This is a genomic window from Natronolimnobius baerhuensis (assembly GCF_002177135.1).
In the GTDB taxonomy this organism is placed as follows: Archaea; Halobacteriota; Halobacteria; order Halobacteriales; family Natrialbaceae; genus Natronolimnobius; species Natronolimnobius baerhuensis.
In genome coordinates this window covers 564,007-620,129 of the sequence record NZ_MWPH01000001.1, presented here as the reverse complement: position 1 = coordinate 620,129, position 56,123 = coordinate 564,007, and the positions used below count along the sequence as shown (strand labels likewise).

Annotated in this window: 55 protein-coding genes and 1 tRNA gene (2 of these 56 only partly in view); 25 read left to right on the top strand and 31 right to left on the bottom strand. The window is 61.9% G+C overall.

From position 1 onward, the window contains the following. Nucleotides 1-705 carry the 5' portion of a glycoside hydrolase family 88 protein gene (locus B2G88_RS03090; protein WP_087713939.1) on the bottom strand. 504 nt of this gene lie to the left of the window's left edge, so the window shows 705 of its 1,209 coding nt (coding positions 1-705); it begins with the start codon at nt 703-705; the stop codon falls past the left edge of the window. Nucleotides 706-755: 50 nt separating this feature from the next. Then, on the bottom strand, nt 756-2,033 hold the full coding sequence (locus B2G88_RS03085) for a BNR repeat-containing protein (protein WP_087713938.1): 1,278 nt from the start codon (nt 2,031-2,033) through the stop codon (nt 756-758). Nucleotides 2,034-2,183: 150 nt separating this feature from the next. Between B2G88_RS03085 and B2G88_RS03080 the strand changes: the two genes are divergently transcribed. The 4 genes from B2G88_RS03080 to B2G88_RS03065 all read left to right on the top strand — a co-directional run bounded on the left by B2G88_RS03080 (nt 2,184) and on the right by B2G88_RS03065 (nt 5,211). Beyond that, the gene (locus B2G88_RS03080; RefSeq protein ID WP_054863051.1) at nt 2,184-2,861 is read left to right on the top strand and encodes a carbohydrate-binding family 9-like protein; all 678 of its coding nucleotides are present in this window, start codon (nt 2,184-2,186) and stop codon (nt 2,859-2,861) included. Between the two features lie 90 nt (nt 2,862-2,951). Beyond that, a complete protein-coding gene (locus tag B2G88_RS03075) occupies nt 2,952-3,953 on the top strand; it encodes a Gfo/Idh/MocA family protein (protein WP_087713937.1) in 1,002 nt (333 codons plus the stop codon). A gap of 67 nt (nt 3,954-4,020) precedes the next feature. Next, nucleotides 4,021-4,326: an L-rhamnose mutarotase gene (locus B2G88_RS03070; RefSeq protein ID WP_087713936.1), complete on the top strand. Its 306-nt coding sequence runs from the start codon at nt 4,021-4,023 to the stop codon at nt 4,324-4,326. A 45-nt stretch (nt 4,327-4,371) separates the two neighbouring features. After that, complete coding sequence (locus tag B2G88_RS03065; RefSeq protein WP_087713935.1) at nt 4,372-5,211, top strand: NAD-dependent epimerase/dehydratase family protein; 840 nt, start codon at nt 4,372-4,374, stop codon at nt 5,209-5,211. Between the two features lie 336 nt (nt 5,212-5,547). Here B2G88_RS03065 and B2G88_RS03060 read toward each other — a convergent pair whose 3' ends face one another. Then, nucleotides 5,548-6,684, bottom strand: coding sequence for a mandelate racemase/muconate lactonizing enzyme family protein (locus B2G88_RS03060; RefSeq protein WP_054863046.1), 1,137 nt, complete (start codon nt 6,682-6,684; stop codon nt 5,548-5,550). Nucleotides 6,685-6,807: 123 nt separating this feature from the next. Here B2G88_RS03060 and B2G88_RS03055 point away from each other — a divergent pair, with 123 nt between their 5' ends. Further along, a complete protein-coding gene (locus B2G88_RS03055; RefSeq protein WP_087713934.1) occupies nt 6,808-7,746 on the top strand; it encodes a dihydrodipicolinate synthase family protein in 939 nt (312 codons plus the stop codon). Nucleotides 7,747-7,759: 13 nt separating this feature from the next. Here B2G88_RS03055 and B2G88_RS03050 read toward each other — a convergent pair whose 3' ends face one another. From B2G88_RS03050 to B2G88_RS03040, 3 genes are all read right to left on the bottom strand, one after another. After that, nucleotides 7,760-9,001 carry a mandelate racemase/muconate lactonizing enzyme family protein gene (locus tag B2G88_RS03050; protein WP_087713933.1) on the bottom strand — a complete coding sequence of 414 codons (1,242 nt, stop codon included), beginning with the start codon at nt 8,999-9,001 and terminating at the stop codon, nt 7,760-7,762. A gap of 135 nt (nt 9,002-9,136) precedes the next feature. Further along, nucleotides 9,137-10,123: an LLM class flavin-dependent oxidoreductase gene (locus tag B2G88_RS03045; protein ID WP_054863045.1), complete on the bottom strand. Its 987-nt coding sequence runs from the start codon at nt 10,121-10,123 to the stop codon at nt 9,137-9,139. Between the two features lie 99 nt (nt 10,124-10,222). After that, the gene (locus tag B2G88_RS03040) at nt 10,223-11,821 is read right to left on the bottom strand and encodes an RICIN domain-containing protein (RefSeq protein WP_087714284.1); all 1,599 of its coding nucleotides are present in this window, start codon (nt 11,819-11,821) and stop codon (nt 10,223-10,225) included. 266 nt (nt 11,822-12,087) lie between these two features. Between B2G88_RS03040 and B2G88_RS03035 the strand changes: the two genes are divergently transcribed. Next, nucleotides 12,088-12,810 (top strand): ThuA domain-containing protein, encoded by a 723-nt coding sequence (locus B2G88_RS03035; protein ID WP_054863044.1) that lies wholly within the window; start codon nt 12,088-12,090, stop codon nt 12,808-12,810. A 181-nt stretch (nt 12,811-12,991) separates the two neighbouring features. On the opposite strand, the gene dph5 is transcribed toward B2G88_RS03035, so the two are convergent. From dph5 to B2G88_RS03020, 3 genes are all read right to left on the bottom strand, one after another. Further along, nucleotides 12,992-13,765, bottom strand: a complete 774-nt coding sequence (gene dph5, locus B2G88_RS03030) for a diphthine synthase (RefSeq protein ID WP_087713932.1) — start codon at nt 13,763-13,765, stop codon at nt 12,992-12,994. Nucleotides 13,766-13,983: 218 nt separating this feature from the next. Further along, complete coding sequence (locus B2G88_RS03025; RefSeq protein WP_054863043.1) at nt 13,984-14,388, bottom strand: RidA family protein; 405 nt, start codon at nt 14,386-14,388, stop codon at nt 13,984-13,986. Between the two features lie 72 nt (nt 14,389-14,460). After that, complete coding sequence (locus tag B2G88_RS03020; protein WP_054863042.1) at nt 14,461-14,886, bottom strand: Rieske (2Fe-2S) protein; 426 nt, start codon at nt 14,884-14,886, stop codon at nt 14,461-14,463. 114 nt (nt 14,887-15,000) lie between these two features. On the opposite strand from B2G88_RS03020, the gene B2G88_RS03015 reads away from it, so the two are divergent. Together B2G88_RS03015 and B2G88_RS03010 are read left to right on the top strand one after the other, a co-directional pair. Further along, complete coding sequence (locus tag B2G88_RS03015) at nt 15,001-16,023, top strand: class I SAM-dependent methyltransferase (protein WP_054863041.1); 1,023 nt, start codon at nt 15,001-15,003, stop codon at nt 16,021-16,023. Between the two features lie 126 nt (nt 16,024-16,149). After that, nucleotides 16,150-16,223 (top strand) — tRNA-Thr (locus tag B2G88_RS03010). 266 nt (nt 16,224-16,489) lie between these two features. Here B2G88_RS03010 and B2G88_RS03005 read toward each other — a convergent pair. The 3 genes from B2G88_RS03005 to B2G88_RS02995 form a co-directional block, all read right to left on the bottom strand. Then, nucleotides 16,490-17,746, bottom strand: a complete 1,257-nt coding sequence (locus B2G88_RS03005; protein ID WP_087713931.1) for a magnesium transporter — start codon at nt 17,744-17,746, stop codon at nt 16,490-16,492. 43 nt (nt 17,747-17,789) lie between these two features. Then, nucleotides 17,790-18,197, bottom strand: coding sequence for a DUF2391 domain-containing protein (locus B2G88_RS03000; RefSeq protein WP_245835281.1), 408 nt, complete (start codon nt 18,195-18,197; stop codon nt 17,790-17,792). A gap of 554 nt (nt 18,198-18,751) precedes the next feature. Beyond that, on the bottom strand, nt 18,752-19,483 hold the full coding sequence (locus B2G88_RS02995; protein WP_087713929.1) for a hypothetical protein: 732 nt from the start codon (nt 19,481-19,483) through the stop codon (nt 18,752-18,754). A gap of 266 nt (nt 19,484-19,749) precedes the next feature. Between B2G88_RS02995 and B2G88_RS02990 the strand changes: the two genes are divergently transcribed. Continuing rightward, a complete protein-coding gene (locus tag B2G88_RS02990; RefSeq protein WP_176393164.1) occupies nt 19,750-20,502 on the top strand; it encodes a CatB-related O-acetyltransferase in 753 nt (250 codons plus the stop codon). 17 nt (nt 20,503-20,519) lie between these two features. Here B2G88_RS02990 and B2G88_RS02985 read toward each other — a convergent pair whose 3' ends face one another. Genes B2G88_RS02985 through B2G88_RS02975 form a run of 3 tightly spaced genes read right to left on the bottom strand, consistent with a single transcriptional unit; the run spans nt 20,520 to nt 22,519 of the window. Next, on the bottom strand, nt 20,520-21,224 hold the full coding sequence (locus B2G88_RS02985; RefSeq protein WP_054863039.1) for an energy-coupling factor transporter transmembrane component T family protein: 705 nt from the start codon (nt 21,222-21,224) through the stop codon (nt 20,520-20,522). Beyond that, a complete protein-coding gene (locus tag B2G88_RS02980) occupies nt 21,218-21,937 on the bottom strand; it encodes an energy-coupling factor ABC transporter ATP-binding protein (RefSeq protein ID WP_054863038.1) in 720 nt (239 codons plus the stop codon). Before B2G88_RS02980 ends, B2G88_RS02985 begins: the two co-directional genes overlap by 7 nt. Nucleotides 21,938-21,940: 3 nt before the next feature. Next, nucleotides 21,941-22,519: a biotin transporter BioY gene (locus B2G88_RS02975; protein WP_087713927.1), complete on the bottom strand. Its 579-nt coding sequence runs from the start codon at nt 22,517-22,519 to the stop codon at nt 21,941-21,943. Between the two features lie 498 nt (nt 22,520-23,017). Here B2G88_RS02975 and B2G88_RS02970 point away from each other — a divergent pair, with 498 nt between their 5' ends. Continuing rightward, nucleotides 23,018-27,274 carry a DUF7282 domain-containing protein gene (locus B2G88_RS02970; protein WP_087713926.1) on the top strand — a complete coding sequence of 1,419 codons (4,257 nt, stop codon included), beginning with the start codon at nt 23,018-23,020 and terminating at the stop codon, nt 27,272-27,274. A 62-nt stretch (nt 27,275-27,336) separates the two neighbouring features. Here the strand turns inward: B2G88_RS02970 and B2G88_RS02965 are convergent, their stop codons facing one another. After that, on the bottom strand, nt 27,337-27,627 hold the full coding sequence (locus B2G88_RS02965) for a DUF7545 family protein (protein ID WP_054863037.1): 291 nt from the start codon (nt 27,625-27,627) through the stop codon (nt 27,337-27,339). Nucleotides 27,628-27,771: 144 nt separating this feature from the next. Here B2G88_RS02965 and B2G88_RS02960 point away from each other — a divergent pair, with 144 nt between their 5' ends. Then, the gene (locus B2G88_RS02960) at nt 27,772-27,915 is read left to right on the top strand and encodes a DUF7557 family protein (protein ID WP_449406691.1); all 144 of its coding nucleotides are present in this window, start codon (nt 27,772-27,774) and stop codon (nt 27,913-27,915) included. Nucleotides 27,916-27,923: 8 nt separating this feature from the next. Here B2G88_RS02960 and B2G88_RS02955 read toward each other — a convergent pair whose 3' ends face one another. Beyond that, nucleotides 27,924-28,397 (bottom strand): DUF5799 family protein, encoded by a 474-nt coding sequence (locus B2G88_RS02955; protein WP_087713925.1) that lies wholly within the window; start codon nt 28,395-28,397, stop codon nt 27,924-27,926. Between the two features lie 131 nt (nt 28,398-28,528). Between B2G88_RS02955 and B2G88_RS02950 the strand changes: the two genes are divergently transcribed. Continuing rightward, on the top strand, nt 28,529-29,191 hold the full coding sequence (locus tag B2G88_RS02950) for a hypothetical protein (RefSeq protein WP_087713924.1): 663 nt from the start codon (nt 28,529-28,531) through the stop codon (nt 29,189-29,191). 259 nt (nt 29,192-29,450) lie between these two features. Here the strand turns inward: B2G88_RS02950 and B2G88_RS02945 are convergent, their stop codons facing one another. The 4 genes from B2G88_RS02945 to B2G88_RS02930 form a co-directional block, all read right to left on the bottom strand. After that, complete coding sequence (locus B2G88_RS02945) at nt 29,451-29,762, bottom strand: DUF3006 domain-containing protein (protein WP_054863034.1); 312 nt, start codon at nt 29,760-29,762, stop codon at nt 29,451-29,453. Beyond that, nucleotides 29,759-30,805, bottom strand: coding sequence for a ComEC/Rec2 family competence protein (locus B2G88_RS02940; protein WP_087714283.1), 1,047 nt, complete (start codon nt 30,803-30,805; stop codon nt 29,759-29,761). Before B2G88_RS02940 ends, B2G88_RS02945 begins: the two co-directional genes overlap by 4 nt. Nucleotides 30,806-30,910: 105 nt before the next feature. After that, complete coding sequence (locus B2G88_RS02935; protein ID WP_087713923.1) at nt 30,911-31,303, bottom strand: OsmC family protein; 393 nt, start codon at nt 31,301-31,303, stop codon at nt 30,911-30,913. A 157-nt stretch (nt 31,304-31,460) separates the two neighbouring features. Beyond that, a complete protein-coding gene (locus B2G88_RS02930; RefSeq protein ID WP_087713922.1) occupies nt 31,461-32,165 on the bottom strand; it encodes a metal-dependent hydrolase in 705 nt (234 codons plus the stop codon). A 141-nt stretch (nt 32,166-32,306) separates the two neighbouring features. Between B2G88_RS02930 and B2G88_RS02925 the strand changes: the two genes are divergently transcribed. The 5 genes from B2G88_RS02925 (at nt 32,307) to B2G88_RS02905 (ending at nt 38,441) form a co-directional block, all read left to right on the top strand. Next, nucleotides 32,307-32,570: a hypothetical protein gene (locus tag B2G88_RS02925; RefSeq protein WP_054863032.1), complete on the top strand. Its 264-nt coding sequence runs from the start codon at nt 32,307-32,309 to the stop codon at nt 32,568-32,570. 82 nt (nt 32,571-32,652) lie between these two features. After that, the gene (locus B2G88_RS02920) at nt 32,653-34,800 is read left to right on the top strand and encodes a DHH family phosphoesterase (RefSeq protein ID WP_087713921.1); all 2,148 of its coding nucleotides are present in this window, start codon (nt 32,653-32,655) and stop codon (nt 34,798-34,800) included. 167 nt (nt 34,801-34,967) lie between these two features. Next, a complete protein-coding gene (locus B2G88_RS02915) occupies nt 34,968-35,474 on the top strand; it encodes an SHOCT domain-containing protein (protein WP_087713920.1) in 507 nt (168 codons plus the stop codon). Between the two features lie 132 nt (nt 35,475-35,606). Beyond that, on the top strand, nt 35,607-37,277 hold the full coding sequence (locus B2G88_RS02910) for a tRNA uridine(34) 5-carboxymethylaminomethyl modification radical SAM/GNAT enzyme Elp3 (RefSeq protein ID WP_087713919.1): 1,671 nt from the start codon (nt 35,607-35,609) through the stop codon (nt 37,275-37,277). A 117-nt stretch (nt 37,278-37,394) separates the two neighbouring features. Further along, nucleotides 37,395-38,441: an ATP-binding protein gene (locus B2G88_RS02905; RefSeq protein WP_087713918.1), complete on the top strand. Its 1,047-nt coding sequence runs from the start codon at nt 37,395-37,397 to the stop codon at nt 38,439-38,441. A 28-nt stretch (nt 38,442-38,469) separates the two neighbouring features. On the opposite strand, the gene B2G88_RS02900 is transcribed toward B2G88_RS02905, so the two are convergent. Both B2G88_RS02900 and B2G88_RS02895 read right to left on the bottom strand, forming a co-directional pair. Continuing rightward, entirely contained in the window at nt 38,470-39,255 is a 786-nt protein-coding gene (locus B2G88_RS02900) for an HpcH/HpaI aldolase family protein (RefSeq protein WP_087713917.1), read from the bottom strand. Between the two features lie 72 nt (nt 39,256-39,327). After that, complete coding sequence (locus B2G88_RS02895) at nt 39,328-40,131, bottom strand: ZIP family metal transporter (RefSeq protein WP_087713916.1); 804 nt, start codon at nt 40,129-40,131, stop codon at nt 39,328-39,330. 138 nt (nt 40,132-40,269) lie between these two features. On the opposite strand from B2G88_RS02895, the gene tenA reads away from it, so the two are divergent. Both tenA and B2G88_RS02885 read left to right on the top strand, forming a co-directional pair. Further along, entirely contained in the window at nt 40,270-40,956 is a 687-nt protein-coding gene (gene tenA, locus B2G88_RS02890; RefSeq protein ID WP_054863031.1) for a thiaminase II, read from the top strand. Nucleotides 40,957-41,308: 352 nt separating this feature from the next. After that, nucleotides 41,309-41,710 carry a hypothetical protein gene (locus tag B2G88_RS02885; RefSeq protein WP_054863049.1) on the top strand — a complete coding sequence of 134 codons (402 nt, stop codon included), beginning with the start codon at nt 41,309-41,311 and terminating at the stop codon, nt 41,708-41,710. Between the two features lie 9 nt (nt 41,711-41,719). On the opposite strand, the gene B2G88_RS02880 is transcribed toward B2G88_RS02885, so the two are convergent. Continuing rightward, nucleotides 41,720-42,379, bottom strand: a complete 660-nt coding sequence (locus B2G88_RS02880) for a hypothetical protein (protein WP_054863030.1) — start codon at nt 42,377-42,379, stop codon at nt 41,720-41,722. Nucleotides 42,380-42,531: 152 nt separating this feature from the next. Beyond that, nucleotides 42,532-42,708: a hypothetical protein gene (locus B2G88_RS19400; RefSeq protein WP_176393163.1), complete on the bottom strand. Its 177-nt coding sequence runs from the start codon at nt 42,706-42,708 to the stop codon at nt 42,532-42,534. A gap of 169 nt (nt 42,709-42,877) precedes the next feature. Here B2G88_RS19400 and rqcH point away from each other — a divergent pair, with 169 nt between their 5' ends. Both rqcH and B2G88_RS19855 read left to right on the top strand, forming a co-directional pair. After that, the gene (gene rqcH / locus B2G88_RS02875; protein WP_087713915.1) at nt 42,878-45,046 is read left to right on the top strand and encodes a ribosome rescue protein RqcH; all 2,169 of its coding nucleotides are present in this window, start codon (nt 42,878-42,880) and stop codon (nt 45,044-45,046) included. A 98-nt stretch (nt 45,047-45,144) separates the two neighbouring features. Beyond that, a complete protein-coding gene (locus B2G88_RS19855) occupies nt 45,145-45,822 on the top strand; it encodes a hypothetical protein (protein WP_245835279.1) in 678 nt (225 codons plus the stop codon). 34 nt (nt 45,823-45,856) lie between these two features. On the opposite strand, the gene B2G88_RS02865 is transcribed toward B2G88_RS19855, so the two are convergent. Continuing rightward, nucleotides 45,857-47,053, bottom strand: coding sequence for an ABC transporter ATP-binding protein (locus tag B2G88_RS02865; protein WP_394335700.1), 1,197 nt, complete (start codon nt 47,051-47,053; stop codon nt 45,857-45,859). Beyond that, entirely contained in the window at nt 47,034-48,848 is a 1,815-nt protein-coding gene (locus B2G88_RS02860; protein ID WP_087713913.1) for an ABC transporter permease, read from the bottom strand. The genes B2G88_RS02865 and B2G88_RS02860 overlap by 20 nt, the downstream gene beginning before the upstream one ends. Nucleotides 48,849-48,953: 105 nt before the next feature. Between B2G88_RS02860 and B2G88_RS02855 the strand changes: the two genes are divergently transcribed. Further along, nucleotides 48,954-49,268 (top strand): thiamine-binding protein, encoded by a 315-nt coding sequence (locus B2G88_RS02855; RefSeq protein WP_054863047.1) that lies wholly within the window; start codon nt 48,954-48,956, stop codon nt 49,266-49,268. Nucleotides 49,269-49,418: 150 nt separating this feature from the next. On the opposite strand, the gene B2G88_RS02850 is transcribed toward B2G88_RS02855, so the two are convergent. Continuing rightward, nucleotides 49,419-50,540 (bottom strand): thiamine ABC transporter substrate-binding protein, encoded by a 1,122-nt coding sequence (locus tag B2G88_RS02850; protein ID WP_087713912.1) that lies wholly within the window; start codon nt 50,538-50,540, stop codon nt 49,419-49,421. 62 nt (nt 50,541-50,602) lie between these two features. Further along, on the bottom strand, nt 50,603-52,372 hold the full coding sequence (locus tag B2G88_RS02845) for an asparagine synthase-related protein (RefSeq protein ID WP_087713911.1): 1,770 nt from the start codon (nt 52,370-52,372) through the stop codon (nt 50,603-50,605). A gap of 122 nt (nt 52,373-52,494) precedes the next feature. Between B2G88_RS02845 and B2G88_RS02840 the strand changes: the two genes are divergently transcribed. Further along, nucleotides 52,495-52,764 (top strand): hypothetical protein, encoded by a 270-nt coding sequence (locus B2G88_RS02840; protein WP_054864172.1) that lies wholly within the window; start codon nt 52,495-52,497, stop codon nt 52,762-52,764. A 25-nt stretch (nt 52,765-52,789) separates the two neighbouring features. On the opposite strand, the gene B2G88_RS02835 is transcribed toward B2G88_RS02840, so the two are convergent. Together B2G88_RS02835 and B2G88_RS02830 are read right to left on the bottom strand one after the other, a co-directional pair. Next, entirely contained in the window at nt 52,790-53,989 is a 1,200-nt protein-coding gene (locus B2G88_RS02835; RefSeq protein WP_087713910.1) for an MFS transporter, read from the bottom strand. A 239-nt stretch (nt 53,990-54,228) separates the two neighbouring features. Continuing rightward, complete coding sequence (locus B2G88_RS02830) at nt 54,229-54,753, bottom strand: hypothetical protein (RefSeq protein WP_087713909.1); 525 nt, start codon at nt 54,751-54,753, stop codon at nt 54,229-54,231. Nucleotides 54,754-54,891: 138 nt separating this feature from the next. Here B2G88_RS02830 and B2G88_RS02825 point away from each other — a divergent pair, with 138 nt between their 5' ends. Together B2G88_RS02825 and B2G88_RS02820 are read left to right on the top strand one after the other, a co-directional pair. Then, nucleotides 54,892-55,959: an mRNA surveillance protein pelota gene (locus B2G88_RS02825; protein WP_054864173.1), complete on the top strand. Its 1,068-nt coding sequence runs from the start codon at nt 54,892-54,894 to the stop codon at nt 55,957-55,959. Nucleotides 55,960-55,986: 27 nt separating this feature from the next. Then, on the top strand, nt 55,987-56,123 hold the 5' portion of the coding sequence (locus B2G88_RS02820) for a hypothetical protein (protein WP_087713908.1). Its footprint extends 184 nt past the window's final position; only the first 137 of its 321 coding nucleotides appear in the window; its start codon is at nt 55,987-55,989; its stop codon lies off the right edge, out of view.

The following is a 56,123-nucleotide window of genomic DNA, read 5'->3' as shown; positions in this document are numbered from 1 at the left end:
CTCGAGATCGCAGACGACAGTGTGGGCGGTCGATGCGTCCGACCGAACGATGTGCTGGGCGTTCGTCCGTGCGTGCGTGTCTGCAATCGCTGCAAATCGGTGCTCGCCCGTGGTCTCGCTGGCCCAGTACAGCAGCGGGAGGTTCATCATCGTGTCGGCGATCATCCGCCCCTGAACCCACCCGTCCTGTGACTCCTCGAGTGGCCCCCACGCCTGAATGATCCCGGGGCCGTCTCGGTAGCGCTCGACCAGCACTTGCGCGGCCTCGAGCGCCAGTTCTCGGTAGTCAGACTGCCCTGTCAGCCGGTAGCCGGCGACCGCCGACAGAGTGTACAGAAAGCCCAGGTCGTGCGTGTCCGTGTCGCCGTCTTCGAGTCGACGAGCGAACGTCTCGAGTTGGGTGTCGGCGGCGTCGCGAAACCGGTCGTCGCCGGTCACGTCGGCGGCGAGCCAGCACTGGCCGGTCCAAAAACTCGTCGTCCAGCCACCCATATTGTCGGTCGAAGGGTAGAGAAGATCGTCGCTCGAGGCGGTCGGAAACCGGTCGTAGAACGGATCGAGGTTAGCCTCAACCTGCTCGAGTGCATCGGCGAGTCCGCGCTCGAGCGTGGCGGTGTCGACTGCGGGCGACTGCGACTCGTGGTAGCGCTCGGGCACACCGGGATCGGAAACGGCGGCCGCGAGCGCCGCTGGCTGTCGTGACATATGCTGGCACAGGATGGGGGCTCTCATAAACGCACCGACGTTCGAGTCCGTTACTGCCGGTCGAAGGCGTACAGCGTCAGCGTCGTCGCCGGTGGGTCATCCGCACGGGCTCTATCGCGATTCTCCTCGAGCGTTTCCCAGCGAAGCGCATACTGCGTTTCGCCGGGCGCGTCGCCGCTGTCTTCGGCCCAGTTGACCTGCATGCCGGGGTAGTCGCTAGTCACTTCGCGCAGGTCGTCAGGGTAGGTGTGCCACGGCGAGTACCAGTCAGTCGGCGTCAGCGTCTCCTCCTCGAGGACCCACTTGCCGGTGCCGTACTCGACGTGTTCGTAGGTCTGGGTGAGTCGGCCGTTCTCGTGTTCGACCGGATCGAACTCGATGTCGAACGGAATCGTGCCACCGCCGCCGAAGGCCCACCGGTAGTCCCAGTCGGTCGTTTGGTAGATCTCCCAGCCGTTGGCCTCGGCGCGGGCGTTGTAGAGTTGGGTGTTGCCCTCGTGGTCGAACTTGTGGTAGCTAATGATGACCCGATCCTCGCTGTCGAAGCCAATCTTCGTGTTGTTGTTGATCATCCCGCCGTAGGGTGGGACGGGGTCGACGAGGTCGCCCGAGTTGATATCGATGGGGACCTCGAGTGGCTCGCCCTGACTGGTCTCCCACTCACGAAGGTCGGGGCTGCGGGCGTAACAGAGGTCGTGGTTCGTCTGTGCGCCGCCGTGGTCTCGCCAGACCCAGCAGACGTGATAGGTGCCGTCGGGGCCGACGACCGGGCCGTGGGGATAGGCGTTCATCGCGTCGCCACCGTACGTAAGCGGCTCCGAAAGCAGTCGCTCCCACTCGCGACTCGAGGCGTCGTAGACGTTGTACAGCCAGTTGCCGCCGCCGCTGTAGCCGTCGCGGTATGTGAACACGAGTTCGTCGTCCGGCCCACGCAGAAACTGCGGGTACGTCACCTGCTGCTCGTCTGTGCCGACCATCTCGTCGACGCGCTCGAGCGTGTCGATTGCGAGTGGCTCGGTCGTCCGGTAGTACTTCAGGGGATGGACGTGCATGTTCCCGCTGACGTGGAGGTGCCCGGCGCTGTCGACCGCGAGGACGAGCGAGTTGTGCGCGTCCCACTCGATCCGTCGATCCTCGGGAAGTCGGACGAGCGTCCACGACTCGGACTCGAGCGTGCGACTCCCGACTGTCAGCCGTCGCTCGGCGTCGTAGAACGCGACGAACTGGTGGTCGCCGTGCGTGTAGCAATCGAACGGTGCAGGTGTCCCAGCCCAAACATCGGCTATCTCGAGCGATGTCTGCTCGCGAAGGTCGACAGTCGTCGTCATGTCAACGCATGTCTTGTGGGGAACCCATAGCTCTTATGACACTGCGACGCAAGACGATGGACGGACAGAGACGCGACGACACGGGCGCGCAGGGCCGGCGTGTCGACCACAGCAATTTATTTCAGTGTCGGCGAAATCCACGGACAAGCGATGACGAAAACCTATTCGATCACTCGAGTCACCGAAGAGGTCCCACTCACGGGCGAGCACACTGACACAGTCTGGGCCGACGTTCCCGCGCTCGCACTCGAGGAGTTCACGTGGCACGACGGCGACGAACCGAAGCCGGCGACGACGGCGCGACTCTGTTACGACGAGGCGGCACTGTACGCGCAGTTTCAGGTCGACGACACCGAGATCACCGCGTCGGTGACCGAGTTGAACGGACCGACGTTCGAGGACAGTTCGGTCGAACTGTTCGCCGATCCGACTCCCGGCGAGGATTCGCGATATTTCAATTTCGAACCCAACTGCTGCGGACAGTTCAAACTTGCCTGGCAGGAAACCGACTGGGAGGAACGAGGGATCGGCCGCGAACTGATCATGCCCGACGTAGCCGAGCAGGTCGACGTTCGAACCTCGGTTTCAGGGTCGACGAAAGCGTCAGCGCCGGACGACGAGTCGTGGTGGCTGGCCGCCCGCATCCCGTTTGCCGTCCTCAGCGACGTGACCGGCCTCGAGATCGCACCCGAATCGGGAACCGAGTGGCGAGGGAACCTTTATCGCAGCGGCCTGCCGGACACCCAAAAGTCGACGTGGAACCCGATTGCGGAACCCGAACCCGACTACCACTCGCCGTCGTACTTCGGTCGACTGGCGTTCGAGTGATCGTCGGTATCGCACTCGAGGGTGGCGCCTTCTGGCAGTGCCAGTGGCGGAAGGGAAACACCTAACTGCCGACTCTCTGTTGTTCGAGCCATGATTCGGACTGCGATTCTGGGGCTCGGCGGGTTTGGAAAATTGCTCGCACAGCAACTGCTCGACCATCCGAACGCGACGCTCGAGGCCGTCGTCGACGTGAATACGGACAATCTCGAGACGGCAGTCGAGGAGTTCGGCGTCGATGAGGACGCCTGTTACACCGACGAAACGGCGCTGTACGACGCCCACGATCTCGATGCAGTCATTATCGCGACGCCACCGGCGTTTCATCACCGCCAGATTTTCGAGGCGTTCGACCGCGGCCTCCACGTGCTCTGTGAGAAGCCGGTCGTCATCGACCTCGAGGAGGCTCGAGAGGTCGCTGCGCTGTTCGAAGACAGTTCGCAGGTGCTGATGGCGGGCTATCAGCGTCATCTCGATCCGGCGTTCAGCCGGGGCTACGAGCGCTGGAACGAGGGCGATGCAGAGCCGACGTTCATGACCGGCGAACTCACCCAGGACTGGACGCATCACTTCGAGTCCGGCACGAACTGGCGAACGGACCCCGACGTGGGCGGGCGTGGCCATCTCTTTAGCGTCGGCACGCACGTCCTCGAGTCACTCGTCTGGATGACTGGCCTCAAGCCCGAATCCGTGTCGGCCGAGATGACGTTCTACGACGATGCCGAAGAAATCGACCAAGAATCCGTCCTTTCGATTCGATTCGCAAACGGGACGCTCGCGTCGATGAGCGACACCGCAACTGCGCCGACCGAACGCGAGCGCATCCGTATCTGGGACGACGACGGCGCACTCGAGTTGACCAGTCGCGACTGGGGGCGGCCCACGCTGACAGAACTCGACGCCGACGGTGCCGAATCGGTCTGTGCGGTCGACCACGAGGACGCACCCGGGAAAGTCGAGGCCTTTCTCGAGGCCATCGAGTCCGGAACCGAACCGCCAGCGACGGTCGATGACGTCGTCCGAGTGACGGCACTGCTCGATGCAGCCTACGAGTCGGCGCGCACGGGCGAACGGGTAACAGTCGACCTCGAGTAGTTCGCAGGTACCTGCCTGCGGATTCGCCGACCCAAACGGCTATGTGCTCCTGAACTGATCTATTTCTATGGAGCGAATTGCGTTCCACCTAGCAATCGTCGACGGACAGCGCGATGCGTATCGAGAGACTCACGAAAACGTCCACGACGCACTCGAGGCGGCGTATCTCGAGTCCGACGCCGGCATCGAGACCTACTCCGTCTTCGAGCGAGACGGCCACGTCTTCGGGTTTCTGGAACTCGAGGACCCAGATGCGCTCAAGGAGGTCATGAACGAGAGCGAGGCCCAGGCTGATTGGGACAAGGTGATGGACGGCATTCTCGAGCCAAGCGAGGACGGCGGGTGGATGGACGAAGTGTATCGGCTGCGGTGAGGCGTCTCCCAAGCGTTTATATCGGTTACGCGCCCTGCTAGCGGTATGAACGTACTGGTCACTGGCGCGTACGGTCGGTGCGGCACAGCGATCATCGACCATCTTCATGACCGCGACGACTACGAGTTTACTTATCTGAACCGGTCGGATCGCGACGACAGTCACCCATACGGCGGTTACGACACTGTTCTTGCAGACGTCGGCGACTACAACGCCATTCGACCTGCCTTCGACGGACAGGACGCCGTAATCCACCTTGCGGCGTATCCCGAGACAGACGGCACCTGGGAGCAGGTCCACGATCCGAACATCGAGGGTATGCACAACGTACTCAAGGCGGCCGACGACGCTGGCGTCGAGACGATGATTTTCGGCTCGACGAACCACGTCATGGGCATGTACGAGGAAGAACACGCGCCAGACATCTATCAGCCGGGGCACGGAATAGCTCTCGAGCGAACCGATCCCGTGCGCCCTGATTCGTACTATGGGACGACCAAGGCGTTCGGTGAGAACCTCGGCCGCCAGTACGTCGAGAACGACTCTGCACTTGAGCGGTGTTACGCGATCCGAATCTGTACGGTCAATTCGGCTGCGTACGATCACCCGTACGGTGATGCCGAAGAGAAAGCGGACAACGACGAGTTCGAACACGGCAGCGACGAGTACGACCGAAACGTCGCCCGCATGAAAGCGATGTGGCAATCTCGCCGGGATTTCGCCCATCAGATCGACTGTTGTCTGCAGGCCGATCTCGATGGGTTCGAGATTTTTCACGGCGTCAGTGATAACGACCGACGCTGGTACTCACTCGAGCACGCGCGCTCGCTTATCGGCTACACGCCACAGGATAACGGCGAGGAGTGGGACGAACCGCCAGCGTAGTTTCGAACGACTGTTGACGTTTTTTCGTGCGGGTTCCCCCGACTTGAACACTGTACTGATTCAGCGACCTCGAGAGGTATCTGTGATGTGTGAATACCTCGCTCGCTGCGTCCGGTATAACCGAATATGTGAGTTTGCGTCCTCCGTGAGAATCGATAACGACCTCACGACTGTTACAATCGTACCTGTGTAATTCATTTCGCAGATATTCTGTTCTACATCGGGATGTGGGCCTCTCGAGGCTGTGTGATGGAATGGTAGCTGCCTACTGGGTGTCAGCCCAACCGTTCGGTGCTGCCGGATGGTTTTCGCTTCGATATTTGAAACACAGGTGTGTTACTCGTCGCTGCGATAGCGCTCGAGGGCGTCCTCGTCGATTGAAATCCCGAGTCCGGGTTCCTGTGGGACGTCGAGTTCGCCGCCGGATGGATCGAACGGCGACTCGAGAAGGTCTTCCCGAAGTGGGTTCTCGCTGCGGTCGAACTCGATCAGCATGGGGTCGGGGATGTTGCGGGTGTGCGGGTAGTCGGTGACGCTCGCGGCGAACTGGATTGCAGCGGCCATGCCGACGGCGCTGTTCCAGATGTGGGGTCTGACGGCGACGTTTTCGGTGGTCGCCATGTCGGCGATAAGTCGGGCTTCCGAGAGCCCACCACAGCGGCCGAGGTTCGGCTGGACGATATCGACCGCACGGTTGTCGATAAGTTTCTTGAACGCGAATCGACCGTAGTGGGCTTCGCCAGCAGCAATTGGGATGTCGGTGGCCGCTTTCACGTCCTGATAGCCACTGTCGTTTTCCGGCGGCACTGGCTCTTCGATCCAGTCGATGTCGTACTCGGCAATCGCGTGTGCCGTCTCGATTGCCTGGTGGGGCCGATAGTTGCCGTTCATGTCGACCATCAATCGGCCGTCGTCGCCGAGAACCTCTCGAGCGGTTCGCACCCGTTCGACGTCAGTGTCGGTGTTCGCGCCGATCTTGATCTTCGCCGCCGTGAATCCCTCGTCGACGGCTTCCTGAATCGGCTCTTCGAGCGGGCGCTCTTGCTCGGTGAAGTACATCGTTGAGGCGTAGGGGACGAGCGACTCGCACTCTGTGCCGCCGAGAATCCGGTGGACCGGCCGCTCGAGTGATTTGCCGATAATATCCCAGCAGGCCACGTCGATGGCGCTGACGACGCTCTGGACGAAGACATCCCCGCCGAAATGATACGGGTTCGTATAGGACTCGACGGCGAGCGATTCGACGGCGAATGGGTCCATCCCGAGTACGTCCTCGGCGAACAGTTCCGCGACCGTTGCCTCGACGATTCGTCCCGGTGCGAACGCCTCGCCCCAGCCCTCGAGACCGGTATCCGTTTCCAATCGCAGGAGTGTCGTCGCCCGGTCGTGGCCGAAGCTTCGCGCGTCGCCGAGGCCGTGGCCGTCAGGCAGTGAGTGGCTGATCGGAATCGTCTCGAGATCGGTGATGTGCATGCATAGACGCCCGGTCGGGGGTCCAATATAGCTTGTGCTCGAGGGCAAACGACGCCCGTTGCCGGTCTGAGCGCCGACGAGAGCGTCGATGGGTTTAATGTAATCCGCGGTCAGAACGCTCGTATGACAGTTGCAGCTGACGACGTACGGGAGCATCTCCGCGGTGTCGCCGTTGGACTGCTGACGCCGTTCGACGACGAGGGTCGGATCATCCACGATGACATCCGCGAGAACGCCGAGACACTCTCGAGTGCCGGTATCGAAACGTTCCTCGCGACGGCGAACATCAGCGAGTATCACTCTCTTTCGCAAGACGAACGCGTCGCAGTTGCGGAAACGAGCGTCGACGCACTGCCCGACGATGCCTGCGTCCTCGCCGGCGTTGGCGGCAGTACGACCAACGCAATCGACCTGATCGAGCGCTACGACGAGATCGGCGTCGACGCGATGATGATCATGCCGCCGGATCACACCTACATCCACGAGCGCGGCCTCCTCGAGTACTACCGAAAACTCGACGCGGCGACCGAGACGCCACTCGTTCCCTACGTCCGCGGCTTCGAGCCATCCGTCGAGTACCTCGGCGACCTCACCCGCATCGACGGCGTCGTCGGCATCAAGTACGCCCTGCCAGACCCGATCAAACTCGGCGCTGGCGTTGCCGCTGGCGCGGACGACGTCGTCTGGGTCGATGGCCTCGCCGAACCCTACGCCGTCTCCTTTTGGGCAGAAGGCATCGAAGGCTTCTCCGCCGGCGTCAGCAACTTCCGCCCCGAAGTCGGCCTCGCACTCTTCGACGCACTCTCGAGTGGCGATTGGGAACGCGCCCGCGAACTTCGAAACGCTTGCCTGCCGTACCAGCAGTTCCGCGAGGAAACTGGCCAGCACAACGAGATTCCCGGTGCAATCAGCGTCTCCGCAGTGAAAAAGGCACTCGAACTCGCCGGACTCAACGGCGGCAACGTGCGCGAACCCATTCAGCCGCTGTCGGACGCGGACGAACGCCGCGCCGAAGAGATTTATCAGCAACTCGACGACGACCTCGAGCGCCTGCTCGAGTAGTCAGCCACCGATTTTACTCGTCGTCGTACTGGAACTCAGTCCACGGCCCCTCGGTGAAGGGATACTCCTCGATGACGTCGAGGTCGACCTCGAGTCCGAGTCCCGGCCCGTCAGGGACGGTCAACCGCCCGTCAGAGACCGCGGGTTCGCCCTCGAGAATGTCAAAGGACAGTTCGAAGGGGTACATGCCCGGATCCGGCTCGGCGTCGATGAGCGGGTCGTTCTCGAAGACGGGGTACTCGAGCAGTCGGACCTCCGGCGCGGCGGCGACGAGGTGGGCGTTGGCGATGAGACCGACCCAGGTGCCGAAGTTGTGCGGGACGAACTCGACGTCGCGGCCACGGCAGGACTCGATTGCTGGGAGACAGCCAGTGAAGCCCTCGTGGTGGCGAACGTCGCCTTGCAAGAACGCGACCGATCCGGTTTCGCCGAGCTCGACGAGTGACGCAGGTGTCTCCTCGCTTTCGCCGCCGGCGAGTGGCGCGCCCGTTTCGGCGAGCCGACGATACCCCTCGCGGTCGGTCGGCTCGACGGGTTCTTCGACCCAGTAGGCACCCGAATCCGCGGCGTGTTCGACAAGGTCGCGGACGACGTCTTCGCCGTAGGCTTCGCCGAGTTTCCACCAGGTGTGGACGTCGAGCATGAATTCCGTCTCCGAGAGTCGCTCTGCGAGCAACTCGACCGTCTGGCGGTCGCCCTCGGGACCGATCCCGGGCCGGTACTTGTAGCCGAAAAAGCCCGCGTCTTCAATGACTGCGGCCTGGTCGGCGTAGCCCTCGGGTTCCATGTACATGCCCGCGCTCGCGTACAGCGGAATCTCCGTCGTCGGCTCGTCGTCGTACTCCTCGGCGAGCAACTCGTAAATTGGTGCACCGAGTTCCTTTCCGCGGATATCGTACAGTGCGACATCGAGCGCCGAAATCGCTTCCGTCTGCAGGTGCGCTGGTAATGCGGTATCTCGAATGAGCGCCGCCACGTCAGTGATCTCCTCGAGTGTCTCACCCTCGAGTGCGTCGGCGATGGTGTCGTTGACCACATCGGCGAACGTCCCCTGTGAGTCGCCCTCGAAGTACTCGCGCATCGCGGAACTGCTGGCTCCAGCGGTTGCGAACCCGCGGGTGCCATCGCGCGTTTCGACGACGACGAGGACAACATCGCGCTTGTGCAGACGGCGCGTGCCGCCATGGAACAGCCGGTCCTGTACTGGGTCGATTGGTGACGAGAGAGCGTAGCCGCTCACTGTCGCGATTTCCATACCCACCCATCGAACGGCACCGAAATGAATCCACCGCTCACACTCAAGGGTCAACAGCAACGCGATCATGAGATGGCTCTCGAGGCGTATCCGGTGTGAACGGATGACTGGTAAGTGTTGAAAAGCGGTCCTGACTTACTCGAAGGCGGGGATGACTTCCTCACCGAACAGGCGGATCTGGTCTTCGACCAGGTCGGCGGGCATGCCCGAGTGGTGGAATCGAAGCGTCAGTTCAGTAAGCGGGAACCGCTCTTGCATCGCTTCGATCTGTTCGATGATCTGGTCCGGCGTGCCGTAGATGAAGCGGTCATCTGCCAGTTCCTCGAAGTCCTCGACGCTGTCGGCGTTCATCAGTGGGTGCGAGAACTCGCCGCCGTACTCCGCGACATAGGTCTCGTGGAGGTATTTCTTGCGTTCCATGACCTCCTCTTCGGTCTCGGCGATGACGGCTTCGCGCATTAGTGGGTGGGCGATCTCGTCCCACTCCTGATCGCTGTCTTCAATGCGCTCTTGCTGGAGTTCCTTGCGGTCTTCGACGATGCCGAGGTCGGCGACGACGCCCGGCACCCACGCATCGGAGAACTTCACCGAGCGAGCGATCTGTTTGTCGCCCCAGCCGCCGATCCACAGCGGTGGGCGCGGGTCCTGTACCGTCTTCGGCAGCGGCTCCCAGTCTTCGACCGAGAAGAACGGACACTCGAACGTGATCGGTTCGTCGCTGCGGAAGAACTCGTCGATGAATCGAAGGCCTTCGATCATCCGACCGGCGCGTTCGTCCATTGGCACGTCGAATGCCTCGAACTCCTCTTCGACGTAGCCGAGTCCGACGCCGAGCGTGAGTCGACCGTCGGAGATGTTATCGAGCATCGCCGCGCGCTGGGCGACGTGCAGCGGGTGATACAGCGGCAGGATGAGGACGGAGGTCACCAACTCGAGGTCCTCCGTGCCTTCGGCGATACTGGTCAGGCGCGTCAGCGGCGAGGGCCAGTAGTTGTCGCCCTCGGTCGCCTGGTGGTCGTTGACCCAGCAGGTCTCGAATCCAACGTCTTCGGCGAGCTGGCACTGTTCGACGACGCCTGTCCATCGGTCACCGCCTTCAATGGGGAAAATCCCGAACTTCATGTGGTTGCCTCGAAATCCGTAATACACCTACTTACCTTTTGTGCTGTATGACACGTCCTGTCGACGGAACGCCCTCGTTCGGGTGTGGCCGACGCGCTCCTATACCTCCTCGAACGTCCAGCGCTGATTGTCGTCGCCACTCCAGGACCACTGGATGACATCGTCGCCGTCGTCGGTTCGCCCGCCGTAGACGTCAACGACTAGCCCGCTGTTGACGTTCTCGAGTCGATACTCGCCGCCGCCAACGTCTTCGATAACGAATCGCTGGTTGTCGCCGCCCGTATCGGACCACTGGATCAGCGTATCGCCCTCGTCGGTGCCAAGCGCGTCGACATCGAGTAGATGGCCGCTGTTTGCGTTCTCGAGAGTGTAGATGCCGTCCCCTTCCTCGCTAACGTGCCAGTGCTGGCAGGAACAGCCGGTGTCGCTCCACTGCTGGACGTTCGCGCCTTCTTCCGTCTCGGCGCTTTCGACCTCGAGGAGATTCCCGCTGTTGACGTTCGTGATCCGGTAGGTCCCGTCCGAAATCGGACCGTCACCGCCGCCACCGCTGTTGCAGTAGGTGTTGCCACTGACCGTCGTACTGCTGGCGTAGGTCTCGATGTCGGTGCCGTTATCACAGAAGTCGTTGTCGAGAATCGCGTTTTCTTCCGTGTCGGGGCCGGTCTCGAGGACGCCGTAATCGTTGCCGTGGATGTCGACGTACTGGATCGTCACGTCGCGCGTGTGGTGGTGGCCGTCGTCACTGCGCGAGTCGATGCGGACACCCTCGCCCCCGCAGTCCGTAATCGATCCGCCGTTGATCTCGACGTCTCTCGAGTCCTGAATCAGGTTCGAACCGCAGGAATCGATATCGACGTGGTCGATTGTGATGCCGTGGCTGCCCGAGACAGTGAAGACGCCGCGCCCGCAGTTGCTCGCGCGAACCTCGTCGACGTGGATGTTCGGGCCGGCGTCGTTCGCACAGCGGAAGCCGGCGTAGCCGCCGCCCTCGTCCGCGCGGATGGCGTCAACGAGGTCGACGTTTGCGCTGCTCGTGTCGTTTAACAGGAGGCCACAGCCGCCGGTGTCTTCCGTCTCGACGGTTCCGATGTCGATGTCGTGAACGCCGTAGGTTTCGACGGCGTGTGAGCCCGATCCGGAAATCGTCGCCGAGTCGATGGTCACGTCCTCGGTCGTCACCGCGTTGCCGGTCTCGTAGGCGTTGTCGATTCGAATGCCAAGGCCGGAGTCGATGTCCATCGTCACGTCACCGAAGTACACGTCGCTCGCGCGCTGAATCTGGACGCCCATATCGGGGCTGCCCTCGAGCGAGTAGGTCGGAATCTCGATTGATTCGACCGAGTCAGCGTAGATCGGAACCCCGCCCGACCCGGGGACCGTCATCGTCTCACGAATGTCGAGTACGGTGTAACTTGGGAGTTCAACGCCGGTGTCGCCGCCGAGGTCAGCCGTGCCCGAGTCCCAAACAATGACCGTCTCTTTGGACTGGCGGCCGTCGGTGAGTCCGTCGACAGCGGCCTGAATCGCCGTAATGTAGTCGCTGCCGCTGTACACTTCCGAGCCGTGGGCTTCGGCGTACCAGGTCCCGCCATCGGACCAGACATCCGCCTCGTGGCTGTCCGCAGTTGCGGTGGTTGCGACGCCAGCAGTCGTCAGTCCTGCTGCCAGTACTGCCAACGTCTGTCGGCGGCTCATGGCTCGTGAGTGTTCGGTCGTCGGTCGATCCACTGCTCTCTCCTCTAGTGAGTCACTGTCTGCCATACGACACCATCACGATCAACAATGTTGTATTTAATTCCTTTGATTCTACCACTTATTGATCGATGATTTTGACAGCACAAAGTGAAACATACGTCGTCTGTCTATTTTGCGCCAGCCAGTCGGCCTCTCGAGGACCGCCAGCAGACTCAAGGCGTGCCCGTGCCGCCAGTTTGATTACGACTCCCATCGGCCGATGAGGTATGGCTACACGCGTGACGGTCTGGAACGAGAACGTTCACGAACAGGAATCGGACGACGTCGCCGAGCGCTACCCTGACGGCATCCACGGGGCAATCGCGTCCTTTCTCGAGGATGCTGGCTTCGAGACTCGAACTGCAACCCTGCAGGAACCCGAACACGGCCTCACTGAGGACGTGCTCGCAGAGACGGACGTACTCGTCTGGTGGTCACACTGTGCGAATCATGAACTGAGCGACCAGGTGGCCACACGCGTCGTCAATCGGGTCCACGATGGAATGGGCTTTATTCCGCTCCACTCTGCGAAGAACTCCAAACCGTTCAAACGGCTCTTGGGGACGACCTGTAACATCAAGTACCGCCACGGCGGCGAAACCGAACGCCTCTGGGCGGTCGACTTCGGTCATCCCATCGTCGACGGCCTGCCGGAGTCGTTCGAAATCCCCGAAACCGAGATGTACGGCGAACCCTACGACGTCCCCGAACCCGACCGAACGGTGTTCATCTCGTGGTTCGAAGGCGGCGAAGTGTTCCGTTCCGGACTCTGCTATCGCCGCGGGCGCGGACGCATCTTCGCGTTCCGACCCGGTCACGAGGAGTACCCGATCTACTACCAGGACGAAGTCCAGCGCGTGATCGAAAACGCCGTCCACTGGGCCACGCCGAACGAGGGCGCGGCCGACCCAGACTGGGGCCAAAACGACCCCATCGAACCGCTCGAGTAACGCTGGGTCCTTTCCCCTATCACATCCACACTGTACTCTCAGCGCACCTCGAAAAACGCCCGTATGACAGATCCAAAGGATAATAATTTAGTTGGTAGGTCCGGGTGTGGGTGATGACTGTGCGCTGTGCGATTCGGTACCGTATCGACGCTACCCGCACAGCAGAGACCGTGCACTCGAGTTAGGCAATCTCGAGGGCGCCCCTGTCGGCTCCGGCCAGTTCGACGAGCGCATCGGCCTCGAGCAGGTGACAGTCTCCGGGGATCACGAGCAGATGCAGCGGATCACCGAACTCCCGATCTGCGAGTTCGTCCATCGTCCCGGCTTCGACGAGCGGGTCGGGACTGCCTGCTCGAGCGACGACGACGCCGACGAGGTCGGGGTATTCCTCGGCGAGTAGTTCTGCACCCGTACTTGCGGTCATGTACTCCTCGCGTGCGGCTTTGATATCGAGGTAGACGACGGTATGAAGGCCGTCTGCCCGATTGTCGTCGATTGTATTCGTGACGCTCGCGGGCAACCCATCCGCGCCGTGGGCGTAGGGAAACGGAAGCGTCGTTGCCTTCCCAAACCGATAGTTCTGCAGTCCTGTAAGTGAACTGGTAGCCGTCTGGGCAGTGACGCCGTGGATCACGTGTGTCTCGATTCCGCGCTCGTGTGCCCGGAGTCGGAGGTCGACGTGCGTCGTCGAAATCATCGTGTCTCCCGCAGTCAGGAAAGCGACGTCCTCGTCTTTGGCGGCTGCGAGGATATCGTCCGGTTCCTGTTCGACGCCAGCGCGGTCTCGAACCTCGATGTCAGTTTCGTAGGCGGCCTCGAGGTCCTCGAGTGTCGTGCCGATGAGTTTGCTGGTGTAGAACTCGGCATAGGCGCGATCAGCGTCTCGAAGGGCGTCCCGACCTTCGACGGTGATCGAACGGTCGTCGTAGAGGCCAAGCCCGATGAAGGTGAGCATAGCATTTCGTAGTCACAGGCGCGGCTATAAGCTTTCGAGTCCGCAGTTTTTCGTGGTGACGAGTGGCGGTGTGGGTGTGCCTCGAGAAGAGAACAGCGGTTCGATCAACCCTTGCTGGAGTGGGTTATAGTAACAACTTCAACTAGTTACACACTGATCGCCGAGCCATCTGGCGATCAGGTGTGCAGTGACTTGTAGTGGCTACTACAGGTCTCCGATCACGTCTGCTCGGCATGACCGTCGACGATTGCGACGGCTTCGATTTCGACGCAGTGGGCCGAATCGATGAGCCGTTGGACTTCGACCATGCTGGTTGCCGGTCGAATCGTCTCGAACACATCGCCGTGTGCCTGTCCAATCTCTTCCCACTCCTCAATATCTGTGACGTACAACCGCGTTCGGACGACATCCTCGAGGCTTGCGTTCGCCTCCTCGAGTGCACTCGAAATGAGTTCGAGGGCGTATGTCGTCTGTGCGTACGGATCTGCAGGTGCAACCACGTCGCCGTTTTCGTCCGTTGCTGTCGTCCCCGAGACGTGGATGTGTGACCCCGCGCGGATAGCTCGCGAGTAGCCGACGTGTGATTCCCACTCAGTGCCGCTCGAGATCGTCGTCCGTTCCATACGCTGTGTTTCCGGTTTGAGGTATAAAATCAGTCGTCGTCTCCACACCAGCCGTCCTGAATCGGTTCCTGCTTAAAACGAGATATGCGATGTCGACGATGGTCCGTTATTGTCGTCGCGGTCCGACTCCTCGATTCCGCCGTCATGGAGATACGACAGGTCGTCATCAGTAAGATAAACGGTGCCGTCCTCGGTGGCAACGTCAACCGACGGCAACGTTGTGTCCGCAGCGTCGCCGTTGTCACAGTAGCCCGAACACGAGTCGAACATCGAGCCGTGTCGTGGACAGATGACCTGGCCGTCGCGTATTGCCGCCCCACGGCCCATATCCAGTCGCTGTGCTTCGTGCGTACAGCGGTTGACCCAGGCTTCGGCACCGTCCTCGCAGGGAACGAGCAGCACCTCCTCGAGTTCGCCGTGTCCATCCCGGCCCGTAAACAACCACGACCCGTCTTCGTGTACCGTCTCGACGCTTGTCAGTCGCATCCGAGCGCTCATGCCCGCCTCTTGTCGTGATCGAAGGAAAACGTTCGTATCGGGAGACGGGTTTGCGAACGCGGGTACACGTGCACAAAACGTCAGCGTTACACCACCGGCCGGTTCAGTACCGATATGGAAGTGCCGTGTGTCCGCGTCGCCCGCGAGTCGGGGGAGCAAACGCGTCGCGAACTGGCAGACGCGGACCTGATCGACGACGACTACGAGATTACGGTCGAAGACGGAACGCTCTACATTCCGGTGACCGACCGCGACGCCGTGACCGACGAGTTCGACCTCGTCTCGAGACGTGTCGACGAACGCGAAACGCAGACCCGGCCCGCCGACATTCTCGAGTTCGATCCCTCTTACGAGCGCCTCGGGACGGCCGCGTTGCTCGACGAAGACGACCCCGAACGCGCCCAGGAAATCGCGACAGCGATCCTCGAGTCCGATTTGCCGGTCGAGACGGTCCTCAATAAGGCCTCGAAGGTGAAAGGTGAGACACGCGTTCGCGACTGGGAGCTACTGGCCGGCGAGAACACCGAGGTCGTCCACCGCGAGTACGGCTGTGAGTTCGCGCTCGATTTAGCCGCAGTCTACTTTTCGCCGCGACTGGCGACCGAACGCCATCGCATCACACAACAGGTTGAGACGGGCGAGCGAGCGTTCGATATGTTCGCTGGCGTCGGCCCCTTCGTGATCCCGTTCGCCAAACGCGGCGCCGAGTGCGTCGGGGTGGATATCAATCCGGATGCCATCGCGTACCTTCGTGAAAACGCGCGTCGGAACGACGTTGTCGACGACGTGACGGCAATCTGTGCGAACGTCCGAACACTCGCCGACCCGGACAGAGAACAGCCGTCCACGACGAAAGGTGGTGCACCCAACTACGACAACTGGGCCGACCGCATCGTAATGAACCTCCCCCACAGCGCCGACGAATTCCTCGAGACCGCGGTCGCACTCGCCGGCGATGAGTGCGTGCTCCACTACTACGACATCCAGCACGAAGACGACCCGTTTGGCCCCGGCGAGCGCACGATTCGTGCTGTCGCCGAACCCGAGTATGACGTGACTGTCGAGACACGCCACACCGTCCGCTCGTATGCTCCGCATGAACTGAACGTCTGTCTAGACGTTCGCCTCGAGCGCTAATCGGTTGGTTTGGGACTCTCGAGTCCCGCACGACAGAGAGACCCACGCACTGCGTTCACACGAGCGATTTGATTCGCAATCCTTATGCCCTTCATCCCACCTATCTGTAAGTACACTCGAATCGGTGCCGGTGTAGCTCAGACTGGCAGAGCGAATCCTTCGTAAGGATTAGGTCGAGGGTTCAAATCCCTCCACCGGCTCTTTCTGTGACGAACGGACGTGAGGAGTAACAGAGCGACTGGAGGGATTTGAAGTAGACGAGACGCTCGCTTCGCTGCGCGTCTCGGCGTCGTTCAAATCCTCTACCGGCCCCTACTGAATTACTGATAATCCGGCCTTGTTAAAATGCTCTGTTGTTGATAGTTCTAACGTGTTTTGAATAAGTATCGCCAATCACATAGATAGAGCGGTCGGCTTGGAACCATCAGACCGGTCATCATTTAGTAGACAGAAAGCAACCGGCGACTTATAACAGGACTGCTTGGGCCAATCCGAGGAAGACAAAAAAGCCCAGCACATCGGTTGCCGTGGTGATGAAGATCGTCGCAGAGGTTGCCGGATCGTATCCTATTCGGTCGAGCAACAGCGGCGTGATGGCACCAAAAAAGCCTGCGATGACGAGATTTGCGACCATCGAGATACCAATAACGGCCCCGAGTAAGAGGCCAAACTCACCGAACGAAAAGGCGATAGCGATCACGGCGACAAGCACGCCGGTAATCATCCCATTGACCGCACCGGCAACCACTTCGTTGAAGATGACACGTTTGCCAGTGTTGAGTGACACCTCACCGAGTGAAATCCCACGAACCGTGACTGCCATCGCTTGTGTCCCAGCATTTCCACCCATCCCGGCGACAACCGGCATGTATGCTGCCAAGATAGCGACGGCAGCGATAGTTGACTCGAACAACCCAACGACCGCTGCAGCCATAAACGCCGTTCCGAGGTTCAGGATCAACCACTTATATCGCCTCCGTACCTTCGTTCCCGGACCGTCGAGAACGCTCTCCTCCTCAGCGACGCCGGTGAACTCATAGAGTGTCTCCCCACGTGCCTCTTCGAGCAGCCGCAGCAAGTCTTCGGAGTGAATCACTCCAAGGATGTCTTCCTCTTCATCAAGTACGGCAACGGAACGCTCACGATTTTGCTTGAACACCTCAAGAACCTCTTCGTCTTCGCGATCATATCGGATGTGTGGCGTCTCTTGGACGTAGTCACTGATCGTTTCGGTTTCCTCATCAGCCACGGATAGCGCTGTGCCGGGGAGTTCGCCACGTAACTCGCCATCGTCAGTGACGAAAATCGTCGGAACCTGTCCTGTTCTCTCCTCGAACCGACGAACACGTTCGACTACTTCGGGGAAGTTCCGTGCTTCATCGACGGTAACATAATCGAGACTCATCACTCCGGCTGCACTTTCAGGATCAAACGAGAGCAGAAATTCGATTTTCTTGCGGCGCTCGCCATTGAGCGTTGCGAGCATTGCCTCACGTGTCTCCTTGTTAGTGTATCCGAGAACGTCCGTCACCTCGTCTGGATCGAGCGGGTCGATAAACGTCTCCAATTCACCTTGACTCATGTCCGCGATGAGGTGTCCTTTCACGTCTTCGGTGAGTCCGAAGAACACGTCCCGCCACTCGTTCACTGGCAGGTCTGTGAACGGAGACGATGGCTCCGAAGCCATCGCAACTGCCTCTTGTATTTCCCTTTGCCGAGTCATGTGCTGAGTATATAAGCCGAGCACCAAATTATGACCGGTTGCGCTATCGTGAAAAGACGCTATCGGCAGTGGCTGCTCCAACGACATTGAACACAGAACCAACGCTGATTGTTTTGAACGTGATGAGTGCTATTTCGCGGTTAGATTCGACGGATTCGAGAACCGTATCCCGTGCATCGAACAGGAGTGCCAAGATCGTCACTGAACCGAACGCGACCATCATCAACGAAAAAGATTGGACAGGGATTCTAGCAATACGTTGTTCAGTAGTTGGATCTCGCTTCGTATCCGCTTTGTACAGCATTGCGTATCCGATACCACACACGACGCCGATTGTGGCTACTGCCTGTAGGAGACTCATATTCTCTGCGAAGAGCCAGACTTCTTCGGTCACCACGAACGGCCCAGCAAGGAGAAACCAACCGACGATCTGTTGGGCAGAGTCAGCCACCGAAACTTTCGTTCTCCGCAGTTGGCGAGGTGGTGATGTCTTCGCACGGGAGCCGGTGGCAACGACAGTCCCCCACCCCTCGCCATTTCGAAAATCGAGACTGTCCGTATTAACTGTGCTTCCGAAGTACTTTGGGAACCCACACGAAGGTGTGGGGGTGAGATGACTGCGGGTGGTGATCAGTCAACGCCCGCAGTGGGTATTCCGCTCCTCGAAAGAAAGCGCTGAAGCCAAAACGGATTGGTGGTACTCCTTCTCGGTCTCGAGAACGATGAGACGATTAGCACTACCGTTCGAAACGGTCCCGCTCGAGCTGTGATGCAGAAGGCGACGAAAGTAGTCGTGGCGAGGAGTAAACGAGAACCGAGTCGGTGTCTGGCTGAGGACACAGTACGGCTGTGCTCGCTCGCCACCCGAGTATTATTTCTATCTCGAGTTAAATTTATCGGAGAATATCCGCTGTCTGGGACGATGGTGTGACATCGCCAGTTTGGGGCCGATCTCTGTTCGCACCTCTCACGAGTACATCGAGCGTGACGTTCGAACCGTCGTAGTCACGCCGTTGGGTCAGCGTGGGCTGCGTGCCAGTCTTTACACGCCTGTTCGATTCTGGTCTCGAGTTGCCGGTCGGGATCGCTTGCGTCGAGGTCGATTTCGAACGTCCGCTCGTATTCCTCGAGTATGTCGGCGTCGGTGTCCAGAGTTCCAGCATCGGCACCCGTGTCTAACAACCGATCAATAACGACTGCAACGGCACCGTGTGGGTTCGTGGGGTCGTCGAGTGTGATTTCGAACGTACGCTCGACGGTGAGTTCCTGGTCTGTGCCCTGGTACAGATATGACCCCGAGAACTCGAGGTCGTGGGCTGCGCTTTCGCTGACGTTGCTCTGTGTGAACGTCATCGAATCAGGACTGGCGGCGTCCGTTTCTGACTCCTGTTCGTCATCGCTCTGTAACTGCTCGCGACCGAACGCCGACAGCGAGTCCCACTCGAGGCGGTCGCCGACGTCCTCGAGGACTTCGCCGAGTGTGTCCGTCGGCTCGAGGCTTCGTTCGCTGTCGTCGCGGGTGACGAATCGCTGGGATTCTTCTTCGACATCGGCCTGAAAGACGGTATCCGTCCGGTCGTCGTAGAAGAGCGCCGTCGATTTCTGGTCCGCATTGGGGTTCATGATGCCGATATAGGTCGGTTCGCGGTCGGGGGCCTCGTAGTCGTCGAGTGGCCACTCGTCGTGGACGAGCGTGTCACTATCGGCGTCGTCTCCTGTTGATGGATCGTGACTCATTGTGTGCCCAGTCGGTCCCTCCACGGTGAGCGGTTAATTTTATGCCCCGGATACAGCGTGTGACCTGTCTCCGCGCTCAGACGGCGAACTGTTGGCACATCTGAGACGGGCGACCGCGCCCCCAGTAGATCGCTGTAAGAAGACGCTATCTGAATGTACGCCTGCTGACTACGGAGTATGGAGTGCCTTTGACCAATCACAGTAACCGAGTGTATGATTCAATTCAGTGAACTATATAGCGCAGGCTGTTGGGCCGTTTCCTAACTGTGAGCCTCGAGACCGTCATGAACCGGGCGCTGTCAGTGCTTGGCTACCCGAGCGCAATCCACGGCGTACTCAACCGACACACTGACGCACTCGAGTTGGCTGTGGCCCCGTCTGCACGACTCTCGAGGGGGTGTCTCCTTCGTGGAACGATTGATCTCGGCCCTCGGACGCGGTTGAGTCGGGGCTGTGTACTCAGCGGGGATGTGACTGTCGGACGAGGCACGAACCTCGAGCCGAACTGCGATCTAATCGGGGACGTCTCGCTCGGCAACTACTGTGCGATTGCTCGAGATTGCATTTTTCAGGAGACAAACCACAAGCTCGACCAGCCATCGTTACAGATTCGACTGTATGACGAAGTTCTCGACAGCGGGCTCGAGGTCACCTCGAATGGGGCGATTACGGTCGGCAATGACGTCTGGATCGGGGCGCGTGCGGTTGTCCTCTCGGGCGTCACGATTGGCGACGGGGCAGTGATCGGTGCCGGTTCAATCGTCACTGATGATGTCGAGCCGTACGCCGTTGTTGCCGGCGTCCCGGCCGAACGTATCAAATGGCGATTTCCCGACGATATCAGGGAGCGACTGCTCGATCTCGAGTGGTGGGAGTGGGACGAAGACCGGATTCGAGCGAACCAGCCGTTTTTCGACCGTGAACTCGATGTTCCCGAAGACGTTCCGCCTCCTGCCGGTCTCGAGGCGACGGCAGAGGGCGACTCGAGCAGCGATCAGGTGCCGTTTTCGTCGGTGTAGGTCTCGCGGGGTCATGGTCACAGCACTGCTGTCAGCCCGAGCGCCAACGCGAAGACGAGCACGCCCCAATCACGCCTCGAGAACGCAAGCGGCGGAAGCGTCGGATTCCAGGCGAAACACCGCGCTTGCAGGGCGAGCGAGAGCCGATCAGCTCGCTCGAACGCTCGCGCAAGGCTGCGAATGCCGAGCGTGCTAGCGCGCTCGAGTGCGCTCCGTTCGGTTCCAAGTCGGGCAGCCATCGCGTCCCGAATGGTTGTGATGTCGCGCTGAATCACCGGCAGGAATCGGAAGACGAGCGCGATGCCGATGCCAAGTAATTGGCCCGGTTTGCCCGGAATCGTCCGCTGGATCGCGGCTCTCGAGTGCCGGATCGGCGTCGAGCGGACGTAGGCGGCGCTGACGAGGAGGATGAGCACCACGCGGTAACTGGCCTGCAGGGAGGCTTGTCCGTCGGCCCAGTCGATCCAGGTTGGCCCGAGTGTGAGCGCGGCGATCAGCGGGGCAATTACGAGGATGGCGAGCGCGAATCGGAAGGCGACGAGCGTCCGAATGAGGTGGACGCGCGTGCTGTACAGGATACCGGCCGTCAGCAGTGAAAGGACGGCCAGTGCTGGGATCGTAGTGTGTGCCAGCGCTGTTGTGGCGAACCCGATCTGGACCGCGAGTTTTGCGCGCGGATCGAGCCGGTGAGCCAGGGTGTCGTCGGGTTCGTAGGTCAACATCGTTCGCGGGTAGTTTCCGGAATCCGGATCGCGAGTGACTCGAGGTCGGCGAGTGCCCGCGTCGGCGCGTCATCGACAACGACCTGTCCCGCCTGCATGGCGACGACGCGGTCCGCAAGGGAGAACACGTCACGCAGGTCGTGTGTCGCAAGCACGACGCCGGTTCCCGCGGCCGAGAGCGACTCGAGGCGCTCGAGGACGGATCGGCGGGCGGGGTCGTCGAGTCCGGTGAAGGGTTCGTCGAGGACGAGGTGACTCGGCTCCATCGCGAGCGCGCCAGCGATGGCGACGCGAGACTGCTCACCGCCCGAAAGTGCGTCGATGCGCTCGGCTTTGCGCCCCGCAAGGTTCACCGCCTCGAGCGCATTTTCGACGCGTCGGTCGATCTCGTCGCACTCGAGGCCGAGATTTTCGGGGCCGAAGGCGACGTCGGCACCCACGGTCGCGGCGACGAACTGATCACGTGGGTGCTGAAAGACCATGCCGACACTCGAGCGGGCGGCGACCACGTTGTCGGCGACTGGCGTGCCATCGACGACGACGGTTCCCGAATCGGGCTCGAGCAGGCCGTTACAGTGGCGCAACAGGGTCGTCTTCCCGCTGCCGTTTGCGCCCGCGAGGAGGACGAACTCGCCGTCGCCGATCTCGAGTGAGAGATCCTCGAGGACGGGCACGTCGCCGAAGGCGTACGAGACGGATCGGAATTCGATCATCGACTAGTTGGCCACGTTGAGCCGGCCGCTTTTGACGATAGCGATTGCGGCGGCCAGTTTGAGCAGGTCGCCGGGGATAAACGGGATCATCCCAACGAGGAGCGCCTCCCACAGGTCCAGCCGGAGCACCTGGGCCATGTAGCTGACGCCTATGCCGTAGATGACGACCAGCCCGGCAAGAAGCGCGATGACGACGAGGATAAGTGGCTGTTCAGCGGGGTCGCGCAGGTCCGTGCCGCGGTGGACGAACAGACCGATGAGACCCGCGGCGATGGGGTAGGACCAGAGGTAGCCGCCCGTCTCACCAACGAGCACGCCAAAGCCGGTTTCCATCCCCGCGAAGACCGGAACGCCGACCGCGCCCGCGGCGAGATAGAGTACCATCGAAAAACTTCCCCACAGCGGGCCGAGTACGAGGCCAGCGAGGAAGACGAACAGTACTTGCAGCGTGATCGGTGCCGGCCCAATTGGTATTGCGACGGGCGCAGATGCGCCAATAAGCACAGCGAGCAGCGCTGCGCGTGCGAACGAGCGGACGACATCGCCCTCGACGAGGTCGACCGACTGCTGGTCAGTTGCCATGCCAGACGCTCGCTCGTAAACAGTAATCAAAACATCGGTTTACGAACCTAGTGATATCGTAATCCGTGGCTCGAGGAGACGGCTGCCTGCGGTGGATATACACGCCGAAACACCGGGCTTCCTCTCACGTACGTGGCTACTCGAGGCTGGCCGGCCGCGGGCAGCGACAGCGCTCGAGGTGTCACTGTGCGGTCGATTGAGGCCGGTTCAGTCTGGCGAAACGGTGAGTAATACGGGATTGTATCCGCTGGCTAACCGAAACGACCGGCGTGTTTATGCGTCGATTCGGTCCCGTGGTCGGAAACCAATGCAATCCGGTAGTGCAACTGCTGACGACCGATGGTATTGCGACGCGGGGGCGAAACAGCGGTGCTATGGCGTGGGATGGGACGGTTCGATTGAGGAGGAATCACACTGCGCGCGACCCGCGTGGATGCGACCAGAACGCGACCAGCAACTGGCTGGATCAACTGTGGCGAGTGCCGGTGGGCGTGGCCTATGAGGTGGCAACAGGGAGCACTCGGTGTCGTGCTGATCGCCGCGTTGATGATCACAAGCGTCGTCGCGTTGCCGTTGCTCGGCGGCGGGGTCACCCCGTTCGCGGACGGCACTGCCGACGGTGAGGAGACGCCAGACGACGAGACTGTGCTGACGGACGTTGACGCACAACAGGACGGCGACGATGACGGTAGCGACGGAGCCGACGACCAGTCGACCCCTGAGACGACCAGTCAGGGTAATGTCGAGGTACTGGCACTCGAGTCGCCAATCGGATTGGACGACACAGACGCAGAGGCGGATGCCGACACAGCTGAGACCGACGCGGCAGCCACGCAGGATGACCCCGACGTTCCTGACGCCGTCGAAGCCGGTGTCGAGGAGGGTGTCGAACTTGCTCAGTCCCAAGGTGTCGAGGTGACGCAGGAACAGCACGCAGCGGCGCTCGAGGCGGCGAGTGCCGCGGCGAGCCAGCATCAAGAAGCCGATGCCGAGCAGGTCCAGGAGGCGACGAAAGGGGCGGTCCACGGCTCGATGATGCAAGAGCAAGAGGTGAACGCGACGCAGGTCCAGTACGCAGTCGGTGGCGCAACTGATGGCGCGCTGGCCCAGCACCAGACGGTCACCGCGACCCAGATGCAGAGTGCCACCTGGGGCGCGACCCACGGTGCGCTCGCGCAGGAACAGCGCGTGACTGTCGAGCAGATTCAGGTTGCAACCTACGGCGCGGCCGCCGGTGCGGCGAGCGAAGCCGGCGAGCGTGACATCGAGCGAACGCCGAAGATTCAGGAAGCCGCACAAGGTGCAGCCTACGGCGTCCTCGAGCAGTATCAGAAGATCACTGTCGAGCAGCGCCAGCAGGTCACGCTCGAGCACGTCCAGCACGCAGCAGCGGGAGCCTCGGCTGGTGCGCTCGAGGGGAGCACTGAGGCGGCACTCGAGCAGGCCCAGGATGTCGAGGTTGAACAGCACCAGCGCGTCGATATCAAGCAGATCCAGAAGGCGGCGACGGGCGCGGCGAAAGGTGCACTCGAGCAGCGCCAGGAAGTGAATGTCGAGCAGACCCAGTCCGCGGCCCGCGGGGCGAGCAAAGGCTCGCTGACACAGGTCCAGTCGGTGACGGTCGAGCAGGTCCAGCGCATTTCGATCACCCAGATTCAGGAAGCGGCCTTCGGTGCCTCGAAGGGGTCGATCTCCCAGAGCCAAGCGGCGAGCGTCGAGCAGATTCAGGCGGCGGCTGACGGGGCTGCACAGGGTAGCCTCACCCAGTATCAGGAGGTTTCGGTAACGCAGATCCAACACGCTGCGCTTGGCTCCTCGAAGGGGGCAGTTGAATCGGCAATCCAGCACCAGGTCATCGAAATCGAACAAATCCAGGCCGCTGCATACGGCGCTGGTCAGGGTGCGGTCACCCAGACGCAGGTCGTCGACGTCACGCAGGTCCAGACGCTCGCCCACGGTGCCTCGAGCGGCGCGCTCGTCCAGCATCAGGAGGCGACGGTCACGCAGATTCAGACGGCGGCCCAGACCGCCTGCGAGGAGACCGCTCGAGCGATCCAGTACCAGCAGATCAGCATCACGCAACTGCAGATTCTCACGCAGGACACTGCGGCCGATGCAACGGCGTACGCCGTCAGCGAGGACACTGACGACGTCACGCAGATCGTCCAGCACGTCCAAATCGAGATCACCCAGACAATCGAGGAGATCGACGAACTCGAGGGAACAGCCTCGATCACGTTCGCGGATCAGGAGTCCGACGGCGAGAGCGTCGTCGTCGACAGCGTCGACCTCTCGGAGGGCGGCTTCGTCGCGATCTACGACGGTGTCGCAACCGATGTGGACCCTGAAGCGGTCATCGGCGTCTCCGACTACCTCGAGAGCGGCGAACACGAGAATCTCGAGATCGGCCTCGATGAGTCGCTCGAGGAGAGCCAGCCGCTCGTCGCAGTCGTCCATCACGATACGACCGACGACCAGACGTTCCAGTACGTCGAGAGCGACGGCGCGGACGACGAGCCGTACGTCACCGCAAGCGGTGGCCCGGTTCTCGACGGCGCGTTCGTGACGGTCGGTGACGAGGAGCCAGACCCCGACCCAGAACCGGATCCCGAGGCAACGCTCTCGGTGAGCGACCAGACCGGTGACGGCGAGACGCTTCTCGTCGACGAGGCGAACGCGAGCGAGGACTACACCGTCGCGGCCGAGTACGACGGCGAGCGCGTCGACAGTGAGACGTTCGATGCGGACGAACCCGTGACCGGCCTCGAGATCGACCTCGAGCCAGCACTCGAGGACGAGACGACGGTCGACGTGTCCGTGCGCGCCAGCGACGACGACGAGACGCTGGCGAGTGAGACGATTACGTACACGCTCGAGGACGCTGACGACCCCGACGATCCCGGTGAAACCGACGCCGTCCTCGACGTGACCGACCAGACCGGCGACGGACAGACGCTGACGGTGCAAGAGACCAACGCCTCGGTCGAGTACATGCTGACGGCGACGGCCAACGAGACGGAACTGGTCGAAACCGAGCCGTTCGCGCCCGATACCGGATTGAACAACGAAACGGTCGACCTCGAGCAGCCGCTGACGGATAATGCGACGGTCGACGTCGCCCTCGAGTCGACCGACGAGGGCGAGACGCTGGCTGCGGACTCGCTCGAGTACACGGTCGATCCGACGTTCATGGTCGAGTTCACCGACTGCACGCGAGCGGAGGTGACCGGCAACTTCGAGGACGGCGAGCAAGTCGCTGCCAGCACCGGGTTCTACGACACTGCCGGCTACGGCAACACGATCATTGAGGACTTCATCACCGTTGGCGACGACATCGAGGCACCGTTTATCGGAACGATTGTGTTCGACATCGACGCCGACGATGGCGTCACGGAAACCGGCGAGGACGAAGTGACCGTCGGCGTCAACGACTACGGCGACTTCGGCACCGCGATCACGGGCATCAGTTCGGACGAAGCGATTCCGGTCGCTGGCATCGACCACCCACACCCGGATTCTGAGACCTGTCTCGAGGAGATCCGGCCCGAACAGCCCGACATCGGCGTCGAAGAAACTGAACCGCTCGAGGATGACGACGGGATCGACGTGACCTTCGGCTACGATAACCCGAACGACCAGCCGCTCGCGGTCATCAGCGAGTACGTCGAGGGAACGACCGAAGACGAGCCAGTCGGCGGACTCGAGCCCGGCGAGCACGAGTTCACGGCCCTGTGGACGCCCGAAACCGACGACGAACGACTCGTCTGGGAGGTCGATATGACCAACCACGGCTACGACGAGCCACTCACCGCCGAAACCGAGCCAGCGGGCGAGATCGACACGGACGACCCCGCAAACTACAGCGTCTCGATCACCGAGACGAACTCGCCCGTCGAGCAGGGTGACGCACTCGAGGTCGACGCCGACATCGAGAACATCGGCGACGAAGCCGGCGAGCAGAACGTCACGCTCTCGCTGGCCGAACTCGATCTCGAAGTGGATTCACAGACGGTCGAACTCGAGGGCGACGAGACTGAGTCGGTGACGTTGACCGCTGACACGGACGAGATCGAACCGGATGAGTACACCGCAGTCGTCGCGAGCGAAGACGACAGCGACGAGGTGCCGGTGACAGTCGAGGAAGCCGGTGAGGTCGCCGAGTTCGCAGTTAGTTTCGTCTTCGCTGATCCAGTCGCCTCCGTCGGTGAGGAGGTCACCGTCGAAGCAGACATCACGAACGTCGGCGACCTCGAGGGAACCCAGACCGTCACTTACAGCGTCGACGACGACCTCGTCGACGAGATGGAACTCGACCTCGAGGGCGGCGAGACCGAAACGCTCGAGTTCACGTCCGAAGCGGAAGAAGGGGAGTCGGTCCACGAAATTGCGACCGAGGACGATGCCGGGACGGCGACGGTCCAAGGGCTTGCCGATCCGGACGTGCCTGGAGTCGACGACGCTGACGAAACTGATGAGACGACAGAGGCCGACGCTGACGAGACGACGGAGACTGACGAGACCGAGCCGGTAACTGGTGACGAAGACGAAACTGGAGAAACCGACACGGACGAGTCCGACGAGACGACAGAATTGGATGAAACCGACGAGACGGGTGACCCCGATGAGTCCAGTGAGACGGACAATACTGACGGAGAACCGGGTGACACCGACAACTCACCGGACGCTGACGAACCGACAGGAGACGAGTCGACAGAACCGGCTGAGACGAACGAGCCAACGGCTGCGCTCACGTAGCTACCACACAGCCTCGGGGCACCAATTTTCTCCGAAAATCAGAACGACGAAAAGCGGCCCGCTTAGTGCTGGTGACCGGTCGCTTCGCCGAACGTCACGCCGAAGCGTTCTTCGAACAGATCCATGATGCGCGCTTCCTGGGCCTCGAGGTCTTCGTCTGTGTCCTGGCCGTGGTGTACGATGTGGTGGGCGCGGCTGGCGAACGACAGCAGCGCGATGTCGCCGACGGTTTCGGCGGTGGTCTGGTCGCCTTCGGCGACGAGGTCGACGAGGCCGGCCGGGATGGTCACGTCGTCGGTCGTTTCGTCGTCGGCTTCAATCGAGAGCGTAATTGTGTCTACGTCGTCGGACATACCCCTACGGTTGGGGAGCGTCCGTAAAGATGCTGTGGCTTTCGACGGATTTCCTGAAACTCGCCTTACGGTATGTTTCAGGCAGTAAAACGCCTGTTTCCCCGCGGCGTTTTTGCCTCTCGAAAGCGAAACTCGAGTGGAGCCATATCTCAGATTGAACTCGAGGGCGAAACGGTCGAGCGGGTAGACGGCCTGCGAATCGAAGACGAATCGTACGACGAACTGGTGACCGAACTGCTCAATATCTACGAGACGGGCGAACTGACGCTCTTTCACGCGGGCGACTGAGATCGGCGTTAGTCGCTGGTCTCGCTCGCGGCGGCCTCACAAACCGAGTTCCACTGCCCGTTCGATTTGATCTGGGCCTGTAGCTCGTCGGCATACTCCGCTGTGAGCTGTTCGGCCGCATCGCGTTTCGCGTCGTCGACGCCGCTACCGCCGCTCAGCCCAAGGGCACCCTTGATCGAATCGACGAGACCGCCCGAGGAACCGGAACTCGATCCGGCTCCGCCAGCGCCACCGCCACCCATCGCACCCATCCCCGACTCGATGTTCTCGAGTTCGGGCATGATCTGATCCAACTTGTCCGTGTTCGCCACCATCTGGGCGTTTTCAGGATCATCGGGATTGTCGATCTCGAGTTCGGTTGCCGTCATTACGAGACTCCACTGCTGACTCGAGAGCTCCGACTGGGCGATCCGCGAGGAAAACTCCTGGTCGACGCTCATTCGCGCACCGACGATCCGGTCCGTCCAGTTGCTGTCGCTCATACTCCCGGATTCGGCCGGTGTGTGTATCAGGGTTTCCCTCCCAGACGCCGCTGGCAGTAATACTGGCGGCGCTGACGGTACTGCGGTGCTGGCGGGAGAAAACATATATGTCAGCAAAGTACGCAGGTTGTATGAACAGACGTGCGGTTCTCGCGTCGGTCAGTGCGACCACAGCAAGTGCAATTGCGGGGTGTTCGACGCCAACATCTCGCACTCGCCCGGCCGAGTTCGACGACTGCAGTCAATCAATTATTCTCGCTGGCAATCTCCCCAACCCTGTTGTCTCGGAAGTCGAGACTGCTCTCGAGTCCGGCCAGTATCAGACACCTGGTGACCTCAGACTGCAGGAGGTGATGGGACCGAACACAACCCACATCCGCGTGTCCGGGCAGTACGTCGAGCCCCGAATCGACGCGGACGACGAGACCACCACGCTCGTCCTCGAGGAGTCAATCCCGAGACAGGGCGACCATGAACTCCCGATCAGAAATCGAACCGGCGAGGATATTGATGCCGCGATCACAGTCACGTACCAGCCACCGGGCAACGATGGCGACCCGGAGACGATTCGCGACGACCGCCTCGAGTTGTCCGTCGGCGAGAGCGAGACTGCTCCCGAAGCGTGGCATCGATACGGTCAGTACACTCTCGAGATCGAGTTCGACGACTCCGACCCACTCGAGGAATCGTGGTCCATTAGCCAGGGAACAACGCTTCATGGCCTCACACTCGAGTCGACGACTCGAGTGCAACTCGATCTGTCGGTTGCCGACATCGATCCCTGCCGCTGGTGATGGACGCCACGTTACTCGTGTCGTCACTAGATTACAACCGACTTCGGTCTGTACATGATGGCCCGAAGACGGCCCAACCCGCCATATGACGGGAAGATCCGGCTCAGGTCGCCGTCTGATGCCAATATGATTTGGCAGTATGGCTATTATCATCGAAACTGATGAATCATGTGCAGCGGGCGTCGTGGCTTCCCCGGCCCGCGTTCCGCTGAGTGTCATCCCACCACCTCACCCCACCCCACCTCCCCGGTGACGTGGATTATCCACCACTTTCGTTTCTCTCTTCATCGTCACTACCCGGCAACCGCTCGGAGAGGCGGTCGAATCGATCCTGTGTTCGTTCCCGACGCTCGCGTTCAGCCGCCGGTTTTGGAACTGCCTCGAGTAGCGTCTCGTCCTCGTACGTCAGTTCGAAGACGGCCCCCTCGTGTGCCGCTTCCGTTGCCCCCGCCGGCAGCGCCGTGATGGGTTCCGTGCGCTCGTCGACGACCTCGCCATCGTCCTCGAGCAAGAAGACGGCTGTCTCACCGTCGACGATCCGGTCGAGGACGGCAGTGTAGGTCGTCTTCATGTACTGACCAGCGCTCCGGGTGCTGCGAGTGCGTCCTGTGGACGCGGCTCAAGCAGCGATGCCGAGCCGTCGTCCTCTGCAGTCGCCTCGTGCTTACGGTCGAGCAGGGCTGCAGGGTCGCTCGAGGCGTCGTGCTCTGTCGTTACACTCACGTCTGTGCCGTTGCCTGTCTGCTCGACTGTGAGGGTAATATCGCCATGCACTGCCGTCCAGTAGGTGTCAACGTCGCGGTCATCAAAGTCCTCGAGAACCTCATCGTGTGGGTGTCCGTACTGGGACTCGAGTGCGCTCGAGATGACGGCGATTTCCGGCTCGACGGCGTCGAGGAACGGCTCAGTCGAGGAGGTTGACGAGCCGTGGTGGCCAGCCTGATAGGCGTCGGCTGCAAGGGCCTCGCCATGGTCGTCAACGAGTCGCTGTTCGGCATCGGCTTCGGCATCACCGGTCGTCAGGTACGCAAAGTCGCCAAACTCGAGGACAAGTGTGACGCTGTTGGAGTGCAAGTCGTCACCGGAGTCGCCTGCTGGCGGGTTCAGAACGGTTGCCGCGAGCGTTTCGTCCTCGAGTGGGAGGTCGTCACCATCCTGGACCTCGAATAGCTGGACGTCGTGGGTCTCGATGGCGTCGAGGTAGTTATCGTAGGTTTGGCTCGTGTGGGCGACACCCGAGTCGTAGGCCGCGCCGACGCCCTCGCCCTCAGTCTCGAGGTGTTCGATAATCGCCGCGTGACCGCCGATGTGATCGGCGTGGCCGTGCGTCGCGACTAGATGGTCGAGTCGGTCGATATCCTGTGTCTCGAGGGCGTCGATAACGCCACTCCCGTCGGCGCGCCAGTCACCCGAGTCGATCAGTATCGTCTCATCGTCGGGAGTGACGACCAGCGTCGCGTCAGCCTGTCCAACATCGAGATGCCGAATCTCGAGGGCGCCCGTGTCGACCTCGAGCGCGCTGTCTGCGCCGTTCTCGTCGGATTCGTCGCTGACTCCTTCGATTCCGAGGCCGCCGACACAGCCCGCGAGGGTGACGAGGAGTGCGACTGCCACGACTGCGCTCGTTCGGGTCACCTCTTGTTGGACGTGACGGAGAAGTATGGCAGTTTGGACTCCTCGAATCGCTATCCAGTTGCACCGCCACGGTCGAGTCGACGATCAGGCGGTGCCTTCGACGGTCATCTCGGCGTACAGCTCCGACTTCAGCGCATCGTGGACCTTACAGAGTTCGTTCGCTCGCTCGAGGATTTCATCGCTCTGCTCGTCGTCGACGTCCGCCTCGAGGTGGATATCGAACGTGATCGACTCGAGTTTGTCGTCGTCGTTGAGGTCGCCAGTGACGTCGATTTCGATGGCGCCGAGGTCCTCGACACCGCGTTGCTTGCTCGCGACTCGGAGCGCGGGGACGTAACAGGAGGCGTAGGCGGCGAGCAAACTCTCGAGCGTGTCGGGTGCGTCCTCGCCGTTGGCGTCGATTGTCGTCTCGAAGTTGCGGATTTCGTTCGTGGCGCTGTAGCCCTCCTCGGAGACTGTCGTGACCTGTTTCGACATAGCACTCCGAGCGTCCACAGGGAGGGACCTAAACATTGTTCTCACCAGCACGACGGTCTGTCGAGCAAGAATACAGGATGATAAAACGGGGTCACGGCAGGCGACATGCTCCGACGAGTAGTGACTCCTCGAAACTCGAGCGGGACGCGCAACGTCGTTACTCGAGGGCAAACGGCTCGTCAGCCTCGAGGATGTGAACGTCGGCGTCGCTGACGGCGGCCTCGAAGTCTGCGGGGTCCTGTTCAATCGGCGGGAAGGTGTCGTAGTGCTGTGGGAACGCATGCGCTGCGCCGGTCCAGTCGACGGCGACGCCGGCTTGCTCCGGCCCCATGGTGAAGTGATCGCCAATCGGCACGATAGCTGCGTCGGGCTCGAGATAGTCGCCGATGACGTCGCGCATCTCGGACATCAGAGCGGTGTCGCCGGCGTTGTACAGCGTCGTCGAGTCGTCGGCGGTTGGGTCGCCGTCAGCGATGACGAACCCAGCCGGCATGCCGCCGCTTTGGTCGTTTTCGGTCATGATGCCGTTCGTGTGGTCGGCCCGAACCATCGTGACCGTCGCGTCGCCACACTCGACGGTGCCCCCGAGATTCATCCCCATCCCGCCGACGGCGTCCTCGAAGCCGAACTCCGCCTCGCAGTAGGAGACGAGTTCGGGCGTTGCAACTAGCGTCGCCTCGGCAAACGCCTCGGCGTGGGCGATGTGGTCGGCGTGGCCGTGTGTCAACAGGACGTAATCGGGCGTCTCGAGGTCTGATGGCTCGAGGTCGGTCTTCGGATTGTCGAAGAACGGATCGATCAGCAATTCGGTCTCCCCAACGGTGACGTGCCACGTCGAGTGACCGTACCAAGTAAGCTCCATAGCGTGTGTTCGATTGGCTCGAAACGGCCTTAAAAGTAGGTGACCGCGGGTGCTCTTGTGGTTCTCGGGACTCTCTGTTCGGGTCCAACTCACAGCAGCCAATGCCACGACGTTTTTTATTCGGGGACCGTACGAGGCTTCATGCTTGCACTAACACTCGAGGACTTCATGGTCGAGTTGAACGATGGCGGAATCAAAAACGTCGGCCCGAAGAACAAGTCGGCAACGGTCAAACTATTTGATGTCGAGGACGCGGAAGCGCGTGAGTTCGGTGACAAACGCGCCAAACTCGTCTTCGAGGACGAGGAGGGCAACGAAATTCAGGTGTCGCTTTTTCCCGAACAGGTCCGAAAACTCGCAGACGACATCGAGACGCTCGAGGCGGAATCGCCGGCGTTTGAGTGATCGATTCGGACCGATGGGTCGTCGCTGCGGCGCGAAGACATTTCGACAACCGTTTTAGGGCGAACCTGCTTGAACCGAGTAGATGGGTAACTGTATCATCTGCGGCACAGCTGTCGACGGGAAGATTTGCGAGAGTCACGAGGAGGACGCCGTCTTCGAGTTTACCGGCTCGTCTGCCTCGCAGCTCTCTCCCGGACGGTACTACCGTGGGACCGTCGATGGCTACGCTGACTTCGGCGTCTTCGTCGATGTCGGCGATCACGTCACCGGCCTGTTGCACCGAAGCGAACTCGACCAACGACTCGAAAGTCTCGATTGGGAACCCGGGGACGATGTGTTCGTCCAGGTTCTCGACGTCCGCGACAACGGCAACATCGACCTCGGCTGGTCGATCCGCCAGCGCGAACGCGAGTTCCGCGGCAAACTCGTCGATACCGGCAGTGAGGAACTGCTCCCCGACGAAGCCGATTCCGACGAGGCCGACGAGGCAGACGCCGATGCGGACACTAACGACACAACCGCTGACGCAGACACGCCAGACGCGTCGGACACCTCGGCTCCGGCCGATACCAGCGCTGACGCAGATGCAGGCGACCTGCAGGCGGCTGCAGATCCCGGCAACTCCGGCGGCTCCGGTGGCTCCGTCGCAACCGAATCGTCTGCTGCGTCCACCCCGTCAGCGGAGGACGCGACCGACGCCGACGACTCCACTGCGGACGAACCCGCTCTCAACCGAACGACCGTCGGCGCAATCGACAACCAGATCGGGAGCATCGTCCGTCTCGAGGGCGAAATCACTGGCATCCGCCAGACCAGCGGCCCAACCGTCTTCGAACTGCGCGATGAGTCCGGCACCGTCGAATGTGCTGCGTTCGAGGAAGCCGGCGTCCGCGCCTACCCCGACGTCGAACTCGACGATGTCGTCGCCCTCGAGGGCGAGGTCGAACGCCACAACGGCGACCTCCAGATCGAAACCGAATCGCTCGATGTCCTCGCGGACGACGAGCGCGACACCGTCGTCGACCGCCTCGAGAGCGCAATCGAAGCGGAAGCCCGACCGACCGAGGTCTCGCTGCTGGCAGCCCACGACACCGTCGCTGCTGTCGAAGACGAACTCGTCGAGGCTGCGACCGCGATTCGGCGCGCAGTCATGGAAGCGCGCCCCGTCGTCGTCCGCCACAGTGCGACCGCCGACGGCTACGTCGCTGGCGCGGCCATCGAACGCGCTGTCTTGCCGCTGATCCGCGAGAAACACACCCGCGAGGACGCACAGTATCACTACTTCGAGCGCCGCCCACTCGACGGGCGCGTCTACGGCATGGACACCGCAACCGACGACGTGACCTCGATGCTCGAGGCACGCGACCGCCACGGCGAGCAACTGCCGCTGGTCGTCCTCGTCGATGCTGGCTCGACCGAAGAGTCCGTCGACGGCTACGACCTGCTCTCGATTTACGACGCCGAGTCGATAGTCATCGACGACAGTCATGCCGACGATGCAATCGTCGATGCCGTCTCCGTCGCCGCCGCGCCATCGCTTGCGGGCGCAGACATTTCGGACGTCACCTCGACGGCACTTGGCGCAAATGTCGCGGCCCACATCAACGACGACGTTCGCGACGACCTCGCACACCTCCCCGCTGTCAGCTACTGGGAGGACACCCCCGAGGCATACGTCGACCTCGCGACCGAGGCTGGCTACGACGAGACCGCACTCAGCGACCGGCGCGAAGCCGTCGCACTCGAGGCGTACTACCAGTCCTACAAGGACAAACGTGAACTCGTTGCTGACCTGCTGTTTGACGGCGATGCAGATGGCGACCTCGCAGCCCACGTCTCCGAGCAGTTCCGCGCGAAACTCGAGACCGAACTCGAGACGGCTCGCGAGAACATGACGACGGAAGACGTCGACGGCATTTCGGTCGCCGTCCTCGACACCGGCGCGTTCACGCATCGGTACAACTTCCCGACGACGACGCTCTTGCTCGATGAACTGCACCGCCAGCAAGACGAGTCGGCCGTCACCCTCGGTGTCGGTGACGACGAACTGCACGTCCGCGCAACCGACTCGCTGAACGTCCGCGATCTCGGCGACGCTGTCGCCGACCGCGTTCCTGATGCCGGCAGCCACGTTGTCGGCGGCCAGGACGGTCACCTCGAGTTCCTCCCCGGCGAACGCGACGCCGTCAAGGCGGCCGCACTCGAGGCACTCGGCGAGACGCTCGCGTAAGCACGACGACCGGACGCCAGTCCAGTCAGTTCCTCTCGACCGTTCAACCGTCCAGTGGCGACGCTCGTTCGAACCAGTTCCTTTCGAACGCCCAGTGGCGCACTCGAGGCGACTCGGGGCCGAGTCCAGTAGAAACAGCTTTCGCCCTGTCTGTCGTTTGAAACCGTATGAGTGACGATCCGGCGAGTCGGTTTCGCGAAAACGCCACGGAGATCGCGTCGATGGTCGTCACAGGGCTCTGGATTGCACTCCTAATAGGCGGGAGCAACCTTTGGTTGCCGATACTGCTGTTCGGATATATCGTTGTCATCCCGGTCGTGGCCCTCCTGTACGGTGACGAGGCGGATCGAGCGGAGTGGTGGGACGAGGAATCCTGGGACGACTGGTGGGGAACCGGCGAGAGCGAGGACGCAAGCGAGCGCGAAACCGCGTCGGCCGAGACACAACCAAGCACCGCAGGCGAGTCGACGCCCGGCGACGCCCTCGAGACGCTTCGCGAACGCTACGCCGCGGGCGAGATCACCGACGACCAGTTCGAACGCAAACTCGAGCGCTTACTCGAGACGGAATCGCTCGAGGATGTCGAGCAGTGGCACACCCAGAACGGTACGCAGAGTGAGCAGGCCAGCGAACGCAACGAACAACGAGACCGCTCGCTCGAGTACGACACTTGAGACGGATTGCTGTACCGATATACCGGCGCACCCGCCGCCGAGTCGCGGTTGTGCCGGAACTGACTGACAGGACCCCGTCTGTGCCTCGAGAGTCCGACACGCTTATTCGCGCCGCGCGTCCAAAGACGTGTAGTGAGTACCGAGACGCCCGATTCCGACGATCCCACCGAGACGGAAGCCTTCCGGCAGGTCTGTGAGACGCTCGTCGAGCGGATCCTCGCGGGCGAGATCGAACGCGACGACGTCGAGAAGGCCAAACTCGAGGCCTGTTCAGAGCACTCGGCACCCAAAGTGCCCAAGAACTCCGAACTCCTCGATCACGCGGCCCAGGAACACCGCGAGGTCTTAGAGGAGGTTCTCCAGCGCAAGCCCGTCCGGACCGCCTCCGGCGTGTCGCCGGTCGCGATCATGACCTCGCCCGAACGCTGTCCCCACGGAAAGTGTCTCTACTGCCCTGGCGGGCCCGACTCGGAGTTTTCGTCCTCCCAGAGCTACACGGGCGAAGAGCCTGCGGCCGCCCGCGGCGTCCAGAACGACTACGACCCCTACGGGCAGGTCACGCTGCGACTCGAGCAGTTGCGAGAGATCGGCCATCCAGTCGACAAGGTCGAACTCATCCTGATGGGCGGGACGATGACTGCCCGCAGCCACGACTATCAGGAGTGGTTCGTCAAGCGCGCACTCGAGGCGATGAACGACTTCGACGTGGACAAAGAGCCCGAACCGGCCGAAGGCGTCAGCTTCGCACAGGATCGCGAGGAGTACGAGTGGCAGTACCTCGAGGACGTCATCACTGAGAACGAGACGAACGACATTCGAAATATTGGGACGACGTTCGAGACGAAACCCGACTGGTGCGATCCCGAACAGATCGACCGCATGCTCGATCTCGGCGGGACGAAAGTCGAAGTGGGCGTCCAGACCACCTTCGAGCGCATAAACAGAGAAATGCACCGCGGTCACGGCGCACAGGCTTCAATCGAGGCCAACCAGCGCCTACGCGACTCGGCCTTTAAGGTCGGGTTCCACATGATGCCCGGCCAACCGGGGATGAGCAAGGAGATGTGTCTCGAGGACTTCCGGCGCATCTTCGAACAGGAAGAGTGGAAGCCCGATTACCTCAAGATTTACCCGACGCTGATCGTCCGCGGCACGGCAACGTACGACTGGTGGCACAAGGGCGAGTACGACCCACTTGGCAACGAGGAGGCCGCTGAACTGGTCGCCGAGATCAAGGATATGATTCCGCGCTATACGCGACTGCAGCGCGTCCAGCGTGACATTCCGGCGGACTACATCGACGCCGGCGTCTGGAAGTCGAATCTCCGACAGCTGGCCCGAAAGCGCATGGAAGACCACGACTGGACCTGTGACTGTATCCGCTGTCGCGAGGCCGGGATGAACGACGAGGAACCCGAAAACATCGAACTCGACGTCATGACCTACGACGCCTGCGGCGGGACGGAACACTTCATCTCCGTCGAGGACTTCGAGAAAGACCTCCTGATCGGTTTCTGCCGGCTTCGGTTCCCGAACGACCCGGTTCGGCGGGAACTCGAGAACGCGGCGCTGATCCGCGAACTCCACGTCTACGGCGGTGAGGTGACGATGGGTGAGGAAGGCGAATCGGGCCAGCATCAACACCAGGGGTACGGCCGTCGCCTGATGGAAACAGCCGAATCACTCGCTGCCGACGCCGGCTACGATAAGGTCAGCGTAATTTCGGGGATCGGCGCGCGGGAGTACTACCGTAACAAACTGGGCTACCACCAGGACGGACCGTACGTGAGCAAGCAACTCTAACGGTCAACGGATCGGAACCTTCATTTTAAGTGGAGAACCGATCCAACGTACTTACCTGAATAACCACAGCGTGGGAGTAGCAGCCAGTTTTACCCGTCGATGAATAGATCGGTGGATATGAGTAATTCTTCGCTCGGCAATCACCGTAACTTCCGCACCCTGTTTGATCACCTCGAGGGGGTTGCGCTCTGGACGGTGACGACACCCGGCGAGTTCGACTACATCAGCGCCGGCTTCGAGGAAATTTGGGGGATTCCGCCAGCGGAGGTCGAAGAAGACGTGAGTAAATTGCTTGAATCCATCCACCCCGATGACCGAGAGCGTGTGCGCGCAAATATCGAATCATCCAACCGCGAGCCCTCTAATACGACATACGAGGGCCGCGTTATTCGACCGGACGGCTCGATCCGGTGGGTGCTAACGCATCAGATTGTCCTGCAAAATCGTGACGGAGAGATCACCGAAGTCGTCGGCATCTGTACGGACATCACGGAGCAAAAGCATCGGGAACAGGAACTCGAGATCTTGAATCGGGTCGTCCGCCACGACGTTCGAAACGATATGGCTATTATGCTTGGCTGGGCCGAAATGCTCGAGGAACACGTCGACGACGACGGAGAGCCGTCCCTCCAGCACATCCTCGAGAGCGGCAAACACATCGTTGAGGTGACTGAAATCGCTCGTGACTATGTCGAGACGCTGTCGACCAACGACGAACTTACGGTCGAATCGGTTTCACTGTGTTCAGTCCTCGAGTCGGAACTGGCGCTTCGCAAAGAGTCTTTCCCGGAGGCGACGTTCGATGTCGACGATTCTCTTCCCGACATCGAGGTTGCTGCCAATGGGATGCTTACCTCGGTGTTTCGAAATCTGTTGAACAATGCCGTCCAACATAACGACAAAGACAACCCTGTCGTTGAACTCTCTTGTGAGGTGCGTACCGATACCGCCGTCGTTCGGATCGCTGACAACGGGCCCGGAATCCCGGACGAGCAGAAGGACGTGATCTTCGGAAAAGGTGAGAAAAGTCTCGGGAGTCCCGGCTCAGGAATCGGCCTCTATCTCGTTCAGACGCTGGTTTCTCAGTACGGTGGCAAGGTCTGGGCCGAAGACAACGACCCGACGGGAACGATATTCGTCGTCGAGCTCGCTCGAGCGACGTAACCCGATAGATGGTCGTACGACCGCCCAGTCACACACCGCCGTGTCCATCGAGTGCGTCCTCGAACATCGTAATCGCCTGTGTCGCGCCCGCCTGGATGTAGTCGATGTCGACGCCGGCCAAGACGAAGTCAAACCCGCAGTCGACCCAGCGTTCGATTTCTGCCTCCTCGAACGCCAGCGTTGCGACGGGTTTGTCGACTGCGTGGCCGGCCTCGAGCACCCGATCAACAGCTGCCAGAAAACCATCGCTCTCCGTCTCGCCGAACATGTCGAGCGCGGCAGAGAGGTCGGCAGGACCGACGAAGAGCCCGTCGAGGCCGTCGACGGCGGCAATTTCCTCGACGTTCTCGAAACCGGCTTCGGTTTCGATCTGGGCGATGGTCGCGATCTCGTCGTTCGCGTGCTCGAGGTACTCGGGGAAGGCCTCGCCGTAGCCGGTGCCGCGACCGTAGCCGACGCCCCGAACGCCGTCGGGCGGGTAGCGCGTGGCCTCGACCAGTTCGCGGGCGTCGTCGGCTGAGTCGATCATCGGGGCCATGACGCCGCTGACGCCCGAGTCGAGCACGCGCTTGATCTCCGTCGCGTCGTTCTCTGAGAGGCGAACGATAGAGCCGACTTCGCGGTCGGCGCTCCCAGCGTCGACCGCCCGAACCATTTCGGTGATCGTCTCGAGGGAGTTCGTCGAGTGTTCGCCATCGATCACGACCGCGTCGAACGCGAGGCTGGCGCTGAGTTCAGCGATTGCGGGATCGCTCAGCGCGACCCAGGTTCCAACGAGTGACTCCCGGTTACGGAGTTTTGAGACGAACGTCATAGTGACGTGTTAGCCTATCAGTAAGAAAAGGCCACGGGTGGCGGCACTCTTTTGACCGCTCTCGCACACGTCTCAGACCGCCAGTACCGTATCCACGACGAGCATCAGCGCGAAGCCGGCGATAAAGGTTGCCGTCGCCGTGTCGGCGTAGCCGTGGCCGTGGCTCGAGGGGACAAGTTCGCGGAAGACGACGGCGATCATCGCGCCTGCGGCGAAGCCGGCCGCGAGCGGGAAGAGTCCGGTAACGAAGCCGACGAGGGTGAACCCGACTGCGGCAGCGAGTGGCTCCGGAATCCCACCGGAGAGCGTCGTATAGAGGATCGTTTTCGGCTTCGAGAGACCAGCACGGACGGCGGGGACTGCCATTGCGAACCCATCGGGCACGTTCTGGACGGCGATGGCGGTGGCGATTGCAATCCCGAGTCCGGTCTCGCCGCTGGCGAATGCGATCCCAACGGCGAGGCCCTCGGGGACGTTGTGAATCGTCACCGCGCTGCCGACCAGGAGTGCCCGGCGGCGGTCGTCAGCGGTCGCCGGCGCTGCCCCATCGTCGGCCTCGGTCTCGAGCGCTGCCGTTCCCTCGAGTTGTCCGCCGCGAAATCGGAGGTGGAGATGCGGGAGGAGCGCGTTCGTCACGAGGAGAAAGCCCGCACCAAGCCCGATTCCGACGACGACCTCGAGCGGCGTCCCCAACTCGAGGCCGGGGACGACGAGCGCGAACATCGCGGCCCCGACCATGACGCCGGCGGCGAAGCCGAGTGCGCCGTCGTAGACTCGGTGACTGACGCGATCCGTGACGAGCGTCGGGAGTGCACCGAGGCCGGTCGCACAGCCGGCAGCCAGCGTCACGAGGACGACGAGTGTGAGACTCGACACACACGTGACACACGACGTGAGGGCAAAAGACACCTGCCGGCAGAGCGCACTCGTTTATGCTGTCACTGCACGCAACACTCGATAAGACGATTATAGTAGTCAGTTATAATTCACTCGAGGCGCTCGAGTAGCCCACTGATGGCGTTCAGTGACGACCTACTCGCAGACGGCGCATCGATCTGGGAGGCACAGAAGGCACATCCGTTCGTCGAAGAACTCGCCGCTGGGACGCTCGACGAGGCGGCGTTCCAACACTGGGTGAAACAGGATTATCGGTACCTGCTCGATTACGCGCGGCTGTTCGCGCTCGCCGGCGTCAAGGCCCGCGACGAGGAGACGATGACGCGACTGCTCGGCGTCGCCCACGACGTGCTCGACCACGAGATGGACCTCCACCGCGAGTTCGCGGCTGATTACGGCATCTCGAGGGCGGAACTCGAGGCCGTCGAGAAAGCACCGACCTGTGTCGCCTACACGAATTTCCTCGTTCGGACGGCCTACGAGGGATCACTCGCGGAGATTGCGGCGGCGCTCTATCCCTGTATGCAGGGCTATCTCGACGTGGGCGAGCACATGGCCGAGTTGGCTGACGGCGAACATCAGTACACGCCCTTTATCGAGATGTACACCGGCGAAGAGTTCCGCGATGCGACGGCGTGGTGTCGCGAGTTCGTCGACCGCTGTGGCGAGCGCTATCCCGGCGAACACGAGGCCATGCGCGAGGCGTTTTTGACGAGCGCAAACCTCGAGCATCGGTTCTGGGAGATGGCCTACACGCTCGAGGGGTGGGGGTCGACAGAGAGTGACTCTGTGAGTGCCAGATAAAACAAGTCAGCGCGGTTCAACCGTATGCGGGCTCGAACAGTGAGTCTGCCCGATGTCTGGTCGGCACTGTTGTGTCGTCGATCTCGAGTCGGTCTGTTTTGACTGCAACTACATAGCGATACGTAGAACAATAGTGAGTGTATGACGCCCATTGTTCTGTATTAATAACATCAGCTCATTCTGTTACTCTATAACCGTTCTACTCTGTCACAGAGTGTATCAGCATAGATGCCGCAGCAAAAGTTCTCGAACCGAACGTATTCGGGCCCCTCACCAACCAATATGATGATTTAGCCATGAAACGAATTTCCATCCGAAACACCTTAGCATGGGTGTGTGGAACAGGTGGCGTATGTCGGTGCCACGATTCGAAAACGGGAGGCGAGTTATTCAGAATTGGGACCGGGTGTTCGAAGCAGCACAAGCAGAGCCACGGCGGCAACTGATTTTCTCGCTGCTGGAGGCCCCGCCGGAGGCATCCGTCCCACTTCCTGAGAGTGCAATCAGTCCAACCGTCCCACCAGATCCGACTGCGCTTCGACAGGAGCTTATCCACTGTCACCTGCCACAGCTGGCTGATCGAGGATTCATCGAGTGGGAGCGTGACCCACTCATCGCGATGCGAGGCCCGCGATTTGCCGAAATTGGCACGGTCCTCGCCACCCTCGAGTCCGCTGCGCCGGACCTGCCTGATTCACTCGTTGAGGGCTGTCAGCGACTCGAGCGCAAGCGTGAACTGAATCAGGACTGCTGACTGAGAGCGCTAGTCAATCGAAATCTCGAGTTCGAGTATCCCGAGATACGAGGGGGCGTTTCCGCCGCTGGTGCGGAACTCGGTCGGCGTCGAATCGACGTACTGGTAGAACTCGTTTTGGGTCGACGGCATCATGACGCGGCCGTCTTCGCCCTGGAGGTATGCGGGCGCGTTGGTTTTGCGCATCCGTTCGACTTGCTCGTCCCAGTCTTCGCCGCCGTGGAGAAAGAGTCCGAACGAAAAGCGCCCGGATGCGACGGCGTCGACTTTTGTCTCGAACTGATCGGCTTCCTCGACTTTGTACTCCTCGTCGCTGAGCCAGGCGAGTGCTGCCAGCCCCTGCGTGCGCAGGAGGTAGACATCCCACGAGTTCGTGTTGTCGAACTTCGCCCAGCAGTTGCGCGGCCCGACGGTATTGAGTTCGACGCTGAATGCGGGCCGACCCCGTGAGCCAGTCGGCTCGTGGACGAACGTCGCGTCGTGGCCGGGAACACGAATCCCGCGGTCGTGATAAACCACACCGTCGGCGTCGATTCCGAGGTCGTTGTGGGCGTTCAACTGCTCGAGCAGGTCCAGTATGGCGATCCCGCCGTCGGCCTCGAGTTGCTCGAACAGGGATGGAATCTCGCGGACGTCTTGCCATGGACGGTGGCCACTCGGCGTGCTCATGGGTGTCCTCCGGTTCGCTCGAACGAGTTCGATTGATCGACGGGAGCGCCGTTCATAGGTGTGTGAAACGGGTCGGCCCGGATTAGCCTTTCCGACCACGGCGGACGGATCGTCGCGGCTGCCGGCACGTCCCGTCCCCATCTCACCGCTCGCTACCTGCGCCCTTCCGTGCGGAAATAGTGAAATTCGGATAGCTCGAGAGCGACTCCAACGATGCCGACCGGAAGCGCCAGGACCAACAGAAGTGCGCCGGTACCGAGGGCCAACTCGCCGAGTCCGCCGACGAGTGCGAGTACCATCGCGAACCGCTGGATTGCTGCGCCGAGCATATCGATGACGTCTCAGTAGTCGAACTGTCAGACGATAATTGATTCGGTTGGACCGCGCTTGGAACGGAACGAGAGTGCGTCCTCGGTTCGTCCGCTGAGTGATCGAACGGCCTTGATCGAGTCCGGTTCGGAGCGACACGCCTTTTTGACAGCGCCGGGCACTGATAGTATGGAGCAAAAGCGGGAGCTTACGAGCGTCGACCTTGCCGCCCTCGTCGAAGAACTCGGCGCGTTCGAGGGTGCAAAGGTCGACAAGGCCTATCTTTACGGCGACGACATGGTCCGGCTGAAGATGCGGGACTTCGACCGCGGGCGGATGGAACTCGTCTTCGAGGTCGGTGAGACCAAGCGCGCCCACACAGTCGCGCCCGAACGCATCCCCGACGCGCCCGGCCGACCCCCCCAGTTCGCGATGATGCTGCGCAATCGCCTCTCGGGCGCGGACTTCGTCGATGTCGAACAGTACGAGTTTGACCGCATCCTCGAGTTCATCTTCGAGCGCGACGACGGGACGACCCGGATCATCGTCGAACTGTTCGGTCAGGGGAACGTCGCGGTCACCGACGGCGAGTACGAGGTCATCGACTCCCTCGAAACCGTTCGCCTCAAGTCCCGAACCGTCGTTCCGGGCTCGCGCTACGAGTTCCCTGACACGCGGACGAATCCGCTGACGGTCTCTCGAGAGGCCTTTGATCACGAGATGAACGACTCGGATACGGACGTGGTTCGGACGCTCGCCACACAACTCAATTTCGGTGGTCTCTACGCCGAGGAGGTCTGTACCCGCGCCGGAATTGAGAAGGCGATGGATATCGAGGAGGCCGACGAGGGCGTCTACGACCGACTTTACGAAGCCATCGAGCGACTCGCACTCGACATCCGCAACGGCAATTTCGAGCCGCGACTGTATCTCGAGCGCGAGGAGGATGGCAACAATGGTGACGACGACAGTGACGACGGCGACGACGGCGACGCTAGCGAACAGGTCGTCGATGTCACGCCGTTCCCGCTCGAGGAACACGAGGCCGAGGGACTCGTTGCGGACGGCTACGACTCTTTCCTGGCTGCACTCGATGACTACTTCTTCCGACTCGAACTCGAGGAGGAGTCTGCGCCGGATCCAACGGAACAGAAGCCGGATTTCGACGAGGAGGTTGCCAAGTACGAGCGGATCATCGAACAACAGCAGGGCGCGATCAGTGGGTTCGAACAGGAGGCTGATGATCTGCGCGAGCAGGCCGAGTCGCTGTACGCCGAGTATGGGCTGGTCGACGATATCCTCTCGACGATTCAGGACGCTCGTGAGCAGGACCGACCGTGGGAGGACATCGAAGCGCGCTTCGAGGAGGGAGCCGAGCAAGGTATCGAAGCGGCCGAGGCAGTCATCGACGTCGACGGCAGCGAGGGTATCGTCACCGTCGAGGTTGACGGCGAGTACATCGACCTGGTTGCTCACGACGGCGTCGAGCAGAACGCTGACCGGCTTTACACCGAAGCCAAACGCGTCGAGGAGAAAAAAGAAGGCGCACTCGCAGCCATCGAGGACACCCGCGAGGATCTCGAGGATGCAAAGCAACGCCGCGAGCAGTGGGACGCAGACGACGGCGATGACGAGGACGAGGGTGACGACGAGCACGCGGACACTGACTGGCTGTCGATGCAGTCCGTCCCGATTCGGGAGAACGAGCCGTGGTACGACCGCTTCCGCTGGTTCCACACCAGCGACGACTACCTCGTGATCGGCGGACGCAACGCCGACCAGAACGAGGAGTTAGTCAAGAAATACCTCGAGCCGGGAGATCAAGTCCTCCACACGCAGGCCCACGGCGGCCCCGTCACCGTGTTGAAGGCGACCGATCCGAGCGAGGCGTCCTCCTCGGACATCGAACTGCCCGACTCGAGCATCGAGGAGGCCGCCCAGTTTGCGGTTTCCTACGCGTCGGTCTGGAAGGATGGCCGCTACGCGGGCGACGTCTACGCCGTCGACTCGGATCAGGTGACGAAGACGCCCGAAAGCGGTGAGTACCTCGAGAAAGGCGGGTTCGCAATTCGGGGTGACCGAACCTACTACGACGACACACCAGTTGGCGTCGCCGTTGGCATCCAGTGTGAACCGTACACGCGCGTCATCGGCGGCCCGCCGTCGGCTATCGAGGGCCAAGCCGAGACGATGATCGAACTCGAGCCGGGTCGGTACGCGCAGGCTGATGCAGCAAAGCGACTCTACCGGCAGTTCCGCGAGGAGTTTACGGACGAGTCGTTCGTTCGGAAAATCGCGAGTCCGGACCGCATCCAGCACTTCATGCCGCCGGGCGGCAGCCGAGTGATCGACGAGTAAGACTGCGGCGACGGTCTGTGGTCAATACAGGATTCGTCCGTGCTGACCACACTTCTGGCACCCCTTCGGTTTAAGTATCAAAGCGTAGACAGTAGTCTATGTCTAACGATACCGTCCGGCATGAACGCGGGCTCGAGAACGAGTCGCCCGCAGGACTCCGGCGTGCGAGTGCGGCATTAGTTGTCGCCGGGATTCCGTTTTTCGTCGGTGGGGCACTCGTTATTCAGACAGATACGCCGCCGTCGCTGTCGCCGACGCTTGGGATGCTCAGTCACGCGTTGTGGGCGCTTGCGATTGCGATTCTGGCAGTTGGCGTTGTCACGTTGGTTCGCTATGAACCCGCGCTCAGACGCGGACTCGCTGGGTATCTCAGCGTCGGCGTGCTCGGACTGGGTGTCTATCACGGCTTGCAGTGGGTCACCTGGGCGTACGTCGATGTCCGTGGGTCGGCGTTCGCCGAGCACGAACAGGTCCTTGACGTGATTGTCGTCCCGTACGGGGCGGGACATTTGCTCATGTACTGTATTCTCCTCGGAACTGCCGTTTCCCTGCTTGGCTGGGCGCTCCATCGAAGCGCACTCGTTGCTCGCGCTGTCGGCTGGGCGGGCGTCGTCCTCGGCGCGCTGACGGTCGTCGCGGCGACGATTTCGCTCGTCTCCGCGTTCGGCGGCGGTTCAGACGGTCACGCCCTGTTCGATGGGGCAACGTTGCTTTTGCCAGTGCTTTACCTGTGGGCGATGGTACTCGGCGGGAGTCTCTACCGACAGGCAGAGTGACTCACGTCCCAGAAACACCTGCCCGTGTGGCGCATTATGGCCTGGCAAGGACGTGTACATCACCAGGGTCGAACACAAGAGTCACCTCACCCGTTGGCGGGTCACGGCTCCGCGCGACAAGGGCTCGAGTACCCCACTCGAGGTGGACGCGAGTCGTCTCGCCGAGGAACTCCGCGCTGGCGACGCTTGCAGTCGTCGAATTCGCCGAATTAGGCGCTCGCATCACCTCGCCGGCACCCGATTCCTCGAGTTCGAGGTGCTCAGGTCTGATGCAAAACGAGACCGCGTCGCCGGGTTCGACGGAGCGATTCGAGACATCGATTGTGAACGTCTCGAGTCCGACATCGACGCGTACGAGCCCGTCGCTTGAGTCGTCGACTGACGTGACAGTTCCGGAAAAGACGTTGTTGTCACCGATGAATTCGGCGACGAAGCGGGTTTTGGGGCGGCGATAGATTGTTCGCGGTGGCGCAACCTGTTCGGGTTTGCCGTCGCGCATGACGGCGACGCGGTCAGAGACGGCCAGGGCTTCCTCCTGATCGTGAGTGACGTAGATCGTCGTGATTCCGAGTTCTCGCTGAATCTCTCGCACCTGAATCCGGAGTCGCTCGCGCAGTTGCGCGTCGAGTGCGCTCATCGGCTCATCGAGCAACAGGACATCGGGACCGGGTGCCAGCGCGCGCGCAATTGCGACGCGCTGTTGCTGGCCACCCGACAGCTGGTCTGGTTCGCGCTCGCCCATCCCCTCGAGGTCGACCAACTCGAGCAGTTCGTCGACGCGCACGTCGTCGGGAACGCCGCCGGGTGCGTCGGCGAACGTGAGGCCGTACGCGACGTTCTCGGCAACGGTCATATGCGGAAACAACGCGTAGTTCTGGAAGACAACGCCGACGTCGCGATCCTCCGGTGGGACGCCAGTGACATCCTCGCCGCGGAATCGAATCGTGCCGCTGGTCGGCGTTTCGAAGCCGGCGATCAGTCGGAGTGTCGTTGTCTTCCCACAGCCCGAGGGGCCGACGAAGGTGTAAAACTCGCCCTCGCGGACTGCAAGCGAGACGTCGTCGACGGCCGTCGTCTCGGCATACTGTCTGGTGACGCCCTCGAGTTCCAGTGTGATTGGGGCGTCGGGGTCCGGTGACGGACCCGCGGCGTCGTCGGTCGCCCGCCGGTTTTGCTCTTGCTCTCGTGGCCGCTCACTCGAGCGCGGCTCTTCAGATACCAAAGCTCTCACCTCCGAGTCGGTCGATCACGATGAAACTGATGCTCGTGACGACGAGTAGGACGACACCCATTGCGGTTGCCGGTCCGAGCCGACGCCCCCTGAACCGTTCGATTGCGACCGGCATGGTGTACTGGTCGGTCCCCGTTGCAAGGATGACTGTCGAGGAAAACTCGCCCATCGAAATCGCGAAGGCGAAAGCCGCGCCAGCGACGACTCCCGGCCAGATCAGGGGCAGTTCGATGTCGACCAGCGCTCGCGTTCGTGACGCACCGAGCGCCCGCGCGGACTCGATCAGCGACCGGTCGACCGACTCGAGGCCGGGCGCGACGGTGCGGACGACAAACGGGTAACACGAAACGGCGTGGGCGGCAACGATGGCGACAGCCCCGGCGACCGAAATCCGCCAGCTACCAATCTCGAACCCGAAGACTGGGCCACGAAGCAGGCCGATGCCGACGATGATTCCGGACACCGCCAGCGGTGCCATCAATACGGCGTCGACAAGCTTTCGCCCGCGGTACCGACGCGTCGTCAGTACGGAGACAACGACGCCCATCGGCAACGCAATCGCGAGCGCGCCAAGCGCAAAGAGAAGCGAGTTCCGGACGGCGTCCCAGGGGCGAACCTGAAACGCCGCCGCGGTCTCCTGGCGCTCGAGGAGGAATCGGTAGTGCTCGAGGGTGAGGCCGCTCGAGCCACTGACACTCGCATAGAGCAGGCTCAGGACGGGCGAGACGAAGACGAAGAGAGCGACGACGCCGTAGAGAGCCAGTCCGAACCGCGGTGCGAGTTCCCGAACTGAGAGCGATGGTGGAGACAGCGACCGTCGTGGCAGCGGACGAATCCCACGCGAGCGGACGACGTGCGTAGCCTCGTACCGGAGATAGCCATAGAGGACGCCCAACGAGATGAGCAGTTCAATGATCGCAAGCGCGGCTGCCTCGGCATAGTTCAAATCCTGAATTTGCCGGTAGACGAACACCTCGACGGTCGCAAACTGGAACCCACCCAGCGCGAGGACGATAGGGAAGGTGCCGAAGGTGAAGACGAACGTGAGCGCGCCACCCATCAGCACGGCTGGATACAGTTGCGGGGCGACGACGTCTCTAAACGCTCGGAACGGACTCGCGCCGAGACTGCGCGCCGTTTCAATCGCGCTCGCGTCGACCGACTCCCAGGCTGCGGTCGTCACGCGCGCGACCAGCGGCGCGTTGTAGAAGGCATGAGCCAACAGGATGACCTCGAGCGAGGGGACCAGCGAGACGGAACCGAGCCCGACTGCGCCCAGCGCAGCGTTGAACGTCCCGTTCTGGCCGAATGTCGCGACGAACCCGATGGCGACCATGATCGACGGCAGGACGAACGGGAGAATCGTCAGCGCACGCAGCGTCCGCCGACCGCGGAACTCATACCGAGCTAACAGGTAGGCTGCGGGCACTCCGAGGATGACGCTCAACAAGGTCGATAACGCCGCCTGGTAGGCCGTAAAGCCGATAACGCCGATCCGGCGGTCAGCCGAAACCAGATCGGCGGCGACGGCGAACGGTGACTCCCCCTCAAAAAGTCGCGCAAAATCGCCGAAATACAGCGGATCGCGCAGGACCTCGAGAAAGACCGAGAAGGTGAGAGCACCCTGGACGTAGATCGACTCGAGAAAGACCGTCGCGACGGGGTAGTAAAACAGGGCCACCAACACGAGTGTCGTGGCGACGGCGAGGGCGGCAATCGCGCGGCGTTCGACGCGGTTCTGGACGCGACGCATGACGGTCTCTGTCTCGGCGTCGGCTGTGGTTGGTTCGGTCATACTAATTGGCCCTCCGTCCTCGAGTCGGCTGGGTTCGGACAGTCACCCGAGACTGTGTCGTCGTCGAACCCAACGGCTATGGGCCGGTCGACACAACCCGGTGGTATGAGCGTGTTTGCACTCCTGCGCGTGACGCCAGTAACCGACGACGACATCACCGAAGACGTCGCTGCCGCGATTGATGCTCTCGAAGAGCACGACGTCGAGTACGAGACGACGCCCATGGCGACGATTCTCGAGGCCGAGGACGTCCACGAACTGTTCGCGGCGTGTGCGTCGGCCCACGAAGCCGTCGGGACCGCCGAAATCCAGACGCTGGTCCAGGTCGAGGAGAAACGGGAGGTCGACCTCTCGACCGACGACAAAATCGATGCCGTCGAGTCGGAACTCGGGCGCGAGGCGCGAAGCACCCAGGAATAAGGACGGTATCGGCGAGTCCGCCGACGATTCGTGCTGGGTAGTCGACATCGACGAGTCGAGCGATGCGTCTCGCTCGCACCCTGTACTCGAGCAGCGGGAGTCGGTTCGTGAAACACGTCAGTGATTCTGTTGCTGGTATCGATTCCGTCCTTAGCTGCTCCCGACGACTTCGCGTTCCCACTCGTCGAGCCACCCGGTGAGGTTGCCCTCGAGTTCGTCGTAGCCGAAGAAGACGGTCTCGTCGGGTTCGATAGCGTACTCGGCGTAGGCCTCGGGCGGTTCGGTTTCGTCGTTGACGGGGCCGGTAACGTTGCGCTCGGCGATGACGCCCTGCACTTCGGGTTCGAGGATGAAGTCCATGAACTGGTGGGCCAGTTCGTCGTTGGTGCCATCGGCGAAGCGGGCCATTCCGGCCATGTTGGCATAGCCCTGATCGTGGAGCGTCGAAACCTGATGTTTGTCGAGGTCGTTGCCGAAGCGACTGGCGTAGACGCGGTCGTTCGTGTAGGAGACGACGACTGGGACGTCCTCCGACTCGAACTGCGTGTAGACATCGTCCCACGAGTTGAGGACTCGGACATCGTTGTCGATCAGGTCCGACCAGTAGTCGAGATAGTCGTCCTCGCCGAACATGTCTATCGACCAGAGGAAGAACAAGAGTCCCGTCGTCGAGTCCTGGGGGTTCGCGAGTGCGATCTGTCCTTCATACTGCTCGTCGAGCAGGTCCTCGAACGTCTCGGGCGCTTCGACGTTCCGGCCGTCGTAGACGATGCCACAGTGGCTGCGAAAGACCGGTACCGCGCGGTCGTATGGGTCGAAGTAGTATTCATCGCCGATGTCGGCGGCATTCGAGAGTACGCTCTCGTCAGTCGTTGTGAACATGTCGCCATCAATGTGCTCGTCGACTCGGACGAGGTTCTGTGGCCGGACGCCGAGATACAGTTCGGCTTCGATGTCCTGACCGTCGTTGTGGCGTTCGGCGTAGTAGTTCAGTTCCTGTTCGGGGAATTGCCACTCGAGTTCGACGTCGTGGCGGTCCTCGAACTCGTCTTTGATCCACTCGCCCGGACTGTCGCTGGGGGCGTCGACGAACGAGGAGTAGGTGCCGACAGTCAGCACCTCGTCTTCGTCAACGGACCCAGTGGTTCCGCCGTTTCCGTTGCCATTCCCATTTCCGTCACCATTGCCACCGTCGATATCGATTGCAGAGCAGCCAGCGAGGCCGGCTGTCGCAATCGCCGTCCCGGACGTAAGAAACGTGCGTCGTCTCATCACTCCGTGGTCGCACCCGGTGGTACGTAAGGGTCGCGCTTCGAGGATCTTTCAACCGCCAATCACGAGCGCGCGTCACTCGAGTCATTCGAATCGCCTATCGGCAGCGATAACGGGCCGTCCGGAACGGCGCTCTCGCCGTCGGTGAGGTCCAGTCGTCCCGTTTCGGCCAGCGTCCGAAGCGCGTAGAACCCCCGCTCCGTCGGCACTCGCTTGAGGACGGCGTCGTCGACCGCGCCGTCCCACGCCAGCGGGTGCTGACCTGGCTCGCTCCAGACTGACCGCGGCGCGAGAAACGGCGGGTCCCAGTCGCCCCCGCGCTCGGTGAACTGACATGCTGGCGTGTGTCGAACCAGCGCGAGGTGGCGGTCGACCGGCGAGAGCGTTCGGTCCGTGATCGCGGCCCGTTCAGCCGAGACGTCGGCGACTGCACGATATCGGTCGACGGCGAGACGCGTATGGGCGCGCTTTTCGCGACGGTGCTCGAGTGGCACCCGCTGCCACGCGCGGACGTAGGCCGGATCCCACAGCGGAAGCCACCAGTCGACGCCGGCATTCTCGTAGGCCCGAAGATCGCCGTTGGTGAATGTCGACATGCGCCCGCGCCACTCCCAGCGCTCGTACGCGGCGGCGGCGCTTTCGTGGCCGTCGATCATCGCCGGGTCGCGCCCGCCGAGCAGCCCGCGCCGGATCCGCTCGCGCGCGGCGGCGCGAAACGCGTCGTCATCCCAGTCCCACAGGCTGTAGTGGGTCTCGAGGACGTACTCGAGGAGTCCCTCGAGCGAGGGGTCAACGGTTTCGCGCTCGTGGTCGGGGTCGTCGCCGGGACCGCAGCCAACGTGGTCGCCGTTTCCGGATCGCGATTCGCCCGCGAACACCGGCACCCGCTCGCTCGGCGTCGCGACCGTGTGACCGGGACAGTACAGCGCGTCCGCGGGGAGCCGTCCGTCCTCGAGCAACAGCCTGAGCGCGGGCCACTCGGCGAGAAAAGGGAGCGCGTCGCCACCGAACGCATCTTTGCGGTACTGTTTACCCGCCTCGCCGTGGTACCACTTCCGCCACAGCGACTCGTCGTAGGGGAGAAACTCCCAGCGGATTCCGAGTCTCGAGGCCACCTCGCGACTCATCTCCACATCGGGGTGGCCCGAGCGGCCGAACGTGAAGCCGATCACCTCGCGCCCGCGCTCGACGAGCGACGCAGCGAGCAGCCGCGAGTCGTAACCGCCCGACAGCGACAGGACAATCGGTCGGTCTGCGGCGACCCGTTCTAGTCGGTTGAGGGCGGTCTCGAGCGCCGCCTCGAGTTCCGTCGCGTGGTCGGGTCCGTTCGCTTTCTCGCTCCCGTCGTCGTCACTCTCGAGCGAGCCGGCCGGCCAGTACTCGCGGTACGTCCGCCGACGCACGGTTCCACCCTCGAGTTGCACGACCTCGCCCGGCTGGACGGCACGAACGCCGTGCCAGATCGTCTCCGGCCCGGTCACGTACCGCGTGAGCAGGAACTCGCTCTCGGCGATGGGATCGCGGTCGGCCTCGGTCGCGTCGCGGACGACGCGGCCATCCACATCGTAGTACAGTGGGATCGAGCGTGCGCCGTCGGCGACGAGCGTCGTGCTCTCGTCCGTCGAGAGCACGGCGGCGTAGAATCCCTCGAGTTCGGCGGCGGCATTCGCAACGGTCTCGAGCGAGTCCGTGGCCGGTGCGGTTTCGACGGCGTCCAAAAGGTGCGTTGCCAGGGCCTCGCCCCGGAGCAGCCGTCCGTCGGCGAACGCCCGACCGCGAACCGCGACCTCGTCGACGCGCGTCCAGTCGGGTCCGCGCAGCGTCGTCTCCATAGGTTGTGGTCTGCTTTCCGCGAGACGTATATAGAGTCGACGGCTGGGCCCCGGTCTTTGTTTTCACCCTCGCCTGCAGCGACAAGGACAGCGTACACGGGTGAGGCTGGTGACGGTCTCGTATGACGGACGCAGCACTCGGCACCGCGACAATCGTCTACGAGACCCCCGACGGCGAGATCGACGAGGTTACTGTCGATAACGAACACATCGCCTTCTTCCAACAGCACTGGCTGTTCGCCTACGACGTCGACGACGACGGAAACGACATCGTCCGACGGGTTCCCCACGGCCGCGTCCACTACGTCGAACGCTCCGTCGAGGAACTCGAGGATACGTTCGATACGACGGTCGATAAGGCGAAGGACAAACTCGAGGAGATTCGGGACTGAGAGGAGCGGAGTCCAGAAACGAGCGTTACGCGGTGTTACCCTGTGGAAGCCGGTCAGCGCTGGCGAGGACGCCCATCACGAGTACGATGAGGGCGACGAAGATCGCGTAGCCCTGGAAAACGCGGGTGTAGCCGAGACCAGCCTGTGCGAGCAGGCCGACGGCGACGCTGCCGGGCGCTTGCATGAGCATCATGGTCGCGCTGAAACCCGAGTAGGCGCTGGCGCGGTTCTCGTCGGGGAGGGTATCGAGCAGGTAGGCGTCGGCGACGGGGAACAGACAGTGGACGATCAGTCCCATCGCGACCGAGACGAGCGCGATTGCAATGAACCCCTCGACCATGGTGAGCGCGAGCAGCGTGGCGACGAAGCCGACGAGCGTCGCGAATAGCACCGGGAGATAGGAGAATCGATCCGCGAGTCGACCAGCGATAACGAACGAGGGGACGCCGGCGGCGAACATCACGGTCAGTAGCGTCGTGGCCTGTCCAGGTGGAATGTCTTTCGCCGCACCGAGGTAGGTCACGTAGAAGTTGAACACGCCCTGCCAGACGAAGCCCGCGAAGCCGACAAAGATGATGCCGACGGCGATCAGTCGCCACTGTCGCCGAATCGCGCCCAGAAAGTCGCGGTCGTCAGCGCCGGCCGTCGGCATGTCGGCGTTGGTCACCGCAACCCGGAAGACTATCGTGACGACGAACGCGCCGACGGCAATCGCACCGAAGACAAGTCGCCACGTCCCGAGGATAATCGCGAGTGAGACCAGAAACGGCACGCTGACGGCTGCCAGTTGCGAGAACATCCCGCGGATGCCAACCGCCAGTCCAACCCGTTCAGGGTAGAGTTCGCTCACCAGCGGATTCGCGGCGATGTAGAAAACACCCGTCGCGAGCCCGACCAGAAACGCGCCGACAATTGTGTAGCGGATATCCGGCGAGATGGCGGTAAACGCCGACGTAATCGAGAGAAAGAGCCCCATCGCGAGAATCGTCCGCTGGCGGCTTACGTACGTCAGCAGGTAGCCCGTCGGCAACCTCGAGAGCGCGCTGCCGACCCAGACGGCCGTTGCCGCCAGCCCAGCCGTCGCGGGGTTGATTCCCATCTGGATGAAGACGTCAACCAGCGGCGCGAACGCGATGCGAACGCCGTTGACGAGAAACGAGAGCAGACAGATCGAGAGAAAGACGCCGAGGCGACCCGACAGCGCCGGTACGCGCTCGCGGATCATGCTCTTACTCGAGTCGACGAATTATCGAATCGCTTCGCTGGCGAGCAAACAGACCGACTCACGGACACGGCGGAATCGGATCGACGGGCGACGGAATCGTTCGGAACGTCCACGCCTCTCAGTCACAACTTCGGAGAGTTGAATCTCTCGATTCGAACCTGCGAAAACGGTGTCTTCGTGGGTGTGGTTACCTCTCACACCGACTCGAACTGACCGGGAGTATCGGCTCGGCTCTCGACTTAGCCGTCGATCTCACCCGGCTCTGCGTCGGCGTGCTCGAGGCGGTCGTCCCAGCGCTGTTGGCTCTCGTCGTAGGAGGCGCCGAGGGCGATGAGAAAGCCCACGATGGCGGTTACGAGGGCGATGATGCCGACGGCGACGGTCGCGACGGGGAGTAGCGCGCCGGGAAGGACCTGTGCGGCGGTCAACAGTGCGGTGGCGGTCACGGCTGCGATGAGCGCGAGCAGGCGACCGAAGCGGCCGATTCCGAGCCACTGGCCGCCACCGCGCTCGGTGCGGTCGGCCAGTTCGTTCAGGACGCCGCTGTACTCGCCAGTCGTGGCGTTGCCGAGTGAGTGCACCGAGTGGGCGACCCACAGCCCCGCGGTGAAGTTGAGCAGCGCGACGAACGAAACGACGCCGAGCTGGCCGCCGATGAACAACCCCGCAAAGACGGCGTTGGCGAACGCAAGCACCATCACGCCATGGATGACGAGCGACCGGGAACCGAATGATTCGAGTGCGGAGACGTGTGCGATCTTCATACGGTAACATGGCACTCACAGCGGTTAGCAGTCGTCCCTAACAGTGCCAAGACTCGCAGAGGGCGCCGTGGCCGCGCATCACGCGCCGTGACTCGAGGGATCGCAGCCCACTTAGTCTCGCCACCCAAATCGCAGACTATGCAGATCAAAGACCGGGAGCAGGTCGAGGGCGGCCGCGAGCGGGTGACGGTCGTCCCCGAGAGCGTCGACGATCTCTGGCACCTCCAGTACGTCTTAGAGCCCGGCGACCGCGTTGCGGGCGATACGACCCGGCGGATCCAGCGCAACGACGACCAGATGCGCGATACGGGCGGCGAGCGCGAGCACATGTGGGTCGCTATCGCCGTCGACGATATCGAGTTCCACAAGTTCGCGAACCGGCTGCGGGTCGGCGGCGAGATCGTCGCCTGTTCGCGCGAGGACCAGTTGGGATTCCACCACACCCTGAACGTCGAAGAGCGTGAGGAACTCTCCATCGAGAAGTGGTTCAAGCCGGATCAGGAGGCCCGCCTCGAGGAAGCCGAAGAAGCCACCGAAAACCCCGACGTGGCTATCGCGACGGTCGAAGAGGGCCAGGCCCACGTCCACACGGTCGCCCAGTACGGCACCGAAGAGCGCGCGGCGATCACCGGTCCGACCGGCAAAGGCGAGTTCGCCCGCGAGCGCTCCGAACTGTTCGCCGAACTCGGCAACGTCCTCAAACGCCAGGACGCCGATGCGATCATCCTCGCCGGACCCGGCTTTACGAAACAGGACGCGCAAAAGTACATCGAGAACAACGAACCCGCAGTCGCCGAGAAGCTCACGATGGTCGATACGGCAGCCGTTGGCGACCGCGGGGTCCACGAGGTCCTGAAACGCGGAGCCGTCGCAGACGTTCAACAGGAAACGCGCATCGAGAGCGAGGCCGAGTACATCGACGAACTCACGAAGCGCATGGCTCAGGGCGCGAAAGCCGCCTACGGTCCCGACCAGGTCCAGCAGGCCGCAGAATTTGGTGCCATCGAGCGCTTGCTCGTCCTCGACGACCGCCTGCGAAAAGAGCGCGGCCCCGACGGCGAGTGGGCGCTCGATATCGATGACCTCGTCCGAACGACTGAGCAGAAAGGCGGCGACGTCACCGTCTTCTCGAGCGAGTTCCCGCCGGGCGAACAGCTGTCGAATCTCGGCGGCATCGCAGCGTTGCTTCGCTATCGCCTCGAGTGAGACGGAGAGCACAGAGAGGTCAGACACGTGCTCGTCTCGTCACCACTCGCGGTCGTGCTCTGGGCGCTGGCTATCGGCTTCTACGGCGTTGGCGACCTCGTGACGACGCTTCGCGGCCTCGAGTACGACGACCTCGAGGAAGGGCAACAAATCCCGCGCACAAT

What these genes read in the sequence shown, in the direction of transcription:
- B2G88_RS03085 (WP_087713938.1), bottom strand. Translation starts at nt 2,033, where the DNA reads ATGACGACGACTGTCGACCTTCGCGAGCAGACATCGCTCGAGATAGCC.
- B2G88_RS03080 (WP_054863051.1), top strand. Translation starts at nt 2,184, where the DNA reads ATGACGAAAACCTATTCGATCACTCGAGTCACCGAAGAGGTCCCACTC.
- B2G88_RS03075 (WP_087713937.1), top strand. Translation starts at nt 2,952, where the DNA reads ATGATTCGGACTGCGATTCTGGGGCTCGGCGGGTTTGGAAAATTGCTC.
- B2G88_RS03070 (WP_087713936.1), top strand. Translation starts at nt 4,021, where the DNA reads ATGGAGCGAATTGCGTTCCACCTAGCAATCGTCGACGGACAGCGCGAT.
- B2G88_RS03065 (WP_087713935.1), top strand. Translation starts at nt 4,372, where the DNA reads ATGAACGTACTGGTCACTGGCGCGTACGGTCGGTGCGGCACAGCGATC.
- B2G88_RS03060 (WP_054863046.1), bottom strand. Translation starts at nt 6,684, where the DNA reads ATGCACATCACCGATCTCGAGACGATTCCGATCAGCCACTCACTGCCT.
- B2G88_RS03055 (WP_087713934.1), top strand. Translation starts at nt 6,808, where the DNA reads ATGACAGTTGCAGCTGACGACGTACGGGAGCATCTCCGCGGTGTCGCC.
- B2G88_RS03050 (WP_087713933.1), bottom strand. Translation starts at nt 9,001, where the DNA reads ATGGAAATCGCGACAGTGAGCGGCTACGCTCTCTCGTCACCAATCGAC.
- B2G88_RS03045 (WP_054863045.1), bottom strand. Translation starts at nt 10,123, where the DNA reads ATGAAGTTCGGGATTTTCCCCATTGAAGGCGGTGACCGATGGACAGGC.
- B2G88_RS03040 (WP_087714284.1), bottom strand. Translation starts at nt 11,821, where the DNA reads ATGAGCCGCCGACAGACGTTGGCAGTACTGGCAGCAGGACTGACGACT.
- B2G88_RS03035 (WP_054863044.1), top strand. Translation starts at nt 12,088, where the DNA reads ATGGCTACACGCGTGACGGTCTGGAACGAGAACGTTCACGAACAGGAA.
- dph5 (WP_087713932.1), bottom strand. Translation starts at nt 13,765, where the DNA reads ATGCTCACCTTCATCGGGCTTGGCCTCTACGACGACCGTTCGATCACC.
- B2G88_RS03025 (WP_054863043.1), bottom strand. Translation starts at nt 14,388, where the DNA reads ATGGAACGGACGACGATCTCGAGCGGCACTGAGTGGGAATCACACGTC.
- B2G88_RS03020 (WP_054863042.1), bottom strand. Translation starts at nt 14,886, where the DNA reads ATGAGCGCTCGGATGCGACTGACAAGCGTCGAGACGGTACACGAAGAC.
- B2G88_RS03015 (WP_054863041.1), top strand. Translation starts at nt 15,001, where the DNA reads ATGGAAGTGCCGTGTGTCCGCGTCGCCCGCGAGTCGGGGGAGCAAACG.
- B2G88_RS03005 (WP_087713931.1), bottom strand. Translation starts at nt 17,746, where the DNA reads ATGACTCGGCAAAGGGAAATACAAGAGGCAGTTGCGATGGCTTCGGAG.
- B2G88_RS02995 (WP_087713929.1), bottom strand. Translation starts at nt 19,483, where the DNA reads ATGAGTCACGATCCATCAACAGGAGACGACGCCGATAGTGACACGCTC.
- B2G88_RS02985 (WP_054863039.1), bottom strand. Translation starts at nt 21,224, where the DNA reads ATGTTGACCTACGAACCCGACGACACCCTGGCTCACCGGCTCGATCCG.
- B2G88_RS02980 (WP_054863038.1), bottom strand. Translation starts at nt 21,937, where the DNA reads ATGATCGAATTCCGATCCGTCTCGTACGCCTTCGGCGACGTGCCCGTC.
- B2G88_RS02975 (WP_087713927.1), bottom strand. Translation starts at nt 22,519, where the DNA reads ATGGCAACTGACCAGCAGTCGGTCGACCTCGTCGAGGGCGATGTCGTC.
- B2G88_RS02970 (WP_087713926.1), top strand. Translation starts at nt 23,018, where the DNA reads ATGAGGTGGCAACAGGGAGCACTCGGTGTCGTGCTGATCGCCGCGTTG.
- B2G88_RS02965 (WP_054863037.1), bottom strand. Translation starts at nt 27,627, where the DNA reads ATGTCCGACGACGTAGACACAATTACGCTCTCGATTGAAGCCGACGAC.
- B2G88_RS02955 (WP_087713925.1), bottom strand. Translation starts at nt 28,397, where the DNA reads ATGAGCGACAGCAACTGGACGGACCGGATCGTCGGTGCGCGAATGAGC.
- B2G88_RS02950 (WP_087713924.1), top strand. Translation starts at nt 28,529, where the DNA reads ATGAACAGACGTGCGGTTCTCGCGTCGGTCAGTGCGACCACAGCAAGT.
- B2G88_RS02945 (WP_054863034.1), bottom strand. Translation starts at nt 29,762, where the DNA reads ATGAAGACGACCTACACTGCCGTCCTCGACCGGATCGTCGACGGTGAG.
- B2G88_RS02935 (WP_087713923.1), bottom strand. Translation starts at nt 31,303, where the DNA reads ATGTCGAAACAGGTCACGACAGTCTCCGAGGAGGGCTACAGCGCCACG.
- B2G88_RS02930 (WP_087713922.1), bottom strand. Translation starts at nt 32,165, where the DNA reads ATGGAGCTTACTTGGTACGGTCACTCGACGTGGCACGTCACCGTTGGG.
- B2G88_RS02925 (WP_054863032.1), top strand. Translation starts at nt 32,307, where the DNA reads ATGCTTGCACTAACACTCGAGGACTTCATGGTCGAGTTGAACGATGGC.
- B2G88_RS02920 (WP_087713921.1), top strand. Translation starts at nt 32,653, where the DNA reads ATGGGTAACTGTATCATCTGCGGCACAGCTGTCGACGGGAAGATTTGC.
- B2G88_RS02915 (WP_087713920.1), top strand. Translation starts at nt 34,968, where the DNA reads ATGAGTGACGATCCGGCGAGTCGGTTTCGCGAAAACGCCACGGAGATC.
- B2G88_RS02905 (WP_087713918.1), top strand. Translation starts at nt 37,395, where the DNA reads ATGAGTAATTCTTCGCTCGGCAATCACCGTAACTTCCGCACCCTGTTT.
- B2G88_RS02900 (WP_087713917.1), bottom strand. Translation starts at nt 39,255, where the DNA reads ATGACGTTCGTCTCAAAACTCCGTAACCGGGAGTCACTCGTTGGAACC.
- tenA (WP_054863031.1), top strand. Translation starts at nt 40,270, where the DNA reads ATGGCGTTCAGTGACGACCTACTCGCAGACGGCGCATCGATCTGGGAG.
- B2G88_RS02885 (WP_054863049.1), top strand. Translation starts at nt 41,309, where the DNA reads ATGTCGGTGCCACGATTCGAAAACGGGAGGCGAGTTATTCAGAATTGG.
- B2G88_RS02880 (WP_054863030.1), bottom strand. Translation starts at nt 42,379, where the DNA reads ATGAGCACGCCGAGTGGCCACCGTCCATGGCAAGACGTCCGCGAGATT.
- B2G88_RS19400 (WP_176393163.1), bottom strand. Translation starts at nt 42,708, where the DNA reads ATGCTCGGCGCAGCAATCCAGCGGTTCGCGATGGTACTCGCACTCGTC.
- rqcH (WP_087713915.1), top strand. Translation starts at nt 42,878, where the DNA reads ATGGAGCAAAAGCGGGAGCTTACGAGCGTCGACCTTGCCGCCCTCGTC.
- B2G88_RS19855 (WP_245835279.1), top strand. Translation starts at nt 45,145, where the DNA reads ATGTCTAACGATACCGTCCGGCATGAACGCGGGCTCGAGAACGAGTCG.
- B2G88_RS02860 (WP_087713913.1), bottom strand. Translation starts at nt 48,848, where the DNA reads ATGACCGAACCAACCACAGCCGACGCCGAGACAGAGACCGTCATGCGT.
- B2G88_RS02855 (WP_054863047.1), top strand. Translation starts at nt 48,954, where the DNA reads ATGAGCGTGTTTGCACTCCTGCGCGTGACGCCAGTAACCGACGACGAC.
- B2G88_RS02850 (WP_087713912.1), bottom strand. Translation starts at nt 50,540, where the DNA reads ATGAGACGACGCACGTTTCTTACGTCCGGGACGGCGATTGCGACAGCC.
- B2G88_RS02845 (WP_087713911.1), bottom strand. Translation starts at nt 52,372, where the DNA reads ATGGAGACGACGCTGCGCGGACCCGACTGGACGCGCGTCGACGAGGTC.
- B2G88_RS02840 (WP_054864172.1), top strand. Translation starts at nt 52,495, where the DNA reads ATGACGGACGCAGCACTCGGCACCGCGACAATCGTCTACGAGACCCCC.
- B2G88_RS02835 (WP_087713910.1), bottom strand. Translation starts at nt 53,989, where the DNA reads ATGATCCGCGAGCGCGTACCGGCGCTGTCGGGTCGCCTCGGCGTCTTT.
- B2G88_RS02830 (WP_087713909.1), bottom strand. Translation starts at nt 54,753, where the DNA reads ATGAAGATCGCACACGTCTCCGCACTCGAATCATTCGGTTCCCGGTCG.
- B2G88_RS02825 (WP_054864173.1), top strand. Translation starts at nt 54,892, where the DNA reads ATGCAGATCAAAGACCGGGAGCAGGTCGAGGGCGGCCGCGAGCGGGTG.